We start from the raw sequence: 57,381 nt of genomic DNA on the forward strand, positions 1-57,381 counted from the left end.
CAGAACCGCACCCGCACATCCCGCCCCAACGGCACACGACCCGCCACCACAACCTCCGACCACAATCGGTGTTGCAACGACCCCGTGAACCCAAGCGACCCTTATCACTCACGACACCCCTCCCGACTGCCGCCGCCAAATTTGCCACGCCACGTTTGCCTTACCCCTCAATAAGAGTGCACTTCACGCCGGAAGACCTACTCGACGTCATTGTCGCCGACCACTCGGCAGGTCTCGGAAGGTTCAGGGTTGGTGGGGACGGGCCAGGTGGGTCAGGAAGTCGTGGTTGGTCTCGGTTTTCCGGAGACCGTCGAGCAGGGTTTCGACGGCGTTGTCCCGGCCGTCCAGTGCTCGGCGCAGGGCGCTGGTGGCGGCAACTTCAGCGGCCGGGACCAGGAGATCTTCCCGGCGGGTGCCGGATTGCTTGAGATCGACGGCAGGCCATACGCGTTTGGTCGCCAGACGGCGGTCCAGCCGTAGTTCGGCATTGCCGGTGCCCTTGTACTCTTCGAAGATCACCGTGTCGCCAGTGGAGCCGGTGTCGACGAGTGCGGTGGCGAAGATGGTCAGCGAGCCGCCGTTCTCGATATTGCGTGCGGCACCGAGGAATCGCTTCGGCGGAGTGAGCGCGGTGGAATCCACGCCACCGGACAGAATGCGGCCGGACGCCGGTGCCGCCAGGTTGTAGGCCCGGCCCAGCCGGGTCAGGGAATCCAGCAGTACCACCACGTCCCGGCCCTGCTCGACGAGGCGCTTCGCCCGTTCGATGGCGAGTTCGGCGAGCGTGGTGTGTTCGGCGGGAGGGTGGTCGAAGGTCGCGGCGATCACTTCGCCGGGCACCGCGCGGGACAGGTCGGTGACCTCCTCGGGGCGTTCACCGACCAGCACCAGCATCAGCTGGCATTCCGGGTGGTTCTTGCTGATGCCGTGCGCGATCGCTTGCAGCACCGAGGTTTTCCCGGCCTTCGGCGGCGCCACGATGAGCGCGCGTTGTCCCTTGCCGACCGGCATCACCAAATCGATCACCCGGGTGGTGAGTGCGTGTGACTCGGTTTCCAGGCGCAGTCTTTCGTTGGGATACAAGGGAACCAAGTCGGCGAAGTCGGGGCGGCGCCGCAGGGGGAGCGGGTCACGGCCGTTGATCGCGGTCACCTCGCCGTTGTCGCCGAGGCAGACGAGGTCGCCACGTCGGAGGCCGAGGTCGCGGACGGTTTTCTGAGGGATGGGTACGTCGTCGGGGCCCGGCAGGTAGCCGTCCGCCCGGACGTGTGCGCGGTTGCGCACGATGTCGAGTATTCCGTTGATGGTCATGGGAAAGTTCTTTCTGGGCTGGGAGAACGGCGAAGACACGCCGGAAGAGACCTTCGTGTTGAGAAGGGATTTGAGAGACGCTCTCGCGGGAGGCGTTGCCTGCATCCGCTAGAGGAACATCTCGACGGTAGCCCAAGCTGGACGCACAGCGCAACCCTGGAAGCCCAGCATTGGCCGGGGCCAGTGGTTTCGCTCCGTTCGTGCCGTGGTCCTCTTTCACCGTGATCTTGCCAGGTTGGACATTTCCGCCCGGCGTATCGGATTCCGGATCCGGTCAGCGGAAATCTCGTCTGCCGCGTTTCCGAAACAGTTGTGGCGGCGCGATTCGCGGCTTTACGATGCCCTGGGAGCGCTGGGGGTCAGGAGTGGAGTTCCAGGTTCTGGGGTCGATCACGGTGCGGGCGGGTGGGCACGCCTTCGCGGTCGGTGAGCCGCGTCAGCAGCAGGTTCTGGCGGTGCTGCTGCTCGAGGCCGGGCGGACGGTCCGCGTCGACACGCTGGTGTCCCGGGTCTGGGGTGAGTCGCCGCCTAAACAAGTCCGACGTTCTTTACAGGCGCACATCACGCGCATTCGGCGGATGCTCGAACAAGCCGAGCCGGGGAGCGCGTGGCTCGCGAGGGACGCCGGTGGTTACCGTCTCGACATCCGACCTGATCAGGTCGACATATTCCGGTTCCGGAACGCGTTGCGGGACGGCGCCACCGATCGTGCTGCCCTGGCCGCGGCACTCGGTTTGTGGCGGGGCGAGCCGCTGGCGGGGTTGTCCGGCGAGTGGGCCGAACGCGTCCGCCGCACGCTGAGCCAGGAACACGAGGCCGCCGTGGTGGCATGGGCGGTGGCGGAGATCCGCGCCGGCCAGGCGGCCGCCACGATCATCCGGCTGACCGAGCTGGTGGGGGAGCACCCGCTGTACGAGGGGGCCGCGGCGGTGCTGATGCGCGCCTTGTACGCGGTGGGCCGGGCGGCCGATGCCCTTGCCGTGCACGAAAGGATTCGCCGGGCACTGCGTGACGAGCTCGGCGCCGACCCGGGTCTGGAGCTGGCCGCTGTGCACGAGGCCGTACTGCGTCACGATCTGACTCCGGGGGAGCCGGGCAGGCAGGCGATACCCGCGCAACTACCCGCCGCTGTCGCCGATTTCACCGGCAGGGTAGGCGAAATCGGCGAGCTGGACCGGCTGGCCTGCCGGGTGGGGGAGGAGCCGGTGATCGTCTGCCTGACCGGCACGGCCGGGGCGGGCAAGACGGCGACGGTCGTGCACTGGGACCATCGGGTGCGTGACCGGTTCCCGGACGGGCAGCTGTACCTGGACCTGTGCGGGTACGCGCCGGAGAAGCCGGTGTCGTCCGATGAGGCGCTTGCCGCGTTCCTGGCCGCGTTGCTGCCCGGCGGCGTGGGGATTCCGCTGGGTGTGACCGAACGCGCCGCACGGTTTCGTACCGAGCTCGACGGCAGGCGGATGCTGGTGGTGCTCGACAACGTGGCCTCCGTCGAGCAGATCCGCATGCTGCTGCCCGGCACCGGTACCTGCGTTGTCGTGGTGACCAGCCGTGATTCGCTCACCGGTCTCGTGGCGCTGCACGGCGCGCACCGGATCACCGTGGACCAGCTTCCGCTCGCGGACGCGGTCACCTTGCTCAGGCGGCTGGTCGGGCGGCGGGTGGACACCGAACCCGGATCGGCCGTCGCGCTCGCCGAGCGGTGTGTGCGGTTGCCGCTGACCCTGCGTCTCGCGGCCGAGCTCGCCGTATCCCGGCCCACGGTCCCGTTGTCCCGGCTGGCTGCCGAGCTAGGCGCCGCCCAGCGCACCCTCGATGTGCTGAGCAGCGGAGACGACGAACGGGCCGCCATTCGAGCGGTGTTCTCGTGGTCGTTGCGGCAGCTGAGCGACCAGGCCACGGACGCCTTCGCCGCGCTCGGCCGCCACCCCGCGCCGACCTTCGACGTCCACGGCCTTGCCGCACTCGCCGACCAGCCACTCGCGACGGCCCGCACCCTGCTGGACACACTCGTCCGCGCGCATTTGGTGCAACCGGCAGGCGTCGATCGGTACGTCATGCACGATCTGCTCAAGGCCTACGCGACGGAAGCCGGCAGCATCGACGAGCGTGCCGCGCTCGATCGGGTCTACGCCTACTACCTCGCTACCGTCGCCACCGCGATGGGCAGGCTCTACCCCGGCGAAGCCCATCGCAGGCCACTGGTCCCCGCCGCGGCGAGCACGATGCCCGAGTTCCCTGGCACCGACGACGCACGGGACTGGCTGGACGCCGAACTCGCCACGATGACGGCTCTGGCAACGCAGGCGGCGACTCATGGGCGGCCCGAGACTTCGGTGACGTTATCCCGGTTGCTGTTCCGCTTCCTCGACGGGCACAACGAGACCGTCGCCCTCTCCATCCACAACCACGCGTACACCGCCGCCCACGCCACCGGCGACCGTGCCGGCGAAGCCGCCGCCCTCCACGCGCTCGGCGGCGTCCATCTCCAGGCGGGCCGGGCCGTCACGGCCGCGACACACCTGCGGGCGGCGTCTGCCCTGTTCAAGGAGATCGGCGATCTGTCGTCGCAGGCCAGGGCCGTGGCCGCCGTCGGTATGGTCGAAGAACGTGCCGGCCGGTACCGGCCTGCCATCGACCACTACACCCGAGCGCTGACCCTGCTCCGCCTCGACACCGACCTGGTGGCCCAGGCACATGTCCTGACCAGGCTCGGCACTACCGAAGCCCGTATCGGCCACACCGCCGCGGAGACTCATCTGGACCACGCGATGGCGTTGCACCAGCAGGCAGGCCACCACTTCGGAGAGGCGTGGACCAAACTCGGACTCGCCGAGATCGCCATCGCCCATGACCACTTGAGCGACGCCCTCACCTTGCATGCCGAAGCCGTGAAACTGTTCCGCACCGTCGGCCACCGCGCCAGCGAAGCCTGGGGTATCGACGGCCTCGGCAGAACCCAGACACTCCGTCATCGCTCCAACCGGGCGGCCGAGCACCACCGCAGCGCCCTCGACCTGTTCAGCGCACACGGCGACCGTGACGGCGAAATCTGGGCACTCAACGGACTCGGCGAAGCATGCCGCGCCGGCGGCGATCCCACCTCTGCCCGCGTGCACCACACCACGGCACTGAACCTGGCACTCCGAAGCGGCGCGCGAGAACAGGCGGCCCGTGCCTATCATGGGCTCGCCAGAACCGCCGCCGACACCGGCGACCTTCTCGCCGCGCACCGCCACTACGACCAAGCCACCACCATCTACCGCGACCTCATGCTGCCCACCGCTGACCTGATCAAAAACGAGCTGGCCGACCTACGCTGAGCGGATTCCGCGCCGCGGGAAGGTGCTGCTGGTCGTGAAGGCCTCCTTGCCTACCCTCGGGCTCCTGACCTCGGCGGCTGACACTCCAGGTCAAGACCGTGACACAGTGGACAGCGGGCAGGCAGGCCTGACACTGTTGAGGGTGCCGGTCGCAGCGGATTCCTGCTGCTGGTGTTCGCGGGCGTCACTTGATCAACGCCTTGTCGTTCCTCCCCAAATCTCCTCGTACGCCACAGCCGGTTCTGGCCGGTCCGACTCACTCCACAGGAGATCCTCCATCAGCGTTCCAGTCGTTTTGCCGCACGCCGTCAGTGCTCCTCGTTCGCTCACCGATGTGTACGGTCCGGGCATCGCCGTCTGCGCCCGGCCCGAACTGGCCGCCGCCGAACCCGTGAACAGGCACCGTCACCGCCGCGACGTGGTCTCCGCGCGACCGATCGCTGTCGCGGCCGACGTGCCGGTGATCTGCAGCGCCGGTGGCACGGACCCGGATTTGCTGGCACACCTGCGTGACAGCGGCCTGCCGGTCGGCACCGACCTGCGCGAGTTCCGAAGCGAGAGGGAATTCGCCGCCCGTGTGACCGAAGCGATGTCCGACGGCCTGCTGATGTCGATGGAGTACCCGCAGCCGACCACGCTGTGCCCGGACGAACGGGCGCTCAAAAGCGCGCAACTCGTCGGCTACCTGAACAACAAGGCCAGCATCACCACCCTGGTCGATCCCCGTTTCCAAGCGCACCGCAGCGTCGTCACTCGCGAGCAACTCGCGGAGGCGGCACCGGTGGAGAAGTCGTGGGTGCTCAAGGCCGCGACCAACGACGCGCACGGCGGCAGCCTCGACGTCTATCTGCACCGGGCTGACGAGCAGATCACGCTGCCGGCGTTCACCGACGTGCTCACCGAGTTCGTCGTCGAGGAGTACCTGCGGATCCTGCGTAACTGGGGCCTGCAGTTCTACGTGGGAGCGGACGCGCGGGCCCGCCTCCTGGCCGTGACCGAACAGCGCGTCGACGCGATCGGGGTCTATGCCGGCGGCAGATTCGGTGCGGTCACCACTCCTCCCGCCGAACTGCTCGCCGAATGCCTGGCGATCACCCAGCGCGCGGCCGACGTCGGCTACCGCGGCCTGTGCAGCCTTGACTGCGCCCAAACCCGGGATGGCCAGCAGGTCGTGCTCGACCTGAACTTCCGGATCACCAGTGGCTCGATCCCGTTGCTGGCGATGCAGTCCGTCCGCCCCGACGCCCTTGACAGCGCAGCCGAGTCCGTGACGCTGAGCGTCGACGGCCCGCTCACCGACCTGCTCGCCGAGGTACGCCCGGCGTTGGCCGCCGGTGGCCTGCTCATCGTGGCCGGTCATGACACCGGCCACACGGACAATCCGGTCAGACAAAGCACCTTGCAACTGCTGGTCCTCGGGGACGACCCCGACGAGGTGACCGCTCGGCGCCGTGCGCTGGAAGAGAGAACCGGCCACTGACACTCGTCATGCCGAGCCGGAGGCCGGGCTGACCTTCGTCCACAGTGGCCTCCGGCAAGAGGCAGGATGTCTCCATGAGCGATCCTTCCTTCACTCTCGTGCAACTGCGTTACTTCGAGGCGGCGGCCCGGCATCTGAGCATGACCGCCGCGTCGAAGGAACTGATGGTCTCGCAGTCGGCCGTGTCGACCGCGATCGCACAGCTGGAGAAGGAAATGGGCGTGACCGTCGAGGTATACGGCCTCACGCTCGGGGTCGTACTCGCCGCGATCCTCGGCACCTACGCCGTGTGGTCCGCGGAGATCTTCCCGACCCGTACCCGCCAAGGCGGACTGTCGATCGCCTACAACCTCACCGCCGCCCTGTTCGCGGGCACGGTGCCCTACCTCATAACCGTCCTGATCGCCACGACCGGCAGCACTCTCGTCCCCGGCCCGTACCTCATGGTCTCCGCCGCGATCGGGCTCATCGCGGCGTTCTCACTGCGAGAGACCGCCGGAAAGCCGTTGCAGCAGAAGGAAGACTGAACCTCGCCTGAGTCGGCGTGGCCGGAGCATCATGCGGACCGTGTGGATTTCGGATCATCTGACGCGCCACAATCCACACAGTGACCGGATGCGGTCCAGCATCGACTTCAGGGGAGCGGAGGAATTGCAAGGCGGTATCCCGTTGGTCGCCGCCCCTCCTGGACGCTTCCTGGGAGGGCCGTCGTTTTCAGCTAGATGTGCTTGCAGTAGTTGTACAGAAAGGTGCCACCGGGCGAGGGGTTGTCCTGGGTGATCCAGATGCAGCCGGTGTACACCGGTTTCCAGAGGCCGCCCCAGCTGGTGTTCGCGTATAGCCAATGCCACTGGCCGTCGGCGGGGACAAGGCTGTAGCCGCTGCCTCCCGCGATCTGTGCTCCGGCGCTGTCGTAAAACGCGGTGACGGCCCAGACATGCCGGGGCTGGCCGCAGTAGGCGTCGAAGCCACCTGTGGAGCCCCAGTTGTCGAAGGTGAACTGCACATTCGCGACCTGGCAGTCCACCAGTGCCGTCGCGCGGGGCTGGGCGGCGTTCGCCGGTGCCGCCCCGATGGTCAGACAGCCCGCGAGCAGGGCGATCGCCGCCAAAAGTTTACGCATGGTTTGCTCCGTCTCGTTTGTTCTTCGGTTTCGCTGTGCGGTGCGCCTTTCTCCCGCGAGCGTGCGCCGGGTTGTTGCGCCATAAGGGCAGTAGTTCCCGCACTTGTGTTCATCTCGGGGGATCTACTTGCCGACCACTGTCTCGCCCAACAAGGGCATGAGGCAATGCATGGCACAAAAGTCTGCTTGAAAGGGCGCTCGATATGGGAATCGGCAGGCCCGTTACCCTGCGCCTCATCGTGGGCACCAAGGACAAATTCCTCGCCGACGCCAACATGGACAACCCCACACTCGCGCTGTCGAGCACGGCAGCCGAGTCCTCACACATCACCGCACGAGCATGAGTCCCGCCCGCCATCGGGGGGTCGCTCTTGCCGCCCAGGAACCAGCCAGGCGGGAAGTCGCCCTCGTCCCGAAGCTGATACCGGGTCGGTGCGCCCCCCGATCGTGTCTTCGACACAGTGATTTCGACACAGTGGTTTCGATCTCGCCGTTTCCGGCTACCCGCAGGTGACTGCCGTGTCGCCGGGAGGAGGTGGTCACGGTGCGTTGCCACCGTGATGTCGTAGTGGTCGGCGCGTCTGCCGGCGGTGTCGAGGCGTTGCGTGCGTTGGCTCGCTCCCTGCCCCCGGATTTCCCGGCCGCCGTTCTGGTGGTGATGCACCTGGCGCCGGGCTTGTCGAGTGCGTTGCCGCGGATTCTGGCCAGGGCAGGCCCGCTCGACGCGGTGAGCGCTGAACACGGCGCCCCGCTGACCGCCGGCACACTCCACGTCGCGCCGCCGGATCACCATTTGCTCATCGAGGACGGTGCCGTGCTGCTCAGCCGCGGCCCGACCGAAAGCGGGCACCGTCCCGCGATCGACGCGACCTTCCGTTCCGCCGCGCTGTCCGTGGGCCCCCGGGCCATCGGCGTGGTCCTCTCCGGTGTCCTCGACGACGGCGCCGCCGGACTGCGCTCGATCGCCGACCGCGGTGGCCTCGCCGTGGTGCAGGATCCGGCGGACGCGCTGTACCCGGGCATGCCCGAGAACGCGCTGGCCCGCGTGCCCACCGAGCATGTTCACCCGGTCGATATGCTCGGGAAGGTACTGGACAAGCTTGTGCGGACGCCGGTCGACAACCTGCCGATCCCACCGGCTTCGTCCGCCTTGCTGCTGGAAGAGCGGATCGCCCGGGACGGCGTCCGGCTGGGCGCGGTCACCGTCGGCGGGTCGACGCCTCCCGCCGGCTACCGATGCCCGGACTGTCAGGGATCCCTGCTGGAAGTCGGCCCCGCGGACGGCCGGTATCGCTGCCGAATCGGGCACGGCTGGACCGACGAAGCGCTGTTCAGCGCGCAGGACGCCGAGCTTGAACGGGCGTTGTGGACCGCGCTGCGGTCACTCGATGAAAGGGTTTCCCTCGCCGAGCGGATGCTGCGCCGGGCCACCACCGGCGGGATGACCCGGCGGTATGAGAACGCCGTCCGGGAATCCTCCGCAGCCGCGGAAACGCTCCGCAAGTTCCTCCTCGCCCTCGACAAGGAGACCAGGCCGGGACAGGAGACACCCAGGGAGCCTTAAGGGTCGGTTTCGTCCGGCGCTTCGTACACGAAGTCCGCGGAGACCAGCGGGTCCGGAGGAGTCCGGCCGCGAGCGGCATGACGAGTCCGGAATGTGTTGAGCAGAGCGCGTACCTCGTCTGCTTCGGGTGCGCTGAGTTCGGTGTACGCGGCCTGGGCGGCGTCGAGATGCGCTTTTGCTTCGCTGTGATTTCCGGCGGTGTAATGGATTTGGCCGAGACCATGGTGCGCTCGGGCGCGTTCGTGCAGGTGTCCGAGCCGTTGGGCGAGTGACAGGGCGTCCTCGTAGAGCGTGAGGGCAGCGGTGCCGGTTCGTGTGGCGGCGAAGTCGTTGAGAATTGAGACTTCGACGTTCGTGTTCCTGCCGGAGCGGGCGAACCGCAGGGCGCGCTGGAAGTGTGTGGTGGCTTCGTCTTCTTGCCCCAGGCCCGCATAGGCGTTGCCCAGCGCGGCGAGTACCGGTGCTCCGAGGCCGGGTGAATCGAGGTCGAATGCGATCGCGCGGCTCTGTGCCAGGAATACGATCGCGGTCTGATGGTCGCCGCTCCAACTGTAGTTCTCGCCGAGGTTGCACAGTGCGATGCCTTCGAGCAAGGCGTGGCCGGTCCGCCGGGCGGCGGCGAGGGCGAGTTCGTACTGTGCGCGGGCGTCTTTCCGCTGACCACGCATGTCATCGACCGAGCCGATGCCGTCGCGGGCCATGCTTTCGAGGAGGTCGTTCCGCCGGTTCAGAGCGGTGGACAGAGCCTGCCGGAAATGGCTGACGGAGTCGTCGTAGTGGCCGAGGCGGAACAAGGCCATGCCGACGGCCTGGCAGGCGAAACCGTGGTCCACTGTGCCGGGCTGGGTCAGCGTCAGAGCGGCCGTGTGAAGGGCAACGGCCTCGTGGTAGTGGGCCGCAATATACAGATATCGCCAGAGTGTCGCCGACAGGCGGATTATGTGCCCTGCCATGGCTGTTGCCGTCGGGCGGGTGGCCAGCGCGATCATGGTGGCGCGTTCGGTGTCCAGCCAGGCACGTGCGTGGCGATAGTCCTGGAAGTGCGGCTGCGGCCCGGACGACTTCCCCGGAGGCGGCCGGAGGTACGGCTCGTCGGGCGACAAAATGTCCATGGCCGCCGATGCCCAGCACAAGTAGTGATCGAACAGCCGGGTCATGGCGGCCAGGCGGGTGGCGTCGTCGTCGGTTTCGTTGACGAGCTCCGTGGCGTAAAGCTTGACGAGGTCGTGCATGCGGAACCGGCCCGGCGGGTTCTCTTCCAAGAGATTGGCCGCGCACAGGGCGCGCAGTGGCCGGGAGCCGGCGAACAAGGCGGCCGCGGCCGCTCGATCCGTGTCGCTGTCCGGTAACAGTCCGAGCAGACGGAACGCCGACGCACAGCGGTCGTCAAGAGAGCGGTAGGAGGCGGAGAACACCGCGCGCAAGCTCGCGGACAGCTCTCCGGTGTCGAGTGCGTCCAGCCGGCTTTCGCGCAACTCGGTGGCCAACGCCGAGAGCCGTCGGCCCGGCTGGGCGGTGACCCGCGCGGCGACAATGGCCAGTGCCAGGGACAACCCTCCGCACAGCCGCAGGATTTGTTGTGCGGCTTCGGGTTCTTCGGCCAGACAGGCCGCTCCCAGTTTACGCAGGAGCAGATCCCGCGCCTGGTGCTCGTCGAGAGGTCGCAGAGGCAACGCCCTCGCGCCTTGGGTGGTCAGCAGCGCGCCGAGCTCGTGCCGGCTGGTGATGAGCACCGAACAAGTGGATCCGCTCGGAAGCAACGGGGTGACGTGGCTGGTGTCCTGTGCGTTGTCGAACACCACGAGCAGCCGGCGCTGGGCTGTCAGGCTTCGATACAGGGCCGCCTGCGCGTCCGGCTCGGACGGAATCGCCGTCGCGGCGACGCCGAGCGCGCTGAGGAAGCCGCGGATGACGCGGTCCGGCGGCACAGGTTCGTGAACCGGGTCAAAGCCGCGGAGATCGACGTAGAGCTGGCCATCGGGGAAGCGGGACGTGTGGTCGGTCGACCAGCGCACGGCGAGCCAGGTTTTCCCGAGACCGCCCGCTCCGGAGATCACCACGACCGCATCCGGCTCGGCGAACATCCGGTCGAGTGCCTCCAGCTCGTTCTCCCGTCCGACGAACGAGAGCGGAGCAGCCGGGAGCTGACGGGGGACAGGGAGCCCGGCGTCTGGGTACTCGCCGGTCAAAATCCGCTCGTGCAGCAGACGCAGTCGCGGCCCCGGGTCGGCGCCGAGCTCGTCGGCAAGGCTCGACCTGACCTTCTCGTACTCCCGCAGCGCGTCGGCCGTGCGGCCGTCGAGGTACAGCGCCTCGATTCGCTGCGCCTCCGCCCGTTCACCACCTACTCCGTCCGGGAGTGGATCGGCAAGCACAGCCGCGTGCCCGCCGGTACGCAGCCGGAGGTCATTGCGATCCAGCACGGCCGCCGCGTGCTTACGCCCCAGCTCGTCCCGTACGCTGTCCGCCCACGGAGAATCCAGCTCGCTGAGCGGTTCACCACGCCACAGCGCCAGCGCCTCGTCATACAGCCCGAGCGCGGCGTGGTCGTCCGTCGTCGTTCTCGCGCGCCCGAGCAGGCTCTCGAACCGGTGGACGTCCACGCTCGACGGGTCGGCTACGAGAACGTATCCACCGCGGTCGCGCTCGATCGTCACGCCGTCCAGCCCGGCCAGCAGCCCGCGCAGCCGCGACAGGTAGGAGTAGAGAGCCGTCCTTGGCCGTCGCGGTAAGTGTTCGCCCCACACCCGGTCGACCAACCGATCGGCCGTCACCACTTGGCCGACTTCGAGCAGCAATACCGCCAACACGTCGCGCTGACGAGCGTGCCCGAGATCGAGCCGGACCCCGTCGGCAATGACCTCGACAGCGCCCAGTAGCCGCGCCCGCATCAACAGTCCTCCCCGCACCAGGCCTGGCGGCACAAGGTCTCTTCAAGGTTTTCCGATCGTCCCCCGGCGCACTATGACGATACCGAAAGACCAGCTCAGGAGCCGTGATGAATTCAGATGCGTACGTTCAGGCGCGGATGGCCGCGGTCCGGCAAGAATTCGCGAGTGCCCGGCAGTGGCGACTGTGGATGACCCGGCTTGTGGCTCGCACTCGAGGGAGCCGACTCGGCAGGCGTCGAGGGCCAAGCGTCCCCGCTGGACCCTGACAGGCGTGGCGACAGGGGTACAGGTGGCGTCGGCCGCGGGGGGTCGTGAGTGATTTGGGTCGTTAGAACGACCCAAATCACTCACGATATCGTTGCGGTCTTTCTCCGCCGGGTGGCAACGCTTTGTTGGAGGGCGCCTCGCCGCGCCCTTGCCGGGTCAGTGTGCTTCCGGTTCGGTGCCTATCCGGTAGTGCACCGGGCGGCCGTCCGCGTCCCGCACCGGGACGGGGTTTCCCTCGGCGTCGACGATCTTGCCGTCGACGATCTTGTCACCGTTCTCCAGCTGGGAGAAGGCTTTGAGGTCGGAGTAGTCGATTACCCGGGTCGCCGTCGCGAATACCGACGGGTCGGTGCCTGCCTTGCCTGGCTTCAGATGGTTGAACAGCAGGTTCAGCAGGACGGCCATGAGTGCGGCGGCGCTGATCCCTGAGTGGAAGATCGTGCCGACCCACGCCGGGAAGTGGTGGTAGAAGTCCGGTGCGGCGATCGGGATCATGCCCAGCCCGACCGAGGCCGCGACGATGACCAGGTTCATGTTCCCGTTGTAGTTCACAGTGGACAATGTCTTGATACCGGACGCCGCGACCGTGCCGAACAGCACGAGACCGGCACCGCCCAGTACCGGGTACGGGATCGCGGCGACCACCCGGCCGAGTATCGGGAGCATTCCCAGAATCAGCAGGATCACGCCGCCGGCGGTCACCACGAACCTGCTCCTGACCCCGGTGATCGCGACGAGGCCGACGTTCTGGGCGAACGCGCTTTGAGTGAACGCGCTGAAGATCGGCGCGATCGCCGAGGAGGCCATGTCGGCACGCAGGCCGTCGCCGATCCGGCGCTTGCTCACCCGCGTTCCGACGATCTCGCCCACGGCGAGGATGTCGGCCGTGGTCTCGGTGAGGGTCACCAGCACGACGATGAACATCGACACGATCGCGGCGACGTCGAAGGTCGGCACGCCGAATGCGAACGGTGCCGGTACCGCGAAGATCGGGCCGTCCGCGACCTTGGAGAAGTCGGTTTTGCCGAGTACAGCGGCCAGCACGGTGCCCACCACGATCGACAGGAGGATCGAGAGCCGGGAGATCGCCGGGACGGCGACCTTGCTGAGCAGCAACACGATCGCCAGGGTCAGTGCGGCCAGCCCGATGTTGGAGACCGAACCGAAGTCCGGTGCTTTGGCGTTGTTGCCCATCGCCCACTGCGCCGCGACCGGCATCAGGCTGAGCCCGATCACCGTGATCACCGTCCCGGTGACGACCGGCGGGAAGTACTTCACCAGCCGGGAGAACACCGGCGTGATGAGCAGGCCGAGCACCGCGGAGGCGATCACCGCCCCGAACACCGCGGGTAGTCCGCCGTCGGCCACGATCGCGGTCATCGTCGCCACGCCGGCGAAGGAAGTGCCCTGGACCAGCGGCAGCCGGGAGCCGAAGAAGGGCACGCCGTACGACTGCAGAATTGTCGCCAGCCCACCGATGAACAGGCACGATGCGACGAGCATGCCGACTTCGGCAGGCGAGACGCCGGCGGCGCTGCCGAGGATCAAGGGTGGCGCGATGATCCCGCCGTACATCGTCAGAACGTGCTGGATGCCGTAGGTGAAACTCTTGCCGACTCCAAGCCGTTCATCCTCGGGCCTGCCGGCCGCTTCGGCCTGCGTCCTCTTCACCATGGATCCGCCTCTCGGTAGAAGCGAGCGGTTCGGAAAATTTCAGTCTGCGGAGGTTAGCTTCCACATGGCAGAACTAGCAAGACTGAATGTGGGCCGCTGTCTAGTCCGTCTCCGGTCTGAGAACCGTGGTGATCGCGTCGTTGCAACCAGGAACGGCCACTCCGACGGCTTTTCCGTGAAGTGGTTCATCCGCATCGCCCGGGCCCTATAGGTTGTGCGCATGTACGTGCCGACGCCCACGCAGGGCGACCCGCACCAGACCGCCGGACCGCCCTCGTGGCTGGTCATCGGGCCCGGGTTCGCCGCGCTCATCGGCCTGTTCCTGCTCACCGTGATCTACCGCTTCGACGGCCGCTCGGCCCTGCAGGTCGAGCTGGGGATGTCCAGCCAGTCCCTGCTGCTGAGTGGCCTCGTCGCGTACCTCGTCGCGGCCGCGATCGCCTTCCCCGCGGGTCTGCTGCTCGGCGCGCGCTTCCCGACGTCGGTGACCGTACCCGCGATCTGCTTGATGCTCCTTGGTGTGGTGCTGATCGCGTTCGTCCCCAACAGTGCCCTGCTCCTGGTCGGGCGGGTGCTCAACGGACTCGGCGCGGGTGCGGCGATCGGTGTGACGGCCGCACTTATCCGACGGCTTCGCACCGGTCGCGGCGCCGCGATCGCGGTGACGGCAGGACTCGGTGTGCTTGCTTTGGTGGCCGCACCCTTCCTCGGCGGGCTGATGTCGGACGCCCTCGGCTTCCGCGTGGTGTACGTGGTGGCCGCGCTGTTCGTGTTCGTCGCGCTCGTCGTCGCCGGAGTCCTCGGCATCGTCGCGATGGTGAAGGCGAAACCACCTGTCAGGCCGATGCCGTATCCGCCGCACGCCTGACGTCCCCGCATCGTGCAGTGCGACGGTCCTGGCCCGGCAGCTGTTCACCCGGCGCTGCGCCCGCCGCGGCTGCGCGGCAATGCGCGCCGGACACCGCGGGCCGAGCAGGGGACGGCGCTGCGGCTGACACACTGCGGGGGTGATCATCGGATACGTCCTCGCGCTGCTGGCAGCGCTGGCCTCGGGTAGTGGTTCGGTGCTGGAGTCGATCGGCGTCCGCCGCGCGGGTGCTTACGGCGGAAGCGCGCTGGACCTGGTGCTCCTGCGGCGCCAGTGGATTTACTTTCTGGGTATCGGCGTAGACCTGATCGGCTTCGCCTGTGCGGCGGCCGCGTTGCATCGATTGCCGCTGTTCCTCGTCCAGTCGGTGCTGGCGTTCAGCGTCGGCGTGACGGCCACGATTTCCGCGTTCATGGGCACCCGGCTGGCGGGGCGGGGCTGGGCCGCGCTGGGAGTCGGTGCGGTCGGCCTGATCCTGCTGGGCTTGTCCGCGCAGCCGGGTCCGGCCAAGGTGCTCCCGGCGCAGTGGCGCTGGGTTCTGCCCGCGATGGCGCTGGTCGTGGGGGCGATCGCTGGGTACTTCAGGCGATTCGACCGCCCCTGGGCCGCGCAGGTGCTCGGCTTCGCGGCGGGAGTCGGCTTCAGCATGGTCGGTGTCTCGGCGCGCACCCTGGATGTCCCGTCGTCGGGCTGGACGATGCTGGTGGAACCGGCCGTCTGGGCGATGATCCTGAACGGCTTGGCCGCGGCGGTCGCGTTCGCCCTGGCACTGCAGAAGAGTGGCGCGACGGCGGTCAACGCGATCATGTTCACCACGAATACGGCGTTGTCTTCGGTCATCGGCCTGGTCTTCCTCGACGACCGCGTCCGTGACGGCCTCACCCACTTCACCGTCGCGGGCTTGATCCTGGCCATGTCAGGTGCGATCGTCACCGCCTACTACGCCGGCCGTGTCAAGGGACCCATCCGCGCCCAAGTGGGGTCGTGAGTGGCGTTTCGGTGCCGCGTGCTGGACCTGGTATCGCAAGCCGAAGTTGTCCAGGGTCAACGGCAGTTTCCCCGGCGTCAGCGAGACTCCGGACGGCTGGATGTCGTGCTCACGGACGAGGTTGGCCAGCAACATCGAGGTCATGAACAGCACTACGTCCCGGCCGGGGCACGCGCCTGGGCCGCCACTGAAGGGAACCAGGGCCGGGTTGCCGGCCGCGCGGCCGTCGAGCCAGATCTCAGGTTCGAAGCTGTCGGCGTACGGCAGGCTTTCGGCGTCGCGATGGAAATAAGGTGTGTACACGAAGACCGTCGTGCGATCGGGTCCCCACGCCGTTTCTCCACGGGTCTCGCGGAGCAGCGCCGGCGTCGTGGGCCAGAGCCGCACGGACTCCAGCACGCTCGCACGCGTTTTCGGCAGCTGTTGCGGTGCGGACAGGTCCGCGTCACCCAGTTCCGCCCGGATCGCGGCAAGATGTCCGGGATGGGCGGCGAGCAGGGCCAATGTCCGGAACGCGACGATCCCCGCCGCGTCGAAGGCGAACAACCAGTGCGGTAGCTGGCCTGCCGGATCCAACTGTTCCGCAGCGGGAGCCGTGGCCAGCGCCGCGGCAAGGCTCCCCGGACGCCGTAGCGCGACCTGGCGCCGTGCCAACTCGAGGAAGCGCTTCCGCAGATGGCGACGGCGGGGGCCGGCGTACGCCCAGTTCCCGGCTTGCCGCAACGGTGTCAGCAGGTCGGTGAGCTCGCGGTCCTCGGCGGTGTCGCCGCCGAGCGTCACCTGCCGCACGATTCGCCACCAGCCGATGTTGAACGTATCCCAGTCGAGCGTGCCGGTTTCGAGCATCTCGCCTGCCTGCGCGGCGACAGCCCGCGCCCACGGCTCGGCCAGTTCGTGCACGGCCCGGCCGGGTTCGAGGACGGACTCGTTCAGCTCGCGGCGGGCGGTGCGCTCGGGTCCTTCGGAGATGAGCACACCGTGCGGTTGGAATTTGCCCAGTGCCGCCTTCTTCTCGCGTGTCGCCGGGCTGAACGGCGACGGCGTGCCCGCCAGTGCCGTGCCCACGGCTTCCGGCGAGAGCGCGAGATTGACCGAGCGGCCAGGGATCCGCAGGTGCAACGGCCGATCGCCGTAGCGATGCCGCAGTTCGCCGTGCAGGCGGACGGCGGACCGGTCGGTCTGCAGTTTCTGCGCCAGGGCCATGATCTGAGGCCGACGCTTGATCACACCGGTGAGCACGGTGGGCGCCAAGATCCGGGCCGCGATGCGCAGAGTGTCCTTTATGGAGGCGTCCACGGCGGACTCTGGCTGTTCGGCTGATTCCAGCGCCTCCTCCGACGGAATGGCGCGGGGCCCTTGTCGCGTTGTCATGGCCGCGGCATACCCGCTAACGGGGGCCGGGAACCCCCCGGCTGCGCACGGACTGTCCGCCGGGCGGGCTAACCCGCGTTAACCCGCACCGGGACGGCCGGACAGGGTTAACATGTCGGCATGCTCAGGCTCGGCTTCCCCGTGATCGGCGTGTCCGACCTGCCACGAGCCGTGGCGTTCTGGACCGCCGCGTTGAACCTCGTGGCCAGTGACGAGTGGGCCACCGACGACTGGCGGACCCTGGACCACGCCGACGGTTCCGGGCGCGCCTTGGCCCTGATGTCCAGCAGGTCGCCGATCGAGCCGTATCCGCGGATTCATCTCGACCTGCTCGTCGACACCGCCGCTGAGCAAGAAGCCGAAGTCGCGCGTCTCAAGGAACTCGGTGCCCAAGACGTCGGCTGGGACAGCTACCCGCCCAAACCCGACTTCGTCGTTCTCGCCGACCCGGACGGCAACCGCTTCTGCGTCGTCGACCTCAGCAACGCGCCTTCCGGCGGCTGACCGTATGTGGGGCTGCGCGTGAAGGACTCCTTCCCTCGGCTGAGCCGAGGGAACTCGACCTTCGCTCCTTCCGCAAGTACAGGAAGGCCTCCTTCCTGTACCTAGGCGCAAGGAAGGGGGCCTTCATGTACTTGGGGGAGGTGCGCACGACCTCCCCGACCTACCGGCTGCGGGCGTGCTGCGCCGGTCACGACGGTGGGTACTGCTTCGTCCTCAACAGGTTCGCGAGGTGGACGGCGTTGCGGGCCAACGTCGCGTTGGTCGACTCGACCGCTTCGGGTGTCTCGTCGAGGTCGTTGTAGTCGCCGCCCTTCATGGCTTCACCGTTCCAGTAGGTCCCGCCCTGCGCCGGCACGGTGAACCCGGTGTCGTTGAGCGCCTGGAAGAGATCCGCGGTGATCTTGTGCGCGCCGTCCTCGTTGCCGACGACAGCGGTAACGGCGACCTTGCCGAACATCGCCGGCCTGCCCTCGCTGTCCGTTTCGGACAGTTCGGCGTCGAGCCGTTCCAGAACCCGTTGCGCCACACTGGACATATGCCCGACCCAGGTCGGCGTCGAAATCAGCAGAATATCCGCCGCGGCGATCTTGCGGCGGATCTCCGGCCAGGCGTCGCCATCGCCCATGTCGGCCTCGACGCCTGGTTTGACGTCATGATCGACCACGCGTACCAGTTCGCCAGTAGTGCCGTGTTCGGCCAGTTTGTCGAGAAGCTGTTGCGCTATCAACACGCTGCTGCTCGGGGCAGGCGAGGGCTTCAGCGTGCACACCAATGCGAGGGCCTTCAACGGCTGGTTCATTTCGTCCTCGGGGTCGGGTCGGGCTTTCGGTATTCAGAGGGTTACGACGTCCGGTCCACGTGAGGCGCGGTTTCGGCGAGCAGGCGATGAACCGTCTCCGCGCGGTCATACTCGCGTTCAGGCAGTTTGCCCACATGTCCGAGTACGTCGTCGCCTGCCCCCTGAGCCGCGGCTCGGCGGAGGAGTTCGTCGCGGCCGCAGGGATACCGGACGTCGTCGAGGTAGCCACGGGCGTCGTTCATGGTGGGCTCCTTCCGTCGTTCCGGGGGTTACCCGGCGGATTCCCGGCTACACCTGCGGTGCCAAGCCATCGTCCCGTGCGGTGTCCGGCGACTCGGGAGAACGCTGTCGTGGTAGTGACACCTCGGCGGCGCTGTGCTCGGTGTGAACAGGCATGACGCGGTCGAGACGGAGTACACGGATCGGCCGCAGCACGCAGTGGTGGGTGGCGATGACCGCGCAGGGGATTCCCTGCGCGTGGGCGGCCGTGACGTTGTCGAGAAGGACCGCCAGACCCCGGCTGGAAATAAAGGTGACGCCGGAGAGATCGACGATCAGCGAGGCGGGCCGGTGGCGTACCGCGTCCGCGAGCAGGTACTGGAATCTGGTGGTGACAGTCAGATCGAGTTCGCCGGAGGCGGCGACGACGGTCGCGTCGGCGGTGGTCGTCACGGTGATACCGGCGCATCGGACGTGCTGTTCCGTCGGCCGGGAAAGCGATGAAGCGGCAATGGTGAGCATGGCGCTGGCCTCCTCGTCATAGGGAAAGCCGGGTCTGGGCCTCCCCGCGGGTGCCGGTGCGTTCGACAGCGATCCGGACCGGACACCGGTGACGGCTGCTGGTCTCAACCGCGGCGCCATGGCAGGTCGGCGACCTCGCCCAGCGCTGATGCCCGGTGCCGGGGCGACCTCGGAGCGGGCACCTCCCAATTGCCCAGCCGTCGAACTTTCTAACCAGCTTCGGGGTGCGCTGCCCCGAACGGGTGAAACAGACGGGCGCGGATTCACCGTGGTGGCTGATGGGGCGTCCGAGGTGAAGACGGCTGATGCTCGCGGTTCAACACCGCAATGGAGAAGCTCAGTGCGACGACGATGACGACGACCGGTCCCGCACCGGGACTGGTGGCCCACCAGACGGTTCCGGCCAGCACGGCGAGCCAGGCGGCTCCGATGGTCCGTTTCGCTGAGGCCGGATAAGGGCCGAGCATGCTCGCGGCCACGAAAAGCACTCCGGCCGAAGCCATCAGCAGGACGGTCCAATACAACATCCGGCCGCCTGCCAGGACGGACAGTTCGCCCGCGGCGGCGCCGGCGACGGGCCCGCCCGTCCACGAGATGCTCGTGGATCGGCGTGCGAGAGTCAGCCGCCGCTCACTCGAACGGAGTAGCCGCGGCGGCGTGGGCGAGCGAGAGTTCTTCGCGCGATCGGACGGTGAGGACGGCCGTCGCGGCGTCCTGGCCACTGATCACCGCGTCCTGCTCACGGCGGGTGTCGAGGCCGCCGGTGATGCCGAGGACGCCTAGCCCACCGGCGACCGCTTCGGCGACTTCGGGCTGGTCCCAGCCGATGTCGCCGGTGAACACCAAAGCGTCGACGCGATCGAGACTCGCGGCCATGGCCGCGAGTTCGCGACGGGTGCGGTGCTCGAACACGGCCAGCGCGAACCGGGCCGTGACGTCGCCACCTCGGGCGTCGCGGACCAGGTCACGGGTGTCTTCGGACGTCCCGGACAGGCCGAGCAGCCCGGAATGGTGGTAGAGCCCGTCTTCCAGCTCGTCGACGGTCAGATGCCCTTCGCGCAGCAACCACAGCAGCATGCCGGGGTCCACGGTGCCCGACCGTTTCGCCATCATGGTGCCTTCCAGCGGCGTGAAACCCATCGATGTGTCGACACTGCGGCCGTGGGCCACCGCCGTCACCGAGCACCCACCGGAGAGATGCGCGATCAGCAGGTTCAGCTCACCGACGTCCTGGTTCAGCAGTTCGGCCGCACGTCGCACCGCCCAGCCGAAGGACAAACCGTGGAATCCGTAGCGGCGCAGATCCCAGCGCGCCCGCCAGCGTTCGGGCAGCGGGTACGTGCGTGCCACGGCGGGAAGGTCGCGGTGGAAGGCGGTGTCCGGGCAGACGATGTGCGGGATGTCCGGCAGCCGCTCGGTCAGCTCGTCCAGCAGGGTCTCGGTGTGGGGAACGTGTTCGGGTGCCAGCGACCGGGCGTTCGCGATCCGTTTCCTTACTTCGGGCGTGACGACGGCGGGGGAGTCGAGGTCCGGGCCGCCGTGAACCAGACGATGCGCCACCGCGTCCAGCTCGCCGGCGTCATCCACAAAGGCCTTGACGTCGGCTGCGGCCTCGTCGGCCGGATGGCCGATCTCGGCGCTGTGGAGAACCTGCTCATCCTCGGTCCGGACGACGTGCAGGCGCAGGCTGCCCGAACCGGGGTTGACCGTCAGGACCTTCACCGCTCCCACCGCCAGCCGGTGATCTCTTCGGGATCCGCACCGTCGCGATAGGACAGTGCGAGCAGTTCGTCGCGACGGCGAAGGAGATCCCGTGCCAGGTCGCCGCCCGCCGACGACCAGCCGTGCGCGCGGGTGATGGCGTCGGCGGCGAGGTCGTGCCGGGTCATGAGGTTGTCGGCGAGCAGGGCGAACGGTGTCGTCGTGGTTCCCTCTTCGAGGTAGCCGTGGACGTGGAAGCGTTGCGTGGCAGGGCGGCCGTGCAGGACCTCGTGCACCGCCGAGGGGTAGCCGTGGAACGCGAAGACGACCGGAAGGCCGTCACCGAAGCACTCGGTGAAGGCATCGTCGGACATCCCGTGCGGGTGCCGGTGCGACGGGCAGAGGGTCAGCAGGTCGACCACGTTGACCACGCGTACCCGCAGCTCCGGTGCGACCTCGGCGAGCAGCCGGGTGGCGGCGAGGGTTTCGACGGTCGGGGTGGTGCCGGCACACGCCAGTACGACGTCGGCAGGCCCGGACGTGCCCGCCCACGGCCACGCCGCCACGCCCGCCCGGCAGTGCGTGTGGGCCTCCTCGGGTGAGAGCCATTGCGGCCCGCTTTGCTTCCCGGCCACGACGACGTTGATCAGGTCGGTCGAGGACAGGCAGCGGTGCATTGTCTCCAGCAGCGTGTTCGCGTCCGGCGGGAGGTAGATCCGGGCAGTGGTGGCCTTCTTGGTCAGCATCTGGTTGATGAACCCGGGACCCTGGTGGCTGTAGCCGTTGTGCTCCTGCCGCCAGCCGTCGCTGGTGAGCAGGTAGTTCAGGCTCGCCACCGGTGCACGCCAGCCGACCTCGCCGGACATCTTGAGGAATTTGGCGTACTGGTTCACCATGCTGTCCACAATGGACACGAAGGCCTCGTAACAGGGAAACAGGCCGTGCCGTCCGGTGAGCAGGTAGCCCTGGAGCCAGCCCTGGCACAGGTGCTCCGACAGCACCTCCAGCACCCGGCCGGTCGAGCCGAGATGCTCGGTGTGGCCGGGGACATCCGGTTCGAACTGCCGTCGCGTGACGTCCAGCAGCGCACCGAGCTTGTTCGATTCCAGTTCGTCGGGGCAGACGACCCGGAATGTCCGTGGCGCGCGCCGGACCAGTTCGGCCAGCCAGTCACCGAGGACTTCGGTCGCGCTCGCGTCCTCGGCGCCGGGCCGCTCGACCGCGCGGGCGAACTTTTCGACGTCGGGAAGTGGGAGATCGCGGCGCAGCTCGCCGCCATTGGCCTGCGGGACCCGCCCCAGCCGCAGTTCCGGCTCGGGTGCGACGGTGAGCAGGTCCTCGGCCGGGACGCCGTCGGCACCGAAGAGTTCCTCGGGCCGGTAGGAACGTAGCCAGCGTTCGAGTGCCGCGAGTTCGTCCGGATCGCCGGCGGCGCCGGGGAACGGGACCTGGTGGGCGTGGAAGGTGCCTGCCAGCGGTGTTCCGTCGGGTGTGGTCGCCGGGAGCCCGAGGCCCTTGGTGCTGCGCAGGATGATCATCGGCGGCCGCTCGCCGGACCGCGCGTGCGCGGAGGCCAGCGCCTCGGCGAGCGGCGTGTCCGGGTCCTCGGTATCGCGCACGTCGACCAGGAGCGGTTCCCAGCCGCAGCCGGTGAAGTAGGCGACGAGCTCGTCGTCACTCATGCCTTCGTAGATCGTCGGGGAGGAGATCTTGTACCCGTTCAGGTGCAGGATCGGCAGGACCCGGCCGTCCTCGGGTCCGGTGAACTTCGGGCTGTGCCAGGCGGCCGCGGTCGGCCCGGTCTCCGCTTCCCCGTCGCCGACGACGCACGCGACCAGCAGGCCGGGGTCGTCCAGCGTGGCACCGAACGCGGTCGCCAGCGCATAGCCGAGTTCGCCGCCTTCGTGGATCACACCCGGCACTTCCGGCGAGAGGTGGCTGGGGAAGCCACCCGGCCACGAGAACCGTTTGACCAGCTCGGCAAGGCCGTGGCCGTCGAGTGCGAGCGCCGTGTCGTACTCGGCGTGGGTGCCTTCCAGCCAGAGATTGGCGTGAATCGCGGGCGCGCCGTGGCCGGGGCCGGTGACCAGGAGAGTGCGCTGCCCGGTCTCGGCGACCAGACGGTTCAGCCCGGCGTAGACGAGTGTCAATCCCGGACAAGTACCCCAGTGGCCGAGCGGCCGCGGCTTGAGGTGCGCGGGGCGCAAGGGCTCGGTGAGCAGGAAGTTGTCTTTGAGGTGAATCATCGCCGCGGCGAGGTAGTCACACGCCCGCCGGTACCGGTGCAGGGTTCCGGGCTCGATCCGCGCTGCCAAGGCTCGCTCCTTCCGAGTCGCATTCCCGGCGGGTACCCGGGTGCGGCCGTGACTACACCAGCGCCTGTCGTGGCCAGGCGCACGTCAACGGAACAACCGTCAGCTGCGCGACCTGATCATCGGCCGCACCCGGGTTTTCGTCTTCATTCGAACGGGTAGTCATCGCGTATGGACACAGCCCCCAGGTCTTCCGAGGAGAAGAACATCTTCGTGATCGGCCTCGATGAGGGCAACGACGAGGTGCTGCGGCGCATCCCCGGTGCGGACCAGTATCGCTTCCACCCGTTGCTCTCGGTCGAGGAGCTCCAGCAAGGAGAGATCCACATCGTCGAGCTGATGGAGAAGGCGCAGTCGCATTTGGACGCCTTCGAAGGCACGATCGACGCGATCGTCAGCTATTGGGATTTCCCCTCTTCGACGATGGTGGCGATGCTGTGCGAGAAGTACGGCCTGCCCGGTGTGTCGCTCGAAGCGGTGCTGAAGTGCGAACACAAGTTCTGGAGCCGCCTCGAACAGGCGAAGGTGATCGACGAGCTGCCGGAGTTCGCCATCGTCGATCTTGACAACGACGATCCCTCGCCGCCCGCCAATGTCGACTACCCCATGTGGCTCAAGCCGGTGAAATCCTTCTCGTCGGAGCTGGCTTTCCACGTCGCCGACGAAGGCGAGTTCGAAAAGGCAGTCGCCGAGATCCGGGCGGGGGTCGGCCGGATCGGCGAGCCCTTCGACTACATCCTCGGCAAGGTCCGGCTCCCCGCCGAGGTGGCCGACGCCGGTGGGGCGGCGTGCCTCGCGGAGGGTGCGCTGAGCGGTGTGCAGGCGGCGACCGAAGGATATGTCCACAAGGGACAGGTCACCGTGTACGGCGTGCTGGATTCGCTCAACTATCCCGACACGCCGTGCTTCCAGAGACACCAATATCCGTCCCAGTTGCCCGAAGACGCGGTCCAGCGGATGAAGGAGATCTCGGTTCGCGTGATGGAGCAGATCGGCTTCGACAACGCGACCTTCAGTATCGAGTTCTTCTGCCATCCCGAATCCGGGCAGGCCTGTCTGCTGGAGATCAACCCGAGGCATTCGCAGTCGCACGCGGAGCTGTTCGAGTACGTCGACGGCGTACCGAATCACGACCTCATGGTGCGGCTGGGCCTTGGCAAGGAGCCCGGCGAGCGCAGGCAGCAGGGCGGCTACCGGATCGCGGGCAAGTGGTATCACCGCCGCTTCCGCGACGGACTGGTCACCCGCGTGCCGACCAGTGCGGAGATCGCCGACCTGGAGGCGAAGATCCCTGGCGTGAAGATCGAAGTGGTGCCGGAGGAGGGAACGCGGCTCTCGGACCTGCCCGCGCAGGACAGCTACAGCTACGAATTGGCGCACCTCTACGTCGCGGCGCAGACCGAGCGGGAGATGGAAAGCAAGTATCGCCGGTGCACCGAAGCACTGCGGTTCGAATTCGAGGAGGGATAGTCATGCGGACGGTGGCTTCGCTGCCGTACGAGATCACCGAGGACGACGACATCCGGATCCCGATGTCCGACGGCATCATGCTGTCGGCCAGGATCTGGCGGCCGGTCGCCTCGGCGGGCGAGCCGGTCCCGGCGATCCTGGAGTACATCCCGTACCGGCACCGCGACCTGACCTCTGTGCGGGACTCGGTCCACCACCCGTATCTCGCGGGGCACGGCTATGCCTGTGTCCGCGTGGACATTCGCGGCTCGGGGGAGTCGGAGGGCGTGCTCGCCGACGAATATCTGGAGCGAGAGCAGCAGGATGCCGAAGAGGTTCTCGAATGGATCGCCGCGCAGCCGTGGTGCACCGGCCGGACCGGCATGATGGGCATCTCCTGGGGTGGCTTCGCCGCACTGCAGACCGCGGCGCGTAAACCGCCGGGCCTGGCCGCGATCGCGATCTCGTCGTTCACCGACGACCGATACGCCGACGACATGCACTACATGGGCGGGTGCCTGCTTTCGGACAACGTCGCCGAAGCGTCCACGATGTTCGCCTACAGCACGCTGCCTCCCGACCCGGCACTGGCGGGGGAGCGGTGGCGGGACCTCTGGCTCGAACGGCTGGAGAACTGCACCCTCTGGATCGGCGAATGGCTGGGTCACCAGCGCCGCGACGACTACTGGCGGCACGCGTCGGTCTGCGAGAACTACAGCGACGTCCAGGTGCCCGTACTGGCCTCCAGCGGCTGGGCGGACGGCTACTCGAACGCGGTCTCCCGTCTGCTGGCCAACCTCGACGTCCCGCGCCGCGGGCTGATCGGCCCGTGGTCGCACAAGTACCCGCATCTCGGGCAGCCCGGTCCGGCCATCGGCTACCTGCAGGAACTGGTCCGCTGGTGGGATCACTGGCTGAAGGACGTCGAGAACGGCGTCATGGACGGGCCGATGCTGCAGACCTGGATGCAGGACAGCGTGCCACCCTCGACGTCCTATGAGGACCGGCCCGGCCGCTGGGTCGGCGAGCCGTACTGGCCTTCGCCGCACGTCCATCCGTCGGAGCATCGCCTTGCCCGGCATCGGATCGCACGCCCCGGCGAAGAAGTCCCGTCCGAGCGGCTGTCGGTGGAGTCGCCGCTCTCGGTCGGTCAGTTCGCCGGGAAGTGGGCCTCCTACAGCGCCCCACCCGATCTGCCCTACGACCAGCGCGAAGAGGACGGTGGATCGCTCGTCTTCGACACCGACGAACTCACCGAGCCGTGCGAGATCCTCGGCTCACCCGTGGTGGACCTGGAGGTCTCCGCGGACAAGCCGGTGGCGCAGGTCGCCGTCCGGCTGTCCGACGTCGCGCCGGACGGCCGGGCCACCCGCGTGACCTACGGGCTGCTGAACCTGACCCACCGGGACGGGCATGACGATCCGAAGCCGCTCGAACCGGGAAAGCCTTACCGGGTGCGGATCGAACTCAACGCCGTCGCGCAGGCTTTCCCCGCCGGCCATCGGATCCGGCTTTCCCTCTCGTCGTCGTACTGGCCGCTGGCCTGGCCGCCGCCGGAGCCCGCGATGGTGACCGTCCATACTGGACAGAGCACGCTCACGCTTCCGGTGCGCCCGATGGCGGAACCGGACGAAGTGCCGGCCCGGCCGTTCGGCGAACCCGAAGGAACGGAACCGTTGCCCACGACCCAGATCGAGCCAGGAGAGCAACGATGGACCGTGTCCCGTGATCTGATCGACTACGGGTCCGCACTCGAGGTCGTGAAGAACGAGGGCAAGGTCCGCTTCGACGCCATCGGCCTCGACGTCACGAGGAACGTGTTCGAGCGGTACTCGTCGGTGGCCGACGACTTCTGTTCCCCGGTGGCGGAAACCTCATGGTCGATGACCTTCGCCCGTGACGGGTGGGAGGCCAGGACCGAGACCCGGACGCGGGTGTCCTGCACGCCGGCCGAATTCGTGATCGATGCTCAATTGGACGGCTACGAGGGGGAACGCCGATGCTTCTCCCGTAACTGGCATCGGACGGTGCCCCGTGATCAGGTCTAGGAGCAGTTGCGCGACGCGCCCCGGCGACACCCGTCGCGCGGCCGGACGTGGTCTTCTCGCCGCGGGCGCGGGAATGCTGAGCGGACACCTGCTCAGTGCACTCGTGCGCCGCCCGCGTCCACCCGCCCGTGGCGTGCCTGCGCGGGCGTCGTTGCCGGAGCGGCCGACTTCGTCGTCATTCCCGTCGAAACACGCGGCTACCGCGTCCGCGTTCGCCACCGCGATCGCCCTGCGCGCTCCACGGGCGGGTGCCGCGGTGGCGCCGCTGGCCATCACCGGCTGCTACAGCCGGATGAGGACGGATGTCCATTGGCCCACCGATGTCTACGGCGGGGTCGCGCTGGGCGTCACCGTGGCGTACCTCCTGCGCCGCCGTACCTGAAACGACCGGATTCTCGGCGTGCTGCCGGATCATCCGGATTCGTCGGTGGCGTGATGCGGTGCGCCGACGGGTTTCGATTCCGGGGATCCGCGTTGGCGCAGGTACACGCTGAATACGGCCATCGAGCCGATGGCGAGGAATTCCGACTGCCAGTTCTGCAGGGTGCGGTTCCAGAAGTCAGACGACGTCAGATAGCCGAACCACGACACCGGATCGCCGAAGTCGGCGAGCTGGTCGGCGTTGTAAGTGCTCAGCCCGGCCACGGATTGGGCAAGCCAGGACAACAGGAACAGCCCCAGCATCACTAGTCCGAGTGACATCGAGAAGATCCCGGTGCGCCAGCCGCCGGTTCGCGCCCAGCGGGGGGAGTCGCTGGTCGAGTAGCGCCCGACCTGCTGATCCTCGTCGCTTTCCAAGCCCACCCTGCCTGCCGGTTTGGATTCGGGGGAACCACGCTGCAACAACCAGACGGTGGCGAAGACGTAGAGGAAGAACTGCAGGTATTCCGATTGCCAGTTCTCGGCGACATCGACGGCGAAGTCCGCGGAGGCCAGATAGTCGAACAGGCCGACGGGTTCGGTGGCGTGGCTCAGCCGCCGGTCGTTGAAGTCGGCAAGGCCGGCGAGTGCCTGCCCGGCGAGACTGAGCAGGAAGAGCAGCCCGAATCCCAGCGAAAGCGCGTTGTCGCGGAGAAAGCGTTTCACCGTCGCCCCTTTCACCGGTGCAGCAGTCCAAGCACAATGCAGTAGGCGAGGCCCGCCACGACAAAGGCCAGGTACATCGTGAACACGACGCGCGCCTTCACGGTCCACCTACCGCGCAGTCGTAAACCTGTTCGTTGCGGGGGCGGCAGCCGGTGCCGGTGATCAGCCATCCGGTGGAGAACTCGTGCAGGAAGAGCGTGTCCGAGGAGGTCTTCACCTGGGCTTCTTCACCCCATACCGAGATCGTTCCGGGAGTGCCGCGGGGGACGGCCGCCTCGGCCAAGGCGTGTTCGCAGCCTTCCCGGTTCCACGCTTCGCGGATCCGCGGCGCGAGCAACGTGCACGCCGAGCCGTAATCCGCCGAGGCCAGAGCGCCGAGGAACCGCGCTGTGGCATCCTCGACCGGGGCCCGCGTACTCGAGCCGGCGCATCCGGCGAGCACCAGGCACGCACCGACTGCCAGTACCTTGACGATCACGGACGTCGAGTACCCAGTACCGACGCTGGCTACACCTCTCTCGCAGCAGGTTCGGCATCGCCCGAAAGGGACTGATCACCGCGAACGGCCCGGACGAGGTGATCGTTGGCAAGGCTCAGTGCGAACGGTCCGTTCGCGCCTCTCGGTTCAGTCGCCGGGGTGGTCCGGCAGCCATGTTCCTTCCGACCACGGCGATGGGGCGCTACGGCAGGCCGGAGGCCTCATGATCGCCAGGGCATGATGAGGTTGGCAAAGGCCCACTGGCGAGTTCAACGATGGAAGCAGTATCGAACTGCGCACGGTCGAGTCGACCTACCGCGCCGTGCGCGAAGAGGGGCAGCGTTCGCTCGTAGCCTGGGTCGCCGGGACGGCCGATTCGATGGTCGTACTGTTCGAGCACGGGCCCGTATCCGGTACCGGTCATAGCGCTCGGAGGCCGGACCTTCCGCCAGGAACCGTCCTCGTAGGAGGCGGGCCGCGAACCAAGGACCGCGTCGTCACTGTGCTGAATGTCGCCACTATGCCGAATGGAGTGGCTCAGACTCCGGCGACCGACTGGATTCACTGCCGGTTCGCCGCAACGCTTCCATACGTCTGCCTGCTCTTGCCGTCAGCCGTGGAGGCGACACCGACCTGCACCCCGTCCTGCATCTGGGGTCCACCGGAGTCGCCCTTCCACGCGTTGCCGTTGACGCCGGTGGAACAGAGCGCCCGCCCGCCGCTGTTGTCCTTGCATACCGGTGTTCTTCACGTTCGCGGTCTTGAGCCGCTCGGACGCCGCGCCGCTCTGGCTGGTCCGTCCCCAGCCGTAGATCTGATTGGTCGAGTTCAGTGCGGGATCCTCGGTAGCGAGCGTGACGAAGTCTGGTTCGGCTTTGTCAATTTCAGCAGCGCGAGGTCCGCGCCGGGGCCGGAGCCGACGACACGGTGCCGCCGCCGATGATGAGGGGCTGTGCCTCGCTCGCGGTGGCGGCCGATCCGGCCGTGGTCACGATGCTCACGGCCACGACAGCGGCGAATAGGCGACTACACACGAGAATATCTCCGTTGCCGGATAAGGGAATATTGCTGTGCGACGAGGGAAATGAAGCAGAGCGCGCCACCGCTGGACCCCGTCATGCGGCCCAGATCATGCGGGAAGCGGCGCGCTCCGGTGGCACAGTGACGCCATTGGCGACGGTGATCACGACACGCGACCTTCGCGGTTATTATTGAGAGTTAAGAAAAACATGGCGTGATGGGTGCGTTGCCTCGATGCCGGACCGCATCCGGTGACCGTGTGGATTCCGACGCGTCAGATGATCCGAAATCCACACAGTCCCTGTTATTGAGGGGGTAAGGCAATCGTGGCGTGGTGCCTGGGCTCGCTGTGACTGACTTTGTTCGCGGGGTTGGCGGCCAGGGCGAAGGCGTGACTCGCGTGCTCAAGGACGTAACTCGCGTGCTTGAAGGCGTAACTCGCGTGCTTGAAGGCGTAACTCGCGTGCTTGAAGGCGTGACTCGCGTGCTTAAAGACGGATCTCACGGCTTTGAGCACGCGAGTTCCGTCTCTGAGCACGCGAGTGCGGTGTCGGGCCCCTGAAAAGTCCGCTCGCGCCGCCGAACCCGCCGCGCCACGTTTGCCTTGCCCCTCAATGCCTCCGGTGCCGTAACCAAAGGCCACTCACGACTTCGTGGGGCCGCCCGCTTGCTTGAGCAAGGTCCTCCACTGTGGACTGCGTCCGCTCGCGGCACGCCTCGTGGCCAGATCACGCCACCGGCGACGAGTGGTCATCATTCGCGCCCGGCGCTGGTCACACTGTCCTTCCCGACCCCGGCAAGGGGAGGAAGCCCGCAACGGAGCGGGCCGGTCGCCCAGGAGTTGACATGCGCGTAATACCTCGAATGATCACCGTGGCCGTCGTGCTGGCGGCGGGGGTCGTGGTCACCTACCCGGCGGGGACGTCCTTCGCCACGCAGATGCGGTCGCCTGACCGGGTACGGCCGTCGGGAGACCCGATCGCCGGTCAGTACATTGTGGTCCTGCGAGACCGGGACGTCTCCGACGGCGATATCGTCCGTGACCACGGTGGCAGTGTCCGGCACAGCTACGGATCCGCCCTGCACGGGTATGCCGCGGAGATGACTGCCGCACAGGCCGCCGCGGTCGCCGCGGACTCGCGCGTCGCGTATGTGGAGCAGGACGCGTGGCGCCACGGCTCGAGTTCGCAGCCCAACCCGCCGTCGTGGGGACTGGACCGCATCGACCAGCGTGCGCTGCCGCTGGACAAGAGCTACGCCTATGGCACCACCGCCGGAAACGTGACGGTGTACCTGATGGACAGTGGCTTGCGCACCGCGCATACGCAGTTCCAAGGCCGGGCCGCCATCGGCGTGGACGAGGTCGGCGACGGACGCGCCGGACAGGACTGCCTCGGCCACGGCACCCACGTCGCGGGAACGGTAGGCGGCAAGGACTACGGGGTGGCGAAGGGGGTCAAACTCGTCGCGGTGCGGGTCACCGACTGCCACGACAGGGCCTCGAAGTCCGACATCATCGCGGGCGCGGACTGGATCACCGCGCACGCGGTGAAACCGGCCGTGGTCAACATGAGCATCAACGGCTCGGTGAGCGGCAGCGAGGACACCGCGATCAAGAAGTCCATCGCCTCCGGTGTAACCTGGGTCGTTTCGTCGGGAAACGGCCACACCAACGCGTGCGGCAACTCTCCTGGCGATATCGCCGCGGCGATCGTGGTCAACAACTCCGATTCCGCCGACCGGCGGCGTTCGGACTCGAACTACGGTCCCTGCACCGACCTGTTCGCCCCTGGCACCGGCATCACCTCCGCATGGGCGACCAGCGACACGGCCACCAAGACCATCACCGGAACCTCGATGGCGGCACCCCATGTGACCGGAGCCGTGGCACTGTGGCTGGCCGCGCATCCCGACGCCTCCCCGGCCGACGTGCAGAACGCGATCATCGCCAACGCCACCACCGGGAAGATCGGCAACCCCGGCGGTGACACCCCCAATCGGCTGCTGTTCACCGGCACCGGGCGGGACTGAATCCCGCGCCGGTAAGGCACATTCCCGACCCTCAGAAGGAGATTCGTGATGCGAGCAAGGCGTGTCGCAACACTGTTCGCGGCGCCGGTACTGGCGTTGCTGGCGTTGACAGCGGTATCGGCGGGCCAGCCGGTGCGCAGCGCACAGGTCGTTCCCGCCGCGGCCTCGATCCCACAGTTCGACCATGTGGTGATCGTGATGTTCGAAAACAAGAACTACACCGACATCAAGGGCAGCTCGAAAGCGTCCTACCTCAATTCGCTGGCCTCTCAAGGGACACTTTTGGGCAAGTCGTACGGAGTCACTCATCCCAGCCAACCGAACTACGTCGGCTTGTTTTCCGGAACGACTGCGGGGGTGCACAAGGACGACTGCCTCAGCGGCCAGATCGACCGGGACAACATCGGAAACCAGCTCGTCAAGGCGGGTAAGACCTTCAAAGGCTATTCCGAAGGTCTTCCCAAGGCGGGCTCGACCACCTGCAAGAGTGGCCGGTACGCGCGCAAGCACGCGCCATGGGCCTTCTTCAAGTCGACGTCCGGCGCTGCCACCAACGTGCCGTACTCCGCTTTCCCCAGCGATTACAGCACGTTGCCGACGGTGTCGTTCGTGATCCCGGATATGTGCAACGACATGCACGATTGTTCGGTCAGCACGGGTGATTCCTGGCTGAAGAAGAACCTCGACGGCTATGCCCAGTGGGCCAAGACGCACAACAGCCTGCTCATCGCCACTTTCGACGAGGACAACTTCACGTCGGTCAACCAGATCTACACCGCGATGGTCGGCGCCCACGTAAAGGCGGGTTACAAATCCGAAACCCAGGCCAACCATTACACCGTGCTGCGCACCCTGGAGGACATGTATGGCTTGCCGCCTTTGGCCGGCGCCGCGAACAAACAGCCTATCACCGATATCTGGACGGCTTGACAAGAAGCAGGCCGATGACCATGCCGGTGGTGATCGGGTTGCCTTCGGGTGGCCCGTCGAGATCCGGCTTCGCCTGGCTCGTCGGCCGCCGCGAGGGTTCCGGAACTGAGAACGGTCCCGACAGCGCGGTGACCGGAGGGGATCTCGACCCTTTGTGTCTCTGGATCGGGCCGTCCGGCACGGATGTCCCGGCTGAGATCGAGAACGTCAGCGATACCCAGGATTGACCGAGTGGCCCGGCCGGACATCCGGCGAACTCACTGTCCGGCCGGGCCGCTTCGCATGTCAGGAGGCAGACCCAGCCATGTACTTGTCCACCGTCGACCGGTCCTCCGGCAAACGCACCCGCACCGGTCCGCGCGGCACGATCAGATCCGTCGGTGGCACCGTCGTGGTTCTCGGCACGGTCAGCCTGCTCACCGACATCTCCTCGGAGATGGTCACGGCCGTGTTGCCGCTGTACTTCGTCCTCGCACTGCACGTAAGCCCGGTGGTATTCGGCCTCATGGACGGCCTGTACACCGGCGCGACCGCGTTGCTGCGGCTGGTGGGCGGCTATGTCGCCGATCGCTTCCGCAGGCGCAAGGCCGTCGCCGGGATCGGTTATGGCATCTCGGCGCTGGCGAAACTGGCGCTGGCAGCGGTCACCGGTGTTCCCGCACTCGGCGCGGTCCTTGTCGCCGACCGCGCGGGGAAGGGCCTGCGGACGGCACCACGCGACGCGCTGATCAGCCTGTCGGTCCCCGAGTCCATGCTCGGCCGGGCGTTCGGGGTGCACCGGGCCATGGACAGTGCCGGCGCGTTCGCCGGTCCGCTGGTCGCCCTCGGCGTACTGGCCGCGGTCGGTACCGGTGCTTCGAGTGGCTTCACCGCGTTGTTCTTCGTCAGCTTCTGCATCGCGGCCTCCGCCGTACTGGTCTTGATGCTGTTCGCCCGCGACCGCACCGACGCGCGCACGGCCGCCACCAGTGTGACGCTGCGCGGTGCGATGGGTTTGATGCGTGGTGCCGAGGCACGCAAACTGCTCGGCGCGGCGGCGGCACTGGGGCTCAGCACCGTCGGAGACGGGTTCGTCTACCTGATCCTGGTGCGACAGCACGACGTGGCGGCAGGCTGGTTCCCGCTGTTCGCGGTGGTCCCCAACGTGGTCTACCTGGTGCTGGCAGGCCCGTTCGGCGCGCTGGCCGACCGCGTCGGCCGCCGGGTCATGCTGCGCTACGGGTACGCCGCGCTGGCCGCGGTCTACCTTCTGCTCACCCTCGACCTGCCGGGGATTCCGGCGATCGGTGCGATCTTGGTGCTGTACGGCGTGTTCTACGCGGCCACGGACGGGGTGCTGATGGCGCTCGCCGGACCCTGCTTCCCCGCCGAACTCCGCACCACGGGGCTCGCCTGTGTGCAGACCGTCCAGGCGCTGGCCTATTTCGCCTCGTCAGTCGCGTTCGGACTCGCCTGGGCAGGCTGGGGTGCCGCTGCCCCCACCGGCGTCGCACTCGCCGTCGCGTTGCTGGCGTGCGGGCTCACCTGGGTGCTGCTCCCGAAGCACGCCAAGCCAGGAGAGACACGATGAGGCGCCGTACCCGGGTCGGCGTCGCCGTCGCGGGCTGCACCGTTCTGGCCGTGCTCGCCGCGCTGGCCATCGCCGTGGCCCAGCCCGCGGGCCCTGCAACGGCGGCGCTGGGCACCGTGTCGCTGACCCCGGCTCCAGGCCTGGTGGCCCGGAGCACCGCCGCCGACAGCCACGGGCATCTGATCTCGGCGCCGGCCGATCCGCGCCGCGGGCCACGGACGGTGTCGCCGGTCCAATGCGAACGGCTGTTCGCGGCGAACGGGACCGGCGCCTGCCTGCGGCAGGACGGAGACCTGACCACCTATCAGCTCGCGGTGCTGGACGAACACCTGGCGGTACGCCGGGAGATTCCTCTCGTCGGCGTGCCGAATCGGGTCCGGGTCTCGCCGAGCGGACGGCTGGTGACATGGGCGGTGTTCGTCACCGGTGATTCCTACAACGGCGGAAGGTTCTCCACCAGGGTCGGGATTCTCGATACCCGCACCCAGGATCTGGTGCCGACCCTGGAGGACTGGACGGTCACCGTCGCCGGTCGGCCCTACACCGCCACTGACCTCAACTTCTGGGGTGTCACCTTCGCCGTCGACGACCGGCACTTCTACGCCACCATGTCCACCGGCGGCCACCGCTACCTGATGCTCGGCGATCTGGAGGCACGGCGCCTGGAAACGGTCCGCGACGGCGTGGAGTGCCCGTCCTTGTCACCGGACGGGACCAGGATCGCGTTCAAGGCGGCGCGCGACGGTGAGCCTTCCCATGGCTGGCGGCTGTCCGTGCTGGAGCTGGCCACCGGCCGGGTGACGCCACTGGCCGAGACCCGCGGTGTCGACGACCAGGCCGCGTGGATCGACGAGCATACGGTCGCCTACGGCCTGCCTCGCGACCACGACGGCTCCGACGTGTGGACGGTTCCGGCGGACGGCACCGGCACCCCGGCCGTGCTGATCCCGGACGCGGACTCGCCCGCCGCACTCGACGTCGGACGCCCGCCGTCCGACGGCTGACGTCGACGTGCCGCCGTCATATCCATCCTTCCCTGGCGGCGTGCAGAGCCAGCTGAAACCGGGTCAGCGCCCCGGCCCGCGTGGTGAGCTGCTCCAGGTGACGAGAGAGGGTCCGGCGGCTGATCCCCAGCAACTCGGCGATCGTGTCGTCGCTGACACCGGTGGACAGCAGCTCGAGAACGCGCCGGTTCACCGGGCTCAGCGCCGGGGGGACCGCCTTGTCCAAATGCATCGGCAACGCCGCGCGCCAGGACGCCTCGAATAATCCGGTCAGCGCCGAAAGCAGGCTTGAGGGCCGCACGAGCAGCAGCGAGTCGTTGACCTCGGCCTCCACGGAGGACATCGACACGAGGGCAAGGCGGCGGTCGTACACCGTGAGTTTCACCGGCACGGACGGCAACACCCGAGCCTGTTCGCCGGCGGCGATACACGGCCGGATGTTGCCGGCGTAGTAGGAGCTGTTCTGCACCGCGGACCGGGAATAGACGACGCGGTAGTCCACGCCGCGTTCCAGGTTGGCCACTTCGACCGGGTTGGGGACGGCGTGCGTGTGATACGGCGGCGAGTCGAAACGCAGCACCTGCGACTCCGCCGACTCCTCGATATGCCAGACCCGGTCGATGATCGACGCCCCGGTGACCACCTCGAGCAACTCGCCGGTGGGTTGCTGGCTCACCGAGCGCCGATACGCGCGATACGCGTTGAGCGCGGCCACGTGGGACCGCTGCAGCTCGGCCGACCTGGCCGCCGCCAGCTGTTGCAGGGCGATGTTCGGTTCCACCGGCGCCAGCTCGCGGCCGTCACGGCCCGAGTACGCGAGCAAACCTTGCCTCACGAGGTGCTCGACCTCGACCCGCACATCCTCGGCCGAGTGACCCAGCAGACCGGCGACGTCGTCGAGGTCCGAAGGCCCGGTGTCCAGTACGGCCGAGTACACCTCGATCTCCCGCGAGGCAAGGCCCAACCGCCGCAAGTCGTCCGGCAGGCTGTCGATACTCACCGGCTGTGCTCCTCTGGGAAATGAACTACAACTGTGCCGGGGCGCCAACGCGGAGGATCGATCCACCCTTTGTCCAAAATGGACGAAGGGTGGATCGATCAGTCAGTCCGGTGAACACCGAAACCGGCGATCAGGCGCCGGTCTGCTGCCTGATCCAGCTCAGGTGCTGGGCGATGCCGGTGTAGAGGGTGCTGGTGGCGCATTCGCCGTTGTTGTCGCCGGGGCCGTGCGTTTCCCCGACCAGGGTCCAGCGTCCGGTGGTGCCGACGACCGCGGGGCCGCCGGAGTCGCCGTGACAGGCGGAATGCCCGCGATCACCGGAGATGCAGACGTCACCGGAGCCACCGCCCCCGGCGTAGCAGGAGCTGCTGGGAAGCACCCGGAGATCGATCTGGCGCAGCGTGGTCGGGGTGCTGCAGCTCGGCCAGCTGGTGCAGCCCCAGCCGAGGAGCCGAGCGGTCGTGTTCGACGCCGGATTGCTCGTGGCCATCGCGACCGGAGCGGCGCGGACGGCCGTGGACAGGTGCATGAGGGTGAGGTCTGTGCCGGGTTTGGTGACACGGCGGTCGATCCTGCCGACCTCACCGCCCGAGTTCTTGTTCGTCGAACCGATCCGGCCCTGCGACGCGCTGCCGCAGTGGTTGGCCGTCACGATCCACTGGGGTGCCACGAGGCTGCCGCCGCAGCCGTTGCTGAGCGAGACCATGAAGCTGTAGGTCTCCGTGGCGGTGGTCCCCCCGATGATCGAGGGCTGGACCCCCGAGTCTGTTTGGGCGTTCGCGATTCCGGGGGTGGCTACCGCGAGTGCCGCGGCCAAGATCCCGAGAGCGACTGAAGCCAGTTTTCGCATGGTTGCTCACAATCCGGCGGCCGAGCCGCCTGGTGGTCGTGGATGAGTGAGGGGGATGCGGGAATCCGGCAGAGGAGCTCGATGCCGGAAAACAAAGATGTCCGACAACGGGAGAAACGGAATACCGTCCTAGGTAGGGAGACGAAAGTCGCGGATCGTTCCGGTCAAGGACCGGTACGCGGAACGTCCGTCTGGCTCCCCCTTTCCGGCCGCCGCAAGTCGGTCACCGCCGAAAGTCCGGAACGTTCACGGCCCGGCCGGGATCGTGGTTGCCCGGAAAACAGGCCAGTGGAATGATTTCTCCGAATTGCCCGGAATGTTCCTCGTGGCAGCCTGATCTCGGCGGTGATTGATACAGGGTATGTCTCGTCCGCGTGGATTCGGCCATCGCGGGAAAGTTCCCACCCGGGGATTATGCGGAAATCCGGGTGCACTGTAATTGCGTATACGGGGACGAACGAGCCTGCTTACGGTGCGGCGGACGGCTGAGGGCCGTGCAGCAATACCGGCAGCGCGCGATGCCCGTTGGAAATGAATGAGTCGAGGTGCCGCAGTGCGTCCGGTGAGGTCGCGAGTGTCATGTCCGGAAACCGCTCGAACAGGGCGGGCAACGCGATCGCCGCCTCCAGCCGCGCCAGTGGCGCGCCGAGGCAGTGGTGCGTCCCGTAGCCGAAGGCGACATGCGACTTGTCGGCGCGGGTGGCATCGAACGCGTTGGCGTCCGGCCCGTGCAAGGCCGGATCCCGGCCGGCGGCGGCGTAGCCGGCCATGATCGCCTCGCCCTGCCGGATGACCACGTCGGCGACAGGGATGTCCTCGACGGCGTACCGCAGCGGAAGATGCGCCACAGGTGCCTCCCAGCGCAGGGTCTCCTCGATCGCGTCCTGCCAGGAGATCCGCCCGGCGCGGATCAGCGCGAGTTGGCCGGGATGGGTCAGCAGTGCGGTAATGGCCTGGTCGAGCAGATTCACGGTGGTTTCATGGCCTGCCGAGATGAACAGGATCAGGGTGTCGATCAGTTCGGTTTCGTCAAGGCGGGCGCCGTCGTCCTGGGTGTGCGCGGCGATGAGCGCGGTGGTGAGGTCGTCGCCGGGGGACAACCGCTTGGCGGCGACGAGTTCGGTGAAGATCGAGTGGATATGCTGATACGCGGCCAGCATTTCCTCTTGGCTCGCCGAGGTCTGGAAGAAGACTTCGACAGCGTGGCGTAGCCCGGCGCGGGCCGGGTCCGGCACGCCGAACAGCTGGCAGATCACTTCGATGGGCACCGGATAGGCGAAACTCTCCCGCAGGTCAACGGGTTTGCCCGGCGGCATGGCCGCGATCTTCGCCAGCAGGCCGGTGACGATCCGGGTGATCCAGGGTTGGAGCGTGGCGATCCGGCGCGCGGTGAACGCCTGCGTCACGAGCGAGCGCAGCCGTTTGTGGTCGGTGCCGTACGCGGTGAACATGTTCCGCACCGAGACCCACACCAGCAACGGCCAGTCCGTGCTGACCTCGGCCAGCGCCGGCCAGTGCTGTCGAGCATCCTTGGATACGCGGGGGTCGCTGAGCAGACCGCGCAGCATTTCGTAGCTCGTCACCGACCAGGCCACCACGCCGCCCGGTAGTTCCACCTTGGTGATCGGGCCACGTTCACGCAGCCGCTCGTTTTCGGCATGGATTTCGTGGCCGTTCGGGTCCAGCACCAGGGGACATGTCACCGGAGATCACCCTTTCCGAGGCGGATCGGACCCCGTCCAGCGTGCCAGCAACGCCGTCGTCCGGCTATTGGCCATTCGGTGACAAGACAAGCCCGAGACCAGCTGAAAGCGCGCAGCCTTGCTGAACGCCTGATCAGGCGGGATCGTTCACGGCCGGGTCGTCAGTCAGCCGCCTGGATCGCTCCCAGGCGCCGTCGGCCTTCGCGGGTTCGCCCATCACCTGGTAGGAGTCGCCCAGCTCGCGAAAGAGTTCGGGCACCAGGCCCGTGCTGGCAGGCCGGTCCCGGCGCACGGTCGCCACGAGCACCGCCAGCGCGCGCTCGAACTCGGAGCTGGGGAAGACGAACCGGACCAGCGCGCCGACCGCCATCGAGCCGATCGGCTCGGGGCGGCGGTCCCTCGACAACCGCAGAGCTTCGTCGAGCAGGGACTGGGCACGCACGTCACCCTGGCGGGTGTAGCCGCAGGCGAGGTAGACGAGTGTCATGGCCTGGGTCGCCCGGTGGCCGAGCGTGCGGAACAACGCCAGTGCCTGTTCGAACGCGGCGACCGCGTCGCCGGTCTTGTCCTGGGTGCTGAGCACCGAACCTTCGAGCAGCCAGGCGAACGCCTCGCTCGGCAGGTCCCCGAGCCGCCGGGCCAGTTCCCTTGCCCGGCGCAGGCACGGCGCGACCTCATCGAGCCGTCCGGTGTCGCGGTGGATGAGCGCCATCAAGATCAACGCGCTCACGGTGCTCACCCACGCTTCACCGCGCGCGGCCTTGTCCGCCTCTCGCAAGCACTTCAGCGCTTCCTCCCAGCGCTCGGCGAGCCGGAGTGCGGCGCCGCGCAACCGCAGCGCGTCCGCCTGGCCCCGGCGGTCGCCGAGTCCGGCGAACAGCCGGTGCGCCGCGGCCGCGTGCTCGTGCGCCGCCTCGTGGTCCACCGGCAGGATGTGCAGGGCGAGTCCGCGCAGCGTCACGGCCTCGCCCAGCCGGTCGCCCGCCACGGTGCTCGCCCGCAGCGCGGGCCGGTTCGTCTCGTCCCATTCGTCACGCAGATTCCGGATCGCGAGATAGCCGGAGGCGATCTGGGCGGCTTCCCACGCGGGTTCAGGGCAGGCCGCGTCGGCGGTGTCCTGCACCACCACGAGCAGGGAGGTGCGTTCGGCGTCGAACCACGCGAGCGGATCGGCGAGCAGTTCCCTGGTGCAGCCGGCGGTCAACGCGGGCCGGGGAACGGTCCCGCCGATCAGGTTCAGCACTTGGTGCGGGAGGCGCCGGTTCGCGTCGTCCGCCAGCGCGAGCCAGCAGCCGACCGTCCGGCGCAGGGACTCCGCGCGGACATCCTCGTTGTCCTCCGCGAACGCGCATTCCCTGGCGAACAACCGGGTGAGGTCGTGGAACCGGTACCGCGCCCGTCCCGTGGCGTCCACATGGGACACTTCGACCAAGTGGACGTCGACCAGCGCTTCGAGCAGCTCCTCGGCCTCCGGCGCCGACACGCCGAGCATCGCGGCGCCCGCCCACGAGGCGAAGTCGGGCACCGTGAGCAGCGCGAAGGTTCGGAACGCGTGGCGCAGCCGCGGGGCCAGCCCTTGATAGCTCAGCCGCAGGCTGGCCCGTACGGCCAGGTCGCCTGCCACGAGCTCGTCCAGGCGACGTCGTTCGTCGGAGAGCCGTCGGACGAGCTGCGAAACGCTCAGACGCGGCCGGGCGACGAGCCTGGCCGCCGCCACCCGTACGGCCAGCGGCAGGTAGCCGCACAGCCCGGCCAGCTCCGCGGCCGCTTCGGGCTCGTCGCCGATCCTCGTCGTCCCGGCCACCTTCGCCAGCAGCCCGACCGCCTGCGCGGGGGTGAGTACGTCCAGCCGGAGATGGCGGGTGCCCTCCAGCCCCAGCAACGAGGTCCTGCTGGTCACCAGCACGGCCACCGAAGGCGTGCCCGGTAACAGCGGCCGCACTTGCGCTTCGCTCGCCGCGTCGTCCAGGAGGATGACGAGGCGGCGGCCCGCGAGCAGGCTGCGAAACAACGCCGAGCGTTCCTCCAGCCCCTCGGGCAGATGCCCGCTCGGCACGCCGAGTGCGGAGAGCAGCCCGACCAGCGCCCTGTCCGGCTCCAGCGGGCCGGGCCGGGCGCCGCCGAGATTGACGTAGAGCTGACCGTCCGGGAATTCGGCCGCCAGCTCGTGTGCCACCTGGAGCGCCAGCGCGGTTTTGCCCACTCCGCCTTGTCCGGCCAGTGCGGAGATCGACCCGCCGTGCCCGGCGCGGGCGTGACCGAGCAGCCGGGTGACCTCCGCGTCCCGTCCGGTGAATTCCGCGACGGCTAGTGGCAGCTGCGCGGGTTTCACCGCGCGCAGGGTGACGCGGGCGGTCTCGGCGGCGGGCGGGTCCAGTGCCGGATCGGCGCACAGGATGTCCTGCTGCAGCTTCCGGAGTTCGCGGGAAGGTTCGAGTCCACTGTGCTGTCCCAGATCCGCCCGCAGACGGCGGTAGGCCGCCAGGGCGTCGTCGGGGCGGCCGTCGCGGTAGAGCGCGAGCATCAGCTGAGCGGTGAGCCGTTGCTGACGGGGATGCTGCCGGGCCAGCGCGGTCAGCTCGGGCAAAGCCTTGGCGTGCCCGCCGAGACGCAGGGTCACCTCGGCGTGGTCGAGCCGGGCGGTGAGCCATTCCTGTTCCAGCGACGGCACGAGCCGGTGGCGGATCAGAGCCGAGTCGACGTCGGCCAGCGGGCTGCCCCGCCACAGCCGCAGCGCGTCCGCGAGGATCGCCTCCGCCCGGACGTCCTGGCCGGCGCCGAGCGCGCCCGCCCTGGTCACCGCGCTCCGAAATCGGTACAGGTCGATCGCGCCGGGGTCGACGTCGAGCAGATAACCCTGGCCGCGCCGGATGATGGCCGCCTCGCCCGCGAGCACCCGGCGGAGTCTCGAGACCGTGACCTGGATCGAGTTTGCCTGCCCGCGTGGCGGCCGCTCGCCCCACAGCGCCTCGGCGACCCGGTCGGTCGGCACGACCCGGCCCGCTTCGAGGGCGAGCAGGCCGAGTACGCACCGCAGCCGAGCCGCGCCGAGCGGGACCTGGCAGCCGTCTTTGGTGACTTCCACCGGGCCCAGCACACCGAGTTCCATACCGGTGTCGACTGCGCCGGGCGTCGGTTAGTTCCTCTTGCCGGGAAACCCTTTGCAGTCGCTACCCGGCCAAACCGGACAACCGGCGGGAGACCGCGCTGCCCGGGTCCATACGCGCGACGCCGTCCGAGTGCTGGGCTTTCTGAAGTTTCACGATCAGCTCGTCGGGCATTTCGTCGGTCCGGAAGGTCACGGGGTCGAATTTCCCGCCAGGAAGCAGGTCCAGCGGCTCGGGCAACTTGTCCCCGATGGCCATTTCGGTGAGCTGCCGTAGCTTGGCCGCGAGTTCCCCGTTGGCATGCTCGATGCCGCGTCGCATCTTGGTGACCTGCTCCATCAGCGACTCGGAGATTTCGTACGGCGAGCCACCCGCCAGCTGTACCGGATCGGCGGCCAGTTCCGAGATCCCCACGCTCAGCATGTTTCCCGCGGCGCCCGCTGCCCCGGTGGCACCGACGGCGGCGAGGGTGATCCCGCCGGTGACCGCCGCGGCCGCGGCCAGCCCGAGCAGACCCGTCGCGGCCCCGGCCAGGCCCGCTGCCAAGACCTTCAGTCCGATGTTCGCTCTCGTGTGCTGGGAGGCGTGAAACTGCTTGACCGCCTCCTTGAGGCCTTCGGCCAGCTTCTTCAGGTCCTCCTTGGCCGCGACGGCGATGTCGTGTGCGGCCACCGCCCCGGCTTCGAGCTGGCTGAGATTACTGACCCTGATCCCGATCGCGGCCTTGGCCCGGTCGATGCGCTCCTTGGCGGCGGTGGCACCGTTGCCGGACCAGTTTTCCAGCTGCTTGGCCGCCAGGTCGTACTCGATGACGTAGTCGTTGCCCAGCCGATACCACGTGCGGTGCAGGGTTTCGATGAGCTCTTCGAGCTGCCTGACGTCGGTGTCCGACACATCACGGAACAGCGACGTCACCTCCTGCCGGGTGTCGGGGTGGATGCCGTTGACCTGCGGCATGGCCGAGTGGTCCAGGATCTTGAGCTGCTCGACCATCGACTTGAGTGCCTCGTGCAGGTCCGGGCTGATCTCGTCGGGGTTGAACGGAGGATCGAACAGGTCTTCGAAGGCGCCCATTGTTCAGCCCTGCCCCTGGTCGGCGGCGCGGTACAGCTCGGCCACGTGCCCCAGCGCTTCGGCGAGCTCGACCGTGTGGTCTCCCAGCGTTCTGAGCTGGCTTTCCAACAGCACCCGGTACTCGTCGTAGGCGCGGGCGACGTTGACGAAGCCGAGTTCGCGGCCGAAGGCGTTGTCCGGCGCGTTGAGCTTGAGCTGGGTGTAGTGCCCCTTCCCGTCCGATCTGGGGATGACGCTCACCGGCGCCGGCATATCCGGTATGTCGGCCTTCCCGGTGCCGAACCCGGCACTCAGGACGATGTTGCCCCCGTCCTCGAGCTTGATGGCCGCTTGATGCAGCTCGCTCAGCTCCACTTCGAAATCGGGCATGGTGGTCTTCCCCCTTGGCTGGTCGGTTGCCCAGCAGGCTAGGAAGGAGTCCTTACCGGCCACTGATCCGCGGCTGACCTGCCGCCGCCCGGTCAAAAGTCCATCTTGACCGGGAAATTGACAATTCCGGCGCGACCGAACGGAGGTTGTGCCGCCCGGGGTGGTGGTCAGACTGGAAGTCGGTCGTCGTGTCGCGAATCTTCCGCTCGGGCCCTTGGCGGAACGGGAATGGAGGAGGACGGATGAGACTCGACCGGAAGGTGCTCGCCGCCGTGGCGGCCGTCGTGATGCTGGTGGTGCCGGTGGCCGGTTCGGCGTCCATGGCCAGTGGTCTGGACACGGAGGTGCCATCCGCGCCTGCCTGCTCGCCGGGCACCACGGTGGCGACCGACGACGGTCCGGTGTGCGGTGTCGCCGGCACGGAGGTCACGTCGTGGCAAGGAATCCGTTATGCCGCACCGCCGGTCGGGGGCCTGCGCTGGAAGCCGCCGCGGCGGCCGGCCCCCTGGACCGAGCCGTTCGCCGCGACCAGCGAGGGCAACCAGTGCGCACAACCGTCCGGTGCCGGTCCGGGCTCGGACAACGAGGACTGCCTCAACCTGACCGTCCGTGTGCCTGCCAAGGCGGGGCCAGGGCCGTTCGCGGTGATGGTGCAGCTCCACGGAGGAGGTTTCCTGTTGTGGAAGCCGCAGGACGCGAGCCGGCTGGTGACGGCGGGACAGGTCATCAGCGTGGAGGTCAACTACCGGCTCGGGATCTTCGGTTTCCTCGCTCACGGGGCGTTCGGCGAGCACGCCGGCAACTACGGGCTGCAGGACCAGCAGGCCGCTCTGCAGTGGGTGCGGCGCAACATCGCGCGGTTCGGCGGTGATCCGCGCGCCGTCACGATCTACGGCGATTCCGCCGGTGGATCGAGCGTCTGCGCCCACACCGCCTCGCCTGCTTCGGCGGGATTGTTCCAGCGCGGGATCAGCGAAAGCGGGGAGTACAACTCGCTGCTCGGCGTGGATACCGTGTGGCAGGCGCAGGACTGCAAGGCGAAGCTGTCCACCGAGAACCAGGCTCAGCGCGCCGGGGCACGGTTCGCGGCCGCCGTGGGCTGTGGCGTCGTGGCCGAAGCCGCCGTATGCCTGCGCGGGCTACCGGCGGCGACCCTGCTCAAGCAGGCGGGGCACGGGAGGGAGCCGGACAGCGGAACGATCGCGCCGATCGTGAACGGGACGACGTTGCCGATGTCGCCGGGGGAGGCCTTCGCCACCGGGCGAGTCAACGACGTGTCACTGATCCACGGCGTGGCACGCGACGAGACCCAGCTGCCTTCCGCCTCGACCCCAGCCGACTACGACCGGCTGGTGGCCCAGCAGTACGGCGAGCACGCGACCGAGGTCCACCGGGCGTATCCGCTGACGCGGTTCCCCGCGCCCGCACCCTTCCTGGCCTTCCGGACCATCGTGGCCGACTCCAACTCCGTCTGCCCCTCCGTGCTCAACAACGCACGGCTGGCGCGGCACATCCGGGTCTACGCCTATCAGATGGACGACCCGGACGTACCGCCGCAGTTCTTCGTCGACCCCACCAAACCGAACGGCGCCTACCACATCGCCGAATGGCTTCTGCTGTTCCCGAACGGCGTCAAGCTCAACCCCAACCAGCAGGTGCTGTCCGACCAGCTTGTCGCGCAGTGGACGGGATTCGCCCGCACCGGCAATCCCACGGTGGACGGAACGCCCCGCTGGGAGCCCTATACCAAGGACAATCCCGTCGTCATGTCCCTCAACGCCGGGGGAGACAGCCAGCTCACCACTGAGATCCCTCGCCAGCACAAATGTGAACTCTGGAACGCGCTGACACCGTTCAACGGACGCCGATGACCGCGGCGGGCCGCTCGGTGAGTGTTCCTTTCCGCTCGCCCCTCATGACCGCGACACGCGGACCGGACACGCCACCTTTGCCTTGTTCCCTCTATATCCTGGCGATCATGTCCGAAGTTCGCGTGGGTGTGGTGTTTCGTCCGGAGTTACCGCCGGAGAAGTTGCGGGAGACGGTCGTCGCGGCCGATGAGGCCGGTATCGAGGAGCTATGGCTGTGGGAGGACTGTTTCCTCGAAGGAGGTTTGACCTCCGCCGCGGCCGCGCTGGCATGGAGTGAGCGGCTCACCGTCGGGATCGGGCTGATGCCGGTACCGCTGCGTAACGTCGCCGCCGTCGCCATGGAGATCGCCACGTTGGCGCGGCTTTTCCCGGGCCGGTTCGTCCCGGCCGTCGGACACGGGGTGCTCGACTGGATGGCGCAGGTCGGCGCGCGTGCCGCATCGCCGATGACCTTGCTGCGTGAACATGCCGACGCCGTCCGGCGGCTGTTGCACGGCGAGACCGTCAGTACTACCGGGCATTATGTTCAGCTCGACGGGGTGGCGCTGGGCTGGCCGCCGGACCAGGTGCCCGCGCTCATCATCGGCGCGCGAGGGCCGAAAACGGTCGCGCTGGCCGGCGAGGTTGGCGACGGCGTGCTCTTGGACGCGCCGCTCGCCACGCCGGAGTATGTCGCGTCGGAGGCCGCCCGCGCCGCCGAGGCCGCGCGAGCCGCGGGCCGACCGGCGCCGCGAGTCATCGTCTTCGCCGAGGTCGAACCGGACGTGCCCGCCCTTGGTGACCGCGCCCGCGCTCTCGTCGCCGAGCTGGCTGCCGCGGGCGCCACTTCGGTCATCCTGCAGTGCCCCTCGCAACACCCCGACCCGGGCCCGCTCATCGCCGCGCTTTCCCGCTGACCATCGAGGACTTGGTAGACGCCCCGTCCTCGAAGACCGGTAGCTATCTGTGTACCGAGATGCCGCGCCAGTACCTGGCGGCCACCGGAACCTGAAGTTACCTTCGCGTACACACCCCGGCTGGCGCGACGTCATCGGTGAGCATCTCAGACGTCCTACCTTTGCGCCGTTGGTACTGGTGTAGCTGAATGTGGGTGTCGAATGGATCGCAGGTCGTTCATGCTGGCCACGGGTGGCGCGGTGGCCGCGACCGCCGCGCTGGGAAGCCCGGCGGAGGCCACCCCCGGCCGTGACCCGCTCGGCCCGGCCGTGCGGTTCAACATCATCAGCGATATCCAGGGCGATCTGGCCGATTTCGGCAAGGCCTTGAACGACATCAACGTCACCAACCCGCGCGGCGCCGGTCTCGGCGTGGCGGGGGACATCACCCCGCGTGGCTACGACTTCGAGTACGCCCAGGTGCGGTCGGTGCTGGACAAGCACCCGCATCCGAAGAAGGTGGTCTGGGCCATCGGCAACCACGAGTTCTATGTGCCGAAATGGCGGGACCCGGACACCCTCGCGCAGGAGACCTGGCCCAACGGCACCACCGAGGACTCGCTGTTCCGCAGCTTCTACAACTTCGCCGGGCGCAACACGGTCTACTCGGAGACCTCGTTCGACGGGGTGCCGGTGTTGTGCCTCGGCACCGAGCGCTACGCCAAGTACCACGACCCGAAGCTGTGGGACGAGGTGTGGCTCAGCGACCGGCAGTTCGCCTGGCTGGAACAACGGCTCGCGTACTGGGATCGGTGGCGCAAGCCGGTGATGGTGCTGACCCATCACCCGCTGCCGAACACCGTGTCCGGCACCCGCAACAAGCTTTACCTCAGCGACTACCTTCAGGCCGATCGGCTGCTGTCGGTGCTCGGCAAATACCGGGACGTGTTCCTGTTTTCCGGGCACACCCACTGGGATCTCAACCTTTCCGACTGGGTAACCCGACGGGTCGTTCCGGGCAGCGGCAACCTCGAAGGCTTCACCGTGATCAACACCGGCGCCGTGCAGACCGGCTGGGTGGACGACGGCAAGGGTGGCGAGGTGTCCCTGGGCGGCACCTTCAACCAGGGCCTCCAGGTCGAGGTGTATCACCGGGCGGTGGTGATCAAAGCACGGGACTTCACCACCGGCACCTGGCTCAAGCAGCTCACCGTGCCGCTGCGAGACAGCTTCTGAGTATCGCGGTTTGATTCGCCTGCCGCGTGAATCGATATATTCCCCGCGGCCGTCACTATAGCTTTCTTGGCGAATAAACCGGCAGCCGGATGAATTCCCGGCTGCCGGTTTTCGCTTTCCTCGGATCAGGGACGGTAGATCTCCTTGACCATGGCGATCTGGTCGTCACCGTTCACGCTGATTTGCGCGAGCACCGGATTGCCGTCCTTCAGTTGCCGGAGCAGCTGATCCTGACCGCACGGCCGGTTGCCGAAGCCTTGGTCGTCGATGGTGACCGATTCGCTCGGGCACAGGGTGGCCGCGCTGAGCACCTTGGCGCCTTGCCACAGCGGAAGCCGGTAGGCCTTGCCGTCGCCTTGCTGGTCGGTGGTCAGCTGGAAGCGGACCATCCGCACGTTGGCGTCGTACCCGGTGAACTGCACCGACTGGGTGGTGTTCGGGAACTTGTGGACCCGCTGATCAGGTGCCGTCCCAGTGCTGCCGGAGGGCTTGGTCTCCAGCTGCAGGGAGCTGTTGGGCACGCCGCAGGTCACCGCGCCCTCGCCGCCACCAGCGGAGTCCGCCTGACGGGCGCAGGTCCACTTCCCCTGGACGTCGAGCACCCGCTCACCAGGGCCTTCGGCCTGCGGCAGCTTCTGGTAGTACTCGGCGATCACGGTGAACGCCTCGGTGCAGCCCGGTTTGGTGCCGTCGGTGGCTTCCACCGCGATCAGGTCCATCTTCTGCCGCCCGGGCGCGCCGACCGGACCGCCGTGACGGCTGCAGTTGACGTCGCCGTTCGCCGTGGCGCCGGAACCTCCGGCGGCCGCTCCCTGTCCGGCGCCTTCCGGCACCTGCTCGACGGCTGCCGTCTCCGCCGCGTTCCGCATCGGCGAACCATTTCCCGCGACATTGCCCCCACTGCACGCGGAAAGGAGTGCGGCAGCGGCGACTGCCCCGCCTGCAATTGCCAGTTTGATTGTCTTCTTCGCGGTGATTCCCATTCTTGGCGCCCCTCTCGCGTCCTTTGTTGAAGCTTTGTCCAGAAGACGTCGGAATCGGAATCGGGTTGCTTCGGGGAGCCGGTATCGCACAGAGTTGCCCGAATGTCCTGCCCGTCGTGTCCCGATGGGCAGGACTTCCGCCTGCTTCGCAACCTGGAGCGAGGATCGACTCTTGCGTGAGACGCAATTAGTTCTTACGGATATTGCACTGGAAATCAAGCCCCGGCCGGTCGATACTGGTTATCAGGAGTTCTCGGCAGCGCCAGACGCGGCCCCTCACCGGGCAATGCCGACAGAGCCAACCCCCACTACGACAGGAGCCCAGTCATGCCCAGAATCGTGCGCCCGACCGCCTATGGCACACCCGATGTACTCGCCGTGACCGAAGTCCCCGCACCGCGGGCGGCCGCCGACGGCGTGGTCGTCGAGGTCCGGGCCGCCGGGGTCAACCCGATCGACTGGAAGCTCTACAGCGGGGCTTTCCACGACGTGGACGACGACCACAAGGACGCCGCCGGGATCGCCGCCTCGATGCCCTCGATCGGGCTGGAGTGCGCGGGCGTCGTCACCGAGGTCGGCCCGGACGTGACCGATGTGCGGGTCGGGGATGAGGTCATCGTGTATCCGGTGACGGCCGCTTACGCCGACTACATCACGGTTCCGGCCACCTCGCTCTTCATCAAGCCCGCCGGGCTCGGGTGGGCCGAGGCAGGGTCGTTGATGCTGACCGGCACCACCGCTGTCCACGCACTGCACGCCGCCGGTGTGGGTGCCGGGGACACGGTGCTCGTCCACGGCGGATCCGGCGGCGTCGGCCTGATGGCCGTACAGCTGGCCACCGCTTCGGGAGCGACGGTGATCGCCACCGCGTCCGAGCGCAACCACGCCCTGTTGCGCGAGCTCGGTGCCGTCCCCGTCGTCTATGGCCCCGGGCTCGCGGACCGGGTGCGCGCCACCGCGCCGCAAGGCGTCACCGCCGCGGTCGACCTCGTCGGCACCGGCGAGGCGCTCGACGTCTCGCTGGAGCTGGTGGCCGATCGCACCCGGATCGCGTCGATCACCGGGCCGCCGCGCCGCGCGGAGGCCGGTATCAAACTGCTCGGCTACGGGCCGGGAGAGGACGCGGGCGCCGAACTCCGCGACGCCGCCCGCGGTGACCTCGTCGAGCGCGCCGGGTCCGGGGCGCTGCGCGTCATCGTCGACTCCACCTTCCCGCTCGCCGAAGCCACGAAGGCCCACGAGGTCGGCATCGCCGGGCACGCACCCGGCAAGCTCGTGCTCATTCCCTGACCGGCGGGAACCGGGCCCATCTCCACAGGTCGCCGGCGACCTCGTCAGGGGATGGCATGCGGGAGATCTCTTCGGCGATCACGCGTGCCGCGTCGCGGTGCTCGGTGTTTCCGTGGTGTGGCAGCAGTTTCCGCGTGTATTCGGTGATGGCGTCCGCGCTCAGCTCGTCCGGGAGGAGGCTGAGCGCGGCGCCCGCGGCACTCAGCGCTTCGGCGTTGGCGAATTGGTCGGCTCCCTGCGGGAGAATCAACTGCGGGGCGCCGACGGAGAGCGCGCCGAGGGTCGTGCCGCTTCCGCCGTGGTGTACGACCGCGTCGACGTGTGGCAACAGATCCGCTTGCGACACCCACGCCCGGACCGTGACGTTGTCCGGCACGGCGCCGAGTTGTTCCGGGTGGATCCGTCCGGAGGCGACCACCACCTGTGCGTCGAGCGTGGCCAAGCCCAGAATGGCCATGGTGAGTAGTTCCGGCGTGCCGAACGCGGTGCCGAGGGTCAGATAGATCAGCGGTCGCGAAGTCTTCTCGGCGCGCCACGGTGACGGTTCGGAATAGGGGACAGGCCGCAGTTCGACGCGTTCGGCTGACGCGAGGAAGTCCTTGTCCTGTAAGGACGGCGGGCAGATGTCGAGATGTGGCCTGGCAGGGGCACCGGCGGCCGGTGTGATTGGCTGGAGTCCGATTCCGTCGGGGAACATGCGGCCGAACCCATGCCAGAGGCCGGGAATCCCGGCGCGTTCCGCGGCGATGGCCGTTCCCGGTTGCCCCCATTCGTGCACGACGAGGTCGGGCCGTAGCCGCGCCAGGTCCGGTTCGAGATCCTCGGCGTAGATCTCGTAGAACGAGTCCGCGGGACGAAAGGGCCGGAGCCCGTTCCTGAGCAGGGGAGCGTGGACGCTCTCGCCTGTGGCGAAGTGCACCTCGTGACCGGCGTTCCTGGCGGCGATCGCGAGCGGGATCAGCGGATAGGTGTGGCCTGCCGATGCGAGGCTGGTGAAAAGTACGCGGATTTCAGGCCACCTTCACTTCAGATGTTCATATCAGATGTTCATGTCATCTGGATGCGACAGTACTCTATCGTCACCTGGCGCGGCAACGATCCGCGCTCGGGCGCCGTCCACCGTCCGTGCCTGCTGCGGCTCGTGGCAGGAATGTGTCGATCACTGTCTTTTCGGACTCTCGGCGGGGAGGGGGAGCCCCGGCACAGTGGTCTCATGAGTGAAACCACGGGCGTTCTGAGGACCGCGGTCCTGGTCGACGGTGAAATGGCCAGCTATCTCACCGTCAAGCAGGACGGGCCGGTCGTGTTGCTGCTGCACGGGACATATTGGAGCCGGGTGTGGCTTCCGGTCCTGGGCCGCATGGCGGCGGCGGGGCTGCGTCCTGTCGCCGTCGATTTCCCAGGTATGGGCCGCTCGGGCGGCGAACTCACCCGGGAAACGGCCACGGTCCCGGCCCTCGCGGACTGGACGACGCGATTCGCGGCCGCGCTGAAGATCTCCGGACCGATCGCCGTGGCGGGTCATGACATCGGCGGCGCTGTCGCCCAGCATCTCGTCGCTCACGATCGGCTGGAAGTGCGCCGCCTGGCCTTGGTCAACTCGGTCGCATACGACTCCTGGCCGTCGCCCCACGTGGCCAGGCTCTTGGACCCGGCGCCCACCGCCGACGACTTTCTCGCCGCCCGGCGGCAAGCGGTGACGACGGACCTGGCCGGCGCCGCCACGGAGCAGCGGATCGCCGACTATCTCGATCCGTGGACCGATCCGCGAGGCCGTCGTTCCTGGCTGGCCATGGCGGGTGCCGCCGACAGCCGCTACACCCTTGACCTCGTTCCCCTCCTGCGGCGGTCCGCGACACCCAAACTGCTGATCTGGGGCGAGGACGACCGTTTCGAGAAGGTGGAGTACGCTGAGAAGTTCGCCTCGGAGATCCCGCGAACCACGCTCATCCGGATCCCGGAAGCACGTCACATCCCCACCGAGAACGCCCCGGACCGGATCGCCCGCACTCTCGCCGAGTTCTTCAGGCCGTAGCCCTTCGCAACCCCGCAGGTGGTCCCGGGCTTGTCCATGAAGGAATCGGGACACTCAACGTCCCAATTCCTTCATGGACGTGGGCAGTGTGAGGTCCTCCCCACCGGCATAGCTGGTATGTCCACTGTGGACCGGCGAGGTGGTGGCGATGACGATCTCGGTGGCGAACTCGTCGATGGTGGGCAGCCTGCCCGCCGCGCGGCGGCGTGCCTCGACCGTGCCGGGTTCGGCCCGGTCGAGCAGGGTGCGGTGGTGGTTCCCTCGATCAGGTCCCCGGACACGACGACGAGGCTGACGTCGCGTCGCGCCAGGTGGGGGATACGTGCGCGGAGCGCGTCCTCGCCGGGCGCGCTTGCTGAGTGCGACGGGCTCGTACGCGGGCAACAGCGGCAGGGCGCGGTCGACGACATACACCTCCGCGGCGCCTTCGGGCGGGTGGTCACCGTGCAGGCCGTCGATCAGGCGCTCGGCGCTGACCACTCGCCCCGCGTCGAGGGCAAGGAGCGCGAGCAACCCGCGCAACTGGGGACCGCCGAGAGCGACCAGGCTCCCGCCGGGACGGCGGGCTTCGACGGGCCCGAGAATGGCGAACTGCACACCGCCGATTCTGGCCTACGACCGCGGGCTCCGGCCACCACACGGCACTTTGCGGTCGCGGCAATCGTCCGATTTGGACGATCCGAGCGCGAGGTGCGGCCGAGGGAAGCAGGCGGGGAGCGCTGGGCCTGCCGGGAAGACCCGTCGCGGGCTCGGCGGCCTCGACGATTTCCCGCCGGACGGGGTCAAGGCGGGTGACTTGCGGCAGAATGACGGGATGGCATCGCATGAACAGGCAGACACGGAGAGCCGGATTCGGAGGTCGCGGCTTCCCGGGAGCAGCGGACTGGCGCAGATTGTCGCCGCTGCCCGTCAAGTGTTCACCCAAGTGGGCTATAGCGCTGCGTCGATGGGCGAAATCTCCGAGGCCGCCGGTATCACCAAGCCCGCTTTATATCGGCATTTCGGGGACAAACAGTCCTTGTACGCGGCCGTCCTTGAGGTTGTCGGCGACGATTTGGCGCACGCTATCGTGAATGCGGCTTCCGGCCAAAGTTCGCGGGAAGAAAAGGCTGCCGCGGCGGTGCACGCCTGTTTCGAAGCCCTGATCGAGGGCGGAGTGGCGAACCTGCTGATGGCATCCGACGCGCAAGACGACCCGTCAGTCGGCTCGGCGGTCGACAAGGTATGGCAATCGGCAGCCGACAGGATCCTGCGCGTTGTCGCGCTGCGGGGGAAGAGGAGCGATCAGGCTGAACTCGACGTGTTCGGCACGATTCTGGCCAGAACGTTAGGGGCGATACCAGTACTCCTGTCGGACAGTGACTCGCGTGCCGATCGATCGACTGTTGAACGGTTAGTGAAAGAAATGGTCAGGAGTTCTCTGCCGGGTCCGTCGGGCGGTGCCGATCAGGCGGCTCTCATCGAACTGGACAACGGGGACGCACGCGCCAGGGAAGGGTACCGGCATCTGATACAGCACGTGGTGCCCGCTGTACCGCGCGTGGTTCACGCGGTGCCGGTGTCGATCTATCTGGAATCCGGCACGGCCGCGGCCGAGGTCGAATCGGCGGTACTGGAGGTGCTGGTCGCCAACGAAATCGTCGTGGCGGAAGTCAGGGGGCCGGTGATCGGCTCGTGGTTTCGCTTGATGCTGGGCCGCACCAAGAAAGCACTGACTTCCGAGCAGATGGCCGACACCATGACGCGGCTGGAACGGGCAATCGAACTGCAGGTGCTGCACAAGCCTCAGGCGGAAATCAACTCCGCCGAACTGGACGGGGTGGCGAAGCTGATCGCCGCTCTCGGCCAGGAACAGAACGCGTGTGTCCAGCTCGGCTCCGTCTTCCTGCTCAAGGTCGACGGCAATATCGTCTCCCGTAACGTGTCGCAGCGCGAAATGGCTTTCCTGGAACGGAATTCCGGCCTGCTGGGCACCCCGCGCGAGGTCCTGGCCGCGCTGGAACGCGCGGCACACGGCGTCGAGACGGCGGACAACGTCAGCATCGAGGACGGAGCCGTCCGGCTCAGCCTGCGGCAGCCGGATGACCGGGGCCGCGTCGGTCTCACCGTCTCGGTCGGCGACGGGGTGGCAACCGTCTACGAAGTCGGCTTCGACGTGCCGGCGAGCCCGGTCCCGGTGTCTTCCGGTGTGACTCATGTGCAGGCGCACCACGACATGGCGGTGATCCGCGCGGAGGGGGTGACCATCACGGTGCGCCGCCTTTCGGCCCCGGCCAAGCAGTACCAGCTCGTAGTGGCGGCCGAAAACGGCCCCACCACGAGCTACGAGCTGGACTTCACGCGGCCACGCGGGGCGTGACGCGGCGGCTGGTGACATTCAAGGATACGACTTCGTTGGAGGATTACGTGGCCGGGTTGAGTGAGCAGATCCGCGGCTGGATCGCGGCGCCGAACTTCTGGCACCTGGCAACGGTGAACCTGGATGGCTCGCCTCAAGTGTCGCCCATGTGGATCGACGTCGAAGGCGACCACATCGTGTTCAACACCGCCGTCGGCCGCGTGAAGGAAGAAAACCTGCGCCGCGATCCTCGCGTGTCACTGTCCTGCTTGGACAGTGACAATCCCTACGACCGAGTCGTGGTCCATGGCCGGGTCGTCGAGTTCATCGAAGGTGATGAGGCAGACCACTGTATGGACCGGTTGGCGAAGAAATACGTCGGAACCGACCGTTTCGAATGGCGGATCCCCGGCGAGCGGCGGGTCAAGGTTCTTGTCGAGCTGATCCGCGTTCGCCACATCGACGGAGTCGAGCCCTTCCGGCGTGGAGTCCTGCCACAGTCTTGAGACGGTTTCCGGGCGGGGCGGTCAGCGCACGCGAGATCTCAGCTGCCGTCGCCCGCACGCTGGATCAGATCGGCCACGGCGGCCGGGTGGCTCAGGTAGGGCGAGTGGCTGGTGTCCCATGTTTCCGTGCGAGAGCAGCGCCCGGCGAAGCGGTCCGGAAGCGGGGTCGCGATGGTCCGGTCTCGCCGCCCGCGGAGATAGATCGACGGGGTGTCCCGCCAGCTCACGTGAGTGGGTGTGGCGCCGAAGATCGACGGAGGTTCCGGACGCAGCAACTCCACCGCACGCGTGGCCGCCGGTTCGCCGACGTCGCCGTAGAGCTTCGCCCTGGCATCGTCCGGGGCCAGCCGAAGCCGTCCGTCCGCGTCCGGCATCGCGAGCAACCACCGGCGGCTCAGACGAGCCCGAGACGATGGCCTCGACCTTCGCTGTGCTCTCGTCGAGCGACAGTTCGTAGAGGTCGGGCACCTCCACCGATGATCACGTCAGTCACTTGCGCACGTTACCGCTCATTTACCGGCTGATGCCACGTACGCGGGCCGACACCTCGCAGTTGTCACAACCGGTGTTCCTCGGTGAAGGCGGGACCAGCCGCTGCGGCATCCGGCGCACAGTCGGCCGGATTCTCGTCGAGATTGGCGAGGAGCCTTCTCAACAGGTCCACAAAGAGAGCGACTTCGTCGGCGCTGAAGCCTCGCAACGCCTGATCGTTGGTCTCGAACAACGCCGAGTGCACCTGGGTGAGCTTTGCCCGGCCGTTCTCGGTCAGCGAGATCAGGCTGACCCGTCGATCATGCTCGGCGGGGGAGCGCCGGATGAGGCCGTCGCGGTCCATCCTGGCCAGCAGCTGGGCCATAGACGGCTGCTCGACCCTCGCCAGCACCGCCAATTCCTTCTGGGAGAGGCCGTCGGCCTTGCTCAGCGCCGCCAGCACGGGCATCTGCGCGAAAGTCAGCCCCAGCGGTCGTAGTCGCTGGTCGTTGATCCGGGACAACGCACGCGAGGCGATGTTGATCCACGCGGCGGGTGCGGTGTCGAACCTCGGGAGCGTCACGCCGCGAAGTATATAGGAGCCTATTGACCGATTACATAGGCTCCTATATGGTCGGATGCATAGGAGCCTATGTAGTTGCCCGCCAAGAGGGAGAGATACGTGATCATTCGCAACGTGACCGTCATCGACGGGCTGGAGACGGCCCCGATCGCCGATGCCGAAGTGGTGGTGACCGATGGACGGTTCAGTGCCATCCGGCCGGCTGCCGACGCGCCGCCGTCGACCGGCGACGGTGCCGTATTCAACGCGCGGGGTGGCTACCTGGTGCCGGGTCTGTGGGAGAGCCACACCCATCTGGGCGGGCACGCCTACGCCAAGCCCGAGAACGAGCGGACGAAGTACGTCTCCCAGCTGCTCACCGACTTCCTGGATGTCGGGGTGACCAACGTCGTCGACCTCGGCGGCCCGCTGGAGGTCGAGCTCGCCGCCCGCGACTACCGCGGCAAGGCCACCGACGCCGCTGCCGAGTTGTTCTTCGCCGGGCCGGTGTTCACCGGGGTGAAGGGCTGGCCGGTTCTGGACGATCCGGCGCGGGCCCCCATCGCCTATCAGACCGACAATCCCGACGTCGCCTATCGCCAAGTACTGGAATTGGCTGATCAGGTCGACTTCATCAAGTGCATCTACGACGGCGAGCCCGGCGCTCCGGACAAGCTGTCCCTCGACGCCCTCAAAGCCATCGTCGCGGCCGCGCACGAGAAGGGCAAGAAGGTACTCGTGCATGTCCACGAACGCATCGATGTGGAGGAGGCGGTGGCCTCCGGCGCGGACGGCATCGAACACGCTTTCCGGCCGCAGGACCCCGGCAGTACCGCGGAGGCTCGCGACGTCGCCGCGCTACTGGCGGAGACGAACACCTATTACTGTCCCACGCTGGTCACCTGGGAGCAGATCGCGCACAACGGCGAGGCCGGCTATTTGCGGCAATTGGTCGACGATGGTTTCGCCACGCACGACGACATCCCGCAGATCACCGGCCGCCCGATCTACGGGCGCGAGTTCCCCCGGCATTCGGCGCGGGACTCCCACGTCCGTTTCGACTATGCGATGCGCACGCTGGCACTGATGCACGACGTGGGAGTGAAGATCACCGCGGGGAGCGACGTGGCCATGTTGATGCCCTCGCCACCCGTCGCCCTGCTGCGAGAACTGCTGTTGCTGGCAAAAGCGGGCCTGCCACTGCCCGCGGTCTTGGCGGCCGGTACCCGGCACGCGGCCCAGAAGATCGGTAAGCAGGCGACGGCTCCGGGGACGATCACCGTCGGATCCGTTGCCGACGCGCTGTTGCTCGACGCCGATCCCTACGCGGATATCGCGCACTTGATCGACCGTTCCCACCACATCGGGACGTTGCGGGCGGGGCGACCGAACTGGGACGAGGGCCACCCCCGAGCCTGACCCGGCCGATTCCAGGCCCGGCGTGGAGATAGCGTGGTTGTCGCGGCCGGTCGGTCACAGCGACCGGCCCGGCCGCGCGGGTGTCAGCTACCGACCTGGTAGTTGGGCTGCTCGTTGAACGGCAGTTTGTGGAATCCCTCTTTTTCGATGCGCTTGCTCTTCTTCGACTCCCCGTCGACTGTGGATCGCCCGCTGTACCGGTAGAGGCCGTCGCTCGCGTTGGCGATGAAGACAGTGCAGTCGTAGCCATTTCCGACGAGCGGATAGCCGTCGACATCACTGTTCCAGGATGTCAACTTGCCGACGTACGCGTGGGGGTACTTTCTCTTATAAGCGTTGAGGTAGGTATCGAGCTGGCGGTAAGCCTTGCCGGGCGCATAATATTCATCGGACTCGGATTTAATCTCTCCGACATAAATCCACAAGTCGCCGACGCCGTCGTCCTCTCGCTCGTCTTTGATCGCGACGAGATCCGCCCGGAGCATTCCGCCGAGTGGGTTGTCCACCTCGGCCTCGATGATGAGTTGGTAATTATCCGACAGGTGGCCTTCGCAAAAAGCTTCTTGGACCAGTCGGTGTAGATCGTTTCCGATATCGGTGGCGATCTTAGTATCGTTACGCACGCCGGAAACTGTGGCCACTTTGTTCCCTTTCCCGTCGGTGGAATCACCGGTAGAGCCCCACGCAAGCGATCGGGATTGATTCTTGCAGTGCGGCTGTGTCCGGACATACGGCCAAAGGAGCGAATATCGGTAACTACTCTTGAGGTAGTGAGGGTCGGTGTCCGCGTCTATGAAGGATTTGGGACGTTGAGTGTCCCAAATCCTTCATAGACAAGCTCGTGCGCTTCTGATAACCGGCGGCTTGGTAGGCCAATCCCCCTTGGTCATGTTGTGAAGGCGGCTGGACGGGGTCCACTACCTAGTGATACGTTGTACTGGTACTCGGTGTCATCGAGTACCGGAGACTGAAGAGGATCACGATGGACGACCTGACGGAGATGCTGAAGGGCACACTCGAGGGCTGCGTGCTGGAGATCATCGGCGGCGAGGAGACCTACGGGTATGCCATCACGCGCCGCCTGAACGAACTCGGTTTCGGCGACGTCGTCGAGGGAACGGTTTACACCATCCTGCTGCGACTGGAGAAGAACGGGCTC

The 57,381-nt window shown here is 67.6% G+C and carries 48 protein-coding genes and 2 pseudogenes (1 of these 50 only partly in view); 25 read left to right on the forward strand and 25 right to left on the reverse strand.

Annotated features, from left to right (window positions below; translation table 11 throughout):
- Positions 1-243: 243 nt before the first annotated feature.
- Positions 244-1,344 (reverse strand): annotated as a pseudogene (locus AB0M65_RS12645) (transcription termination factor Rho, short form); the annotation flags it as partial.
- Between the two features lie 332 nt (positions 1,345-1,676).
- On the opposite strand from AB0M65_RS12645, the gene AB0M65_RS12650 reads away from it, so the two are divergent.
- From AB0M65_RS12650 to AB0M65_RS12660, 3 genes are all read left to right on the forward strand, one after another.
- Positions 1,677-4,634, forward strand: coding sequence for a BTAD domain-containing putative transcriptional regulator (locus tag AB0M65_RS12650; protein ID WP_364025792.1), 2,958 nt, complete (start codon positions 1,677-1,679; stop codon positions 4,632-4,634).
- Between the two features lie 334 nt (positions 4,635-4,968).
- Positions 4,969-6,114: a hypothetical protein gene (locus AB0M65_RS12655; protein ID WP_364025795.1), complete on the forward strand. Its 1,146-nt coding sequence runs from the start codon at positions 4,969-4,971 to the stop codon at positions 6,112-6,114.
- 74 nt (positions 6,115-6,188) lie between these two features.
- Positions 6,189-6,641: a LysR family transcriptional regulator gene (locus AB0M65_RS12660; protein WP_364025798.1), complete on the forward strand. Its 453-nt coding sequence runs from the start codon at positions 6,189-6,191 to the stop codon at positions 6,639-6,641.
- Positions 6,642-6,832: 191 nt separating this feature from the next.
- Here the strand turns inward: AB0M65_RS12660 and AB0M65_RS12665 are convergent, their stop codons facing one another.
- Positions 6,833-7,237, reverse strand: coding sequence for a hypothetical protein (locus AB0M65_RS12665; RefSeq protein ID WP_364025801.1), 405 nt, complete (start codon positions 7,235-7,237; stop codon positions 6,833-6,835).
- Between the two features lie 203 nt (positions 7,238-7,440).
- On the opposite strand from AB0M65_RS12665, the gene AB0M65_RS12670 reads away from it, so the two are divergent.
- Together AB0M65_RS12670 and AB0M65_RS12675 are read left to right on the forward strand one after the other, a co-directional pair.
- A complete protein-coding gene (locus tag AB0M65_RS12670; RefSeq protein ID WP_364025804.1) occupies positions 7,441-7,581 on the forward strand; it encodes a hypothetical protein in 141 nt (46 codons plus the stop codon).
- A gap of 200 nt (positions 7,582-7,781) precedes the next feature.
- Positions 7,782-8,801 carry a chemotaxis protein CheB gene (locus AB0M65_RS12675; RefSeq protein WP_364025807.1) on the forward strand — a complete coding sequence of 340 codons (1,020 nt, stop codon included), beginning with the start codon at positions 7,782-7,784 and terminating at the stop codon, positions 8,799-8,801.
- On the opposite strand, the gene AB0M65_RS12680 is transcribed toward AB0M65_RS12675, so the two are convergent.
- Together AB0M65_RS12680 and AB0M65_RS12685 are read right to left on the reverse strand one after the other, a co-directional pair.
- Complete coding sequence (locus AB0M65_RS12680; protein WP_364025810.1) at positions 8,798-11,692, reverse strand: BTAD domain-containing putative transcriptional regulator; 2,895 nt, start codon at positions 11,690-11,692, stop codon at positions 8,798-8,800. The genes AB0M65_RS12675 and AB0M65_RS12680 overlap by 4 nt on opposite strands.
- 423 nt (positions 11,693-12,115) lie before the next feature.
- Positions 12,116-13,633 carry a nucleobase:cation symporter-2 family protein gene (locus tag AB0M65_RS12685; RefSeq protein ID WP_364025813.1) on the reverse strand — a complete coding sequence of 506 codons (1,518 nt, stop codon included), beginning with the start codon at positions 13,631-13,633 and terminating at the stop codon, positions 12,116-12,118.
- Positions 13,634-13,853: 220 nt separating this feature from the next.
- Between AB0M65_RS12685 and AB0M65_RS12690 the strand changes: the two genes are divergently transcribed.
- On the forward strand, positions 13,854-14,501 hold the full coding sequence (locus AB0M65_RS12690) for an MFS transporter (protein WP_364025816.1): 648 nt from the start codon (positions 13,854-13,856) through the stop codon (positions 14,499-14,501).
- 139 nt (positions 14,502-14,640) lie between these two features.
- Positions 14,641-15,489, forward strand: coding sequence for a hypothetical protein (locus AB0M65_RS12695; protein WP_364025819.1), 849 nt, complete (start codon positions 14,641-14,643; stop codon positions 15,487-15,489).
- Here the strand turns inward: AB0M65_RS12695 and AB0M65_RS12700 are convergent.
- Entirely contained in the window at positions 15,418-16,860 is a 1,443-nt protein-coding gene (locus AB0M65_RS12700; RefSeq protein ID WP_364025822.1) for a cytochrome P450, read from the reverse strand. The two genes, AB0M65_RS12695 and AB0M65_RS12700, sit on opposite strands and share 72 nt — an antisense overlap.
- 120 nt (positions 16,861-16,980) lie before the next feature.
- Between AB0M65_RS12700 and AB0M65_RS12705 the strand changes: the two genes are divergently transcribed.
- Positions 16,981-17,364 carry a VOC family protein gene (locus AB0M65_RS12705; protein ID WP_364025825.1) on the forward strand — a complete coding sequence of 128 codons (384 nt, stop codon included), beginning with the start codon at positions 16,981-16,983 and terminating at the stop codon, positions 17,362-17,364.
- Positions 17,365-17,551: 187 nt separating this feature from the next.
- On the opposite strand, the gene AB0M65_RS12710 is transcribed toward AB0M65_RS12705, so the two are convergent.
- The 6 genes from AB0M65_RS12710 to AB0M65_RS12735 form a co-directional block, all read right to left on the reverse strand.
- Entirely contained in the window at positions 17,552-18,163 is a 612-nt protein-coding gene (locus tag AB0M65_RS12710) for an NAD(P)H-dependent oxidoreductase (protein ID WP_364025828.1), read from the reverse strand.
- 41 nt (positions 18,164-18,204) lie between these two features.
- A complete protein-coding gene (locus AB0M65_RS12715; protein WP_364025830.1) occupies positions 18,205-18,405 on the reverse strand; it encodes a DUF2795 domain-containing protein in 201 nt (66 codons plus the stop codon).
- Positions 18,406-18,451: 46 nt separating this feature from the next.
- The gene (locus AB0M65_RS12720; protein WP_364025833.1) at positions 18,452-18,904 is read right to left on the reverse strand and encodes an STAS domain-containing protein; all 453 of its coding nucleotides are present in this window, start codon (positions 18,902-18,904) and stop codon (positions 18,452-18,454) included.
- 263 nt (positions 18,905-19,167) lie between these two features.
- On the reverse strand, positions 19,168-19,431 hold the full coding sequence (locus AB0M65_RS12725; RefSeq protein ID WP_364025836.1) for a hypothetical protein: 264 nt from the start codon (positions 19,429-19,431) through the stop codon (positions 19,168-19,170).
- Between the two features lie 103 nt (positions 19,432-19,534).
- The gene (locus AB0M65_RS12730; RefSeq protein ID WP_364025839.1) at positions 19,535-20,626 is read right to left on the reverse strand and encodes an acetate kinase; all 1,092 of its coding nucleotides are present in this window, start codon (positions 20,624-20,626) and stop codon (positions 19,535-19,537) included.
- On the reverse strand, positions 20,623-22,920 hold the full coding sequence (locus tag AB0M65_RS12735; protein ID WP_364025842.1) for a phosphoketolase family protein: 2,298 nt from the start codon (positions 22,918-22,920) through the stop codon (positions 20,623-20,625). Before AB0M65_RS12735 ends, AB0M65_RS12730 begins: the two co-directional genes overlap by 4 nt.
- Before the next feature lie 168 nt (positions 22,921-23,088).
- Between AB0M65_RS12735 and AB0M65_RS12740 the strand changes: the two genes are divergently transcribed.
- Genes AB0M65_RS12740 through AB0M65_RS12750 form a run of 3 tightly spaced genes read left to right on the forward strand, consistent with a single transcriptional unit; the run spans position 23,089 to position 26,796 of the window.
- A complete protein-coding gene (locus AB0M65_RS12740; RefSeq protein WP_364025845.1) occupies positions 23,089-24,387 on the forward strand; it encodes an ATP-grasp domain-containing protein in 1,299 nt (432 codons plus the stop codon).
- A gap of 2 nt (positions 24,388-24,389) precedes the next feature.
- Positions 24,390-26,414 (forward strand): CocE/NonD family hydrolase, encoded by a 2,025-nt coding sequence (locus tag AB0M65_RS12745; protein ID WP_364025848.1) that lies wholly within the window; start codon positions 24,390-24,392, stop codon positions 26,412-26,414.
- Positions 26,401-26,796 carry a phosphatase PAP2 family protein gene (locus tag AB0M65_RS12750; RefSeq protein ID WP_364025851.1) on the forward strand — a complete coding sequence of 132 codons (396 nt, stop codon included), beginning with the start codon at positions 26,401-26,403 and terminating at the stop codon, positions 26,794-26,796. The genes AB0M65_RS12745 and AB0M65_RS12750 overlap by 14 nt, the downstream gene beginning before the upstream one ends.
- Before the next feature lie 29 nt (positions 26,797-26,825).
- Here the strand turns inward: AB0M65_RS12750 and AB0M65_RS12755 are convergent, their stop codons facing one another.
- Together AB0M65_RS12755 and AB0M65_RS12760 are read right to left on the reverse strand one after the other, a co-directional pair.
- Entirely contained in the window at positions 26,826-27,500 is a 675-nt protein-coding gene (locus AB0M65_RS12755; RefSeq protein WP_364025854.1) for a DUF6766 family protein, read from the reverse strand.
- 97 nt (positions 27,501-27,597) lie between these two features.
- Positions 27,598-27,978, reverse strand: a complete 381-nt coding sequence (locus AB0M65_RS12760; RefSeq protein WP_364025856.1) for a hypothetical protein — start codon at positions 27,976-27,978, stop codon at positions 27,598-27,600.
- A gap of 1,866 nt (positions 27,979-29,844) precedes the next feature.
- On the opposite strand from AB0M65_RS12760, the gene AB0M65_RS12765 reads away from it, so the two are divergent.
- The 5 genes from AB0M65_RS12765 to AB0M65_RS12785 all read left to right on the forward strand — a co-directional run bounded on the left by AB0M65_RS12765 (position 29,845) and on the right by AB0M65_RS12785 (position 34,533).
- A complete protein-coding gene (locus AB0M65_RS12765; RefSeq protein WP_364025859.1) occupies positions 29,845-31,029 on the forward strand; it encodes a S8 family peptidase in 1,185 nt (394 codons plus the stop codon).
- A gap of 48 nt (positions 31,030-31,077) precedes the next feature.
- Positions 31,078-31,959, forward strand: a complete 882-nt coding sequence (locus AB0M65_RS12770; protein ID WP_364025862.1) for an alkaline phosphatase family protein — start codon at positions 31,078-31,080, stop codon at positions 31,957-31,959.
- A 14-nt stretch (positions 31,960-31,973) separates the two neighbouring features.
- On the forward strand, positions 31,974-32,186 hold the full coding sequence (locus tag AB0M65_RS12775) for a hypothetical protein (protein WP_364025865.1): 213 nt from the start codon (positions 31,974-31,976) through the stop codon (positions 32,184-32,186).
- 77 nt (positions 32,187-32,263) lie between these two features.
- Positions 32,264-33,529 carry an MFS transporter gene (locus AB0M65_RS12780; RefSeq protein ID WP_364025868.1) on the forward strand — a complete coding sequence of 422 codons (1,266 nt, stop codon included), beginning with the start codon at positions 32,264-32,266 and terminating at the stop codon, positions 33,527-33,529.
- Positions 33,526-34,533 (forward strand): hypothetical protein, encoded by a 1,008-nt coding sequence (locus tag AB0M65_RS12785; RefSeq protein ID WP_364025871.1) that lies wholly within the window; start codon positions 33,526-33,528, stop codon positions 34,531-34,533. The genes AB0M65_RS12780 and AB0M65_RS12785 overlap by 4 nt, the downstream gene beginning before the upstream one ends.
- A 16-nt stretch (positions 34,534-34,549) precedes the next feature.
- On the opposite strand, the gene AB0M65_RS12790 is transcribed toward AB0M65_RS12785, so the two are convergent.
- From AB0M65_RS12790 to AB0M65_RS12815, 6 genes are all read right to left on the reverse strand, one after another.
- On the reverse strand, positions 34,550-35,533 hold the full coding sequence (locus tag AB0M65_RS12790; protein ID WP_364025874.1) for a helix-turn-helix transcriptional regulator: 984 nt from the start codon (positions 35,531-35,533) through the stop codon (positions 34,550-34,552).
- A 130-nt stretch (positions 35,534-35,663) separates the two neighbouring features.
- The gene (locus AB0M65_RS12795) at positions 35,664-36,383 is read right to left on the reverse strand and encodes a trypsin-like serine protease (RefSeq protein WP_364025877.1); all 720 of its coding nucleotides are present in this window, start codon (positions 36,381-36,383) and stop codon (positions 35,664-35,666) included.
- Between the two features lie 467 nt (positions 36,384-36,850).
- Positions 36,851-38,086 (reverse strand): cytochrome P450, encoded by a 1,236-nt coding sequence (locus tag AB0M65_RS12800; RefSeq protein ID WP_364025880.1) that lies wholly within the window; start codon positions 38,084-38,086, stop codon positions 36,851-36,853.
- Between the two features lie 133 nt (positions 38,087-38,219).
- Positions 38,220-41,171 carry a BTAD domain-containing putative transcriptional regulator gene (locus tag AB0M65_RS12805; protein WP_364025883.1) on the reverse strand — a complete coding sequence of 984 codons (2,952 nt, stop codon included), beginning with the start codon at positions 41,169-41,171 and terminating at the stop codon, positions 38,220-38,222.
- Positions 41,172-41,256: 85 nt separating this feature from the next.
- Positions 41,257-42,267, reverse strand: coding sequence for a hypothetical protein (locus tag AB0M65_RS12810; RefSeq protein ID WP_364025886.1), 1,011 nt, complete (start codon positions 42,265-42,267; stop codon positions 41,257-41,259).
- A gap of 3 nt (positions 42,268-42,270) precedes the next feature.
- A complete protein-coding gene (locus AB0M65_RS12815; protein ID WP_364025889.1) occupies positions 42,271-42,636 on the reverse strand; it encodes a hypothetical protein in 366 nt (121 codons plus the stop codon).
- 242 nt (positions 42,637-42,878) lie between these two features.
- Between AB0M65_RS12815 and AB0M65_RS12820 the strand changes: the two genes are divergently transcribed.
- The 3 genes from AB0M65_RS12820 (at position 42,879) to AB0M65_RS12830 (ending at position 46,618) form a co-directional block, all read left to right on the forward strand.
- The gene (locus tag AB0M65_RS12820) at positions 42,879-44,507 is read left to right on the forward strand and encodes a carboxylesterase family protein (RefSeq protein ID WP_364025892.1); all 1,629 of its coding nucleotides are present in this window, start codon (positions 42,879-42,881) and stop codon (positions 44,505-44,507) included.
- 107 nt (positions 44,508-44,614) lie between these two features.
- Positions 44,615-45,403, forward strand: a complete 789-nt coding sequence (locus tag AB0M65_RS12825; RefSeq protein WP_364025894.1) for an LLM class flavin-dependent oxidoreductase — start codon at positions 44,615-44,617, stop codon at positions 45,401-45,403.
- Between the two features lie 201 nt (positions 45,404-45,604).
- The gene (locus tag AB0M65_RS12830; RefSeq protein WP_364025897.1) at positions 45,605-46,618 is read left to right on the forward strand and encodes a DUF4073 domain-containing protein; all 1,014 of its coding nucleotides are present in this window, start codon (positions 45,605-45,607) and stop codon (positions 46,616-46,618) included.
- 125 nt (positions 46,619-46,743) lie between these two features.
- Here the strand turns inward: AB0M65_RS12830 and AB0M65_RS12835 are convergent, their stop codons facing one another.
- Positions 46,744-47,601 carry a hypothetical protein gene (locus AB0M65_RS12835; RefSeq protein WP_364025900.1) on the reverse strand — a complete coding sequence of 286 codons (858 nt, stop codon included), beginning with the start codon at positions 47,599-47,601 and terminating at the stop codon, positions 46,744-46,746.
- Between the two features lie 327 nt (positions 47,602-47,928).
- Here AB0M65_RS12835 and AB0M65_RS12840 point away from each other — a divergent pair, with 327 nt between their 5' ends.
- Positions 47,929-48,891, forward strand: a complete 963-nt coding sequence (locus AB0M65_RS12840) for an NADP-dependent oxidoreductase (protein WP_364025903.1) — start codon at positions 47,929-47,931, stop codon at positions 48,889-48,891.
- Here AB0M65_RS12840 and AB0M65_RS12845 read toward each other — a convergent pair.
- Entirely contained in the window at positions 48,881-49,900 is a 1,020-nt protein-coding gene (locus AB0M65_RS12845) for a glycosyltransferase (protein ID WP_364025944.1), read from the reverse strand. The two genes, AB0M65_RS12840 and AB0M65_RS12845, sit on opposite strands and share 11 nt — an antisense overlap.
- A 204-nt stretch (positions 49,901-50,104) precedes the next feature.
- Between AB0M65_RS12845 and AB0M65_RS12850 the strand changes: the two genes are divergently transcribed.
- Positions 50,105-50,926, forward strand: a complete 822-nt coding sequence (locus AB0M65_RS12850) for an alpha/beta hydrolase (RefSeq protein ID WP_364025906.1) — start codon at positions 50,105-50,107, stop codon at positions 50,924-50,926.
- Between the two features lie 414 nt (positions 50,927-51,340).
- Here AB0M65_RS12850 and AB0M65_RS12855 read toward each other — a convergent pair.
- Positions 51,341-51,523: pseudogene (locus tag AB0M65_RS12855) on the reverse strand (hypothetical protein); the annotation flags it as partial.
- Between the two features lie 217 nt (positions 51,524-51,740).
- Between AB0M65_RS12855 and AB0M65_RS12860 the strand changes: the two are divergent.
- Both AB0M65_RS12860 and AB0M65_RS12865 read left to right on the forward strand, forming a co-directional pair.
- Positions 51,741-53,285 (forward strand): TetR/AcrR family transcriptional regulator, encoded by a 1,545-nt coding sequence (locus tag AB0M65_RS12860; RefSeq protein ID WP_364025909.1) that lies wholly within the window; start codon positions 51,741-51,743, stop codon positions 53,283-53,285.
- A 47-nt stretch (positions 53,286-53,332) separates the two neighbouring features.
- On the forward strand, positions 53,333-53,770 hold the full coding sequence (locus tag AB0M65_RS12865; protein ID WP_364025946.1) for a PPOX class F420-dependent oxidoreductase: 438 nt from the start codon (positions 53,333-53,335) through the stop codon (positions 53,768-53,770).
- A 38-nt stretch (positions 53,771-53,808) separates the two neighbouring features.
- On the opposite strand, the gene AB0M65_RS12870 is transcribed toward AB0M65_RS12865, so the two are convergent.
- Together AB0M65_RS12870 and AB0M65_RS12875 are read right to left on the reverse strand one after the other, a co-directional pair.
- A complete protein-coding gene (locus tag AB0M65_RS12870; RefSeq protein ID WP_364025949.1) occupies positions 53,809-54,168 on the reverse strand; it encodes a hypothetical protein in 360 nt (119 codons plus the stop codon).
- Between the two features lie 158 nt (positions 54,169-54,326).
- The gene (locus AB0M65_RS12875) at positions 54,327-54,824 is read right to left on the reverse strand and encodes a MarR family transcriptional regulator (protein WP_364025911.1); all 498 of its coding nucleotides are present in this window, start codon (positions 54,822-54,824) and stop codon (positions 54,327-54,329) included.
- A 99-nt stretch (positions 54,825-54,923) separates the two neighbouring features.
- On the opposite strand from AB0M65_RS12875, the gene AB0M65_RS12880 reads away from it, so the two are divergent.
- On the forward strand, positions 54,924-56,222 hold the full coding sequence (locus AB0M65_RS12880; protein WP_364025914.1) for an amidohydrolase family protein: 1,299 nt from the start codon (positions 54,924-54,926) through the stop codon (positions 56,220-56,222).
- A gap of 83 nt (positions 56,223-56,305) precedes the next feature.
- Here AB0M65_RS12880 and AB0M65_RS12885 read toward each other — a convergent pair whose 3' ends face one another.
- A complete protein-coding gene (locus AB0M65_RS12885) occupies positions 56,306-56,863 on the reverse strand; it encodes a hypothetical protein (RefSeq protein ID WP_364025917.1) in 558 nt (185 codons plus the stop codon).
- Positions 56,864-57,204: 341 nt separating this feature from the next.
- Here AB0M65_RS12885 and AB0M65_RS12890 point away from each other — a divergent pair, with 341 nt between their 5' ends.
- A protein-coding gene (locus tag AB0M65_RS12890) for a PadR family transcriptional regulator (RefSeq protein WP_364025920.1) crosses the window boundary here: on the forward strand, positions 57,205-57,381 show its 5' portion. The gene runs 150 nt beyond the window's last position; the window shows 177 of its 327 coding nt (coding positions 1-177); its start codon is at positions 57,205-57,207; its stop codon lies off the right edge, out of view.

Source organism: Amycolatopsis sp. NPDC051071, from assembly GCF_040682875.1.
Lineage (GTDB): Bacteria > Actinomycetota > Actinomycetes > Mycobacteriales > Pseudonocardiaceae > Amycolatopsis.

What these genes read in the sequence shown, in the direction of transcription:
- AB0M65_RS12860 (WP_364025909.1), top strand. Translation starts at nt 51,741, where the DNA reads ATGGCATCGCATGAACAGGCAGACACGGAGAGCCGGATTCGGAGGTCG.
- AB0M65_RS12765 (WP_364025859.1), top strand. Translation starts at nt 29,845, where the DNA reads ATGCGCGTAATACCTCGAATGATCACCGTGGCCGTCGTGCTGGCGGCG.
- AB0M65_RS12840 (WP_364025903.1), top strand. Translation starts at nt 47,929, where the DNA reads ATGCCCAGAATCGTGCGCCCGACCGCCTATGGCACACCCGATGTACTC.
- AB0M65_RS12850 (WP_364025906.1), top strand. Translation starts at nt 50,105, where the DNA reads ATGAGTGAAACCACGGGCGTTCTGAGGACCGCGGTCCTGGTCGACGGT.
- AB0M65_RS12815 (WP_364025889.1), bottom strand. Translation starts at nt 42,636, where the DNA reads ATGCCCGATTTCGAAGTGGAGCTGAGCGAGCTGCATCAAGCGGCCATC.
- AB0M65_RS12745 (WP_364025848.1), top strand. Translation starts at nt 24,390, where the DNA reads ATGCGGACGGTGGCTTCGCTGCCGTACGAGATCACCGAGGACGACGAC.
- AB0M65_RS12685 (WP_364025813.1), bottom strand. Translation starts at nt 13,633, where the DNA reads ATGGTGAAGAGGACGCAGGCCGAAGCGGCCGGCAGGCCCGAGGATGAA.
- AB0M65_RS12770 (WP_364025862.1), top strand. Translation starts at nt 31,078, where the DNA reads ATGCGAGCAAGGCGTGTCGCAACACTGTTCGCGGCGCCGGTACTGGCG.
- AB0M65_RS12740 (WP_364025845.1), top strand. Translation starts at nt 23,089, where the DNA reads ATGGACACAGCCCCCAGGTCTTCCGAGGAGAAGAACATCTTCGTGATC.
- AB0M65_RS12825 (WP_364025894.1), top strand. Translation starts at nt 44,615, where the DNA reads ATGTCCGAAGTTCGCGTGGGTGTGGTGTTTCGTCCGGAGTTACCGCCG.
- AB0M65_RS12835 (WP_364025900.1), bottom strand. Translation starts at nt 47,601, where the DNA reads ATGGGAATCACCGCGAAGAAGACAATCAAACTGGCAATTGCAGGCGGG.
- AB0M65_RS12660 (WP_364025798.1), top strand. Translation starts at nt 6,189, where the DNA reads ATGAGCGATCCTTCCTTCACTCTCGTGCAACTGCGTTACTTCGAGGCG.
- AB0M65_RS12705 (WP_364025825.1), top strand. Translation starts at nt 16,981, where the DNA reads ATGCTCAGGCTCGGCTTCCCCGTGATCGGCGTGTCCGACCTGCCACGA.
- AB0M65_RS12820 (WP_364025892.1), top strand. Translation starts at nt 42,879, where the DNA reads ATGAGACTCGACCGGAAGGTGCTCGCCGCCGTGGCGGCCGTCGTGATG.
- AB0M65_RS12680 (WP_364025810.1), bottom strand. Translation starts at nt 11,692, where the DNA reads ATGCGGGCGCGGCTACTGGGCGCTGTCGAGGTCATTGCCGACGGGGTC.
- AB0M65_RS12795 (WP_364025877.1), bottom strand. Translation starts at nt 36,383, where the DNA reads ATGCGAAAACTGGCTTCAGTCGCTCTCGGGATCTTGGCCGCGGCACTC.
- AB0M65_RS12665 (WP_364025801.1), bottom strand. Translation starts at nt 7,237, where the DNA reads ATGCGTAAACTTTTGGCGGCGATCGCCCTGCTCGCGGGCTGTCTGACC.
- AB0M65_RS12690 (WP_364025816.1), top strand. Translation starts at nt 13,854, where the DNA reads ATGTACGTGCCGACGCCCACGCAGGGCGACCCGCACCAGACCGCCGGA.
- AB0M65_RS12775 (WP_364025865.1), top strand. Translation starts at nt 31,974, where the DNA reads ATGACCATGCCGGTGGTGATCGGGTTGCCTTCGGGTGGCCCGTCGAGA.
- AB0M65_RS12785 (WP_364025871.1), top strand. Translation starts at nt 33,526, where the DNA reads ATGAGGCGCCGTACCCGGGTCGGCGTCGCCGTCGCGGGCTGCACCGTT.
- AB0M65_RS12710 (WP_364025828.1), bottom strand. Translation starts at nt 18,163, where the DNA reads ATGAACCAGCCGTTGAAGGCCCTCGCATTGGTGTGCACGCTGAAGCCC.
- AB0M65_RS12720 (WP_364025833.1), bottom strand. Translation starts at nt 18,904, where the DNA reads ATGCTCACCATTGCCGCTTCATCGCTTTCCCGGCCGACGGAACAGCAC.
- AB0M65_RS12670 (WP_364025804.1), top strand. Translation starts at nt 7,441, where the DNA reads ATGGGAATCGGCAGGCCCGTTACCCTGCGCCTCATCGTGGGCACCAAG.
- AB0M65_RS12780 (WP_364025868.1), top strand. Translation starts at nt 32,264, where the DNA reads ATGTACTTGTCCACCGTCGACCGGTCCTCCGGCAAACGCACCCGCACC.
- AB0M65_RS12830 (WP_364025897.1), top strand. Translation starts at nt 45,605, where the DNA reads ATGGATCGCAGGTCGTTCATGCTGGCCACGGGTGGCGCGGTGGCCGCG.
- AB0M65_RS12715 (WP_364025830.1), bottom strand. Translation starts at nt 18,405, where the DNA reads ATGAACGACGCCCGTGGCTACCTCGACGACGTCCGGTATCCCTGCGGC.
- AB0M65_RS12700 (WP_364025822.1), bottom strand. Translation starts at nt 16,860, where the DNA reads ATGACAACGCGACAAGGGCCCCGCGCCATTCCGTCGGAGGAGGCGCTG.
- AB0M65_RS12725 (WP_364025836.1), bottom strand. Translation starts at nt 19,431, where the DNA reads ATGTTGTATTGGACCGTCCTGCTGATGGCTTCGGCCGGAGTGCTTTTC.
- AB0M65_RS12810 (WP_364025886.1), bottom strand. Translation starts at nt 42,267, where the DNA reads ATGGGCGCCTTCGAAGACCTGTTCGATCCTCCGTTCAACCCCGACGAG.